Source organism: Bradyrhizobium sp. GW821-FHT13H05 (genome assembly GCF_058804065.1).
In genome coordinates this window covers 507840-564103 of the sequence record NZ_JBXAPO010000005.1, presented here as the reverse complement: position 1 = coordinate 564103, position 56264 = coordinate 507840, and the positions used below count along the sequence as shown (strand labels likewise).

The following is a 56264-nucleotide window of genomic DNA, read 5'->3' as shown; positions in this document are numbered from 1 at the left end:
GCTCGCGCTCGGCCACGAGCCGTCGCTCGATCTCACCGTGAAGTCTGACGCCGCGCAATGGGCAAGCCGCCTGCATGGCGAGACGCTGCCGACCGGGACGGTGCGGATGCTGCTGCACGGCGCGGTGACCATGCTGCCTGGCTTTACCGAGGGACAATGGTGGGTGCAGGACGCTGCCGCCGCGCTGCCGGCCCGGCTGTTCGGCGACATCAAGGGCAAGTCCATTGCCGATCTCTGCGCCGCGCCCGGCGGCAAGACCGCGCAACTGGCACTATCAGGCGCGCATGTCACGGCGATCGACCGCTCGCCCGCCCGGGTGGCGCGGCTGCGCGAGAATCTGACGCGACTGTCGCTCCAGGCCGAGACCGTCGTCGCCGACGCCGTGGAATGGGCCGGACCGGCCGGAAGTTTTGACGGCATCCTGATCGATGCGCCCTGCACCTCGACCGGCACGATCCGCCGTCACCCTGATGTGGCCTGGCTCCGGCAGGAATCCGACATCGCCGCCCTGACCGCACTCCAGCAGCGGCTGCTGAAGAAATCCGTCTCGCTGCTGAAGCCGGGTGGGACGCTGGTCTATTGCACCTGTTCGCTGGAACCCGAAGAGGGCGAGCAGGCGATCGCGACGCTGCTGGCCGCAGAGCCCGCGCTTCGCCGCGTTCCGATCGAAGCGTCGGAGGTCGCGGGCCTCGACGAAATCATCACCGCCGATGGTGACCTGCGCACCCTGCCCAGCCATCTGCCGAACGCCGATCCCAAGCTCGGCGGGCTCGATGGATTCTTCGCTAGCAGGCTCGTTAAATCCTGATTTTGCACTGGTTTTTGCAACCCCGACGCTGATTCGCGCCGTTCAAGGTGGTGTCAGGCGGGCGATTTTGGGATTAATAAGGATTCGTCGGAATCCTCTCCCCCTTCAAGGCAAGGCGTGTCGGTCGCTCAACGCAGACGTATCTCGACGCTGGTGATGAACCGCTTCGCGCGGAACATGCTCGCGCGCGCGAGCGGCGGTTCAGTTGCGCTGTCGCGGGTCTGGCCCGGCCGCACCGACCGGCTCATCATCGCGCCGCATGATCTGCGCACGGCGGACGCGACGCGTGCCGCCGAGATCTATGCCGGGCGCTTCGTCTTCGCCGGCAAGATCGTCAATTGCCACGGCCGCTCGATCTTCGATCTCGAACCGCCGTCGGAGGATTGGGAGGTCGCGCTGCTCGGCTTCGGCTGGCTGCGCCATCTGCGCGCCGCCGACACCGCGCTGACGCGGGCCAACGCGCGTGCGCTGGTCGAGGACTGGATCGCCAACCCCGCCAACAAGCGCCGCGCCGTCGCGCGGCGCGCCGACGTGCTGGCGCGGCGCGTGATCTCACTGCTGTCGCAGGCACCCCTGGTGCTCAACGACACCGACAACAAATTCTATCGCCGTTACTTGCGCGCGCTCGCACGCGAGATTCGTTTCCTGCGCTACACCATGGTCGACATCCCCGACGGGGTGCCGAAACTCCAGGTGCTGATCGCGCTGTGCTACACGACACTCTGCCTCGCCAACCAGGCGCGTCACATCCGCAGCGCCTCGAAAAAGCTCTCCGACGAATTGCAGCGGCAGATCCTGCCCGACGGCGGCCACATCTCGCGCAATCCGGGCGCGCTGATCGAGATCCTGATCGACCTGTTGCCGCTGCGGCAGACCTTTGCCGCGCGCAACATCGCACCGCCGCCGGCACTGCTCAACGCGATCGACCGCATGATGCCGATGCTGCGCTTCTTCCGGCATGGCGACGGCAATTTCGCGCTGTTCAACGGCATGAGCGCGACGCCCTCGGACCTGCTCGCGACGCTGCTCGCCTATGACGACACCCACGGCGCGCCGATGGCGAACATGCCGCATACCGGCTTCCAGCGCCTCGATGCCGGCCAGACCACTGTCATCATCGACACCGGCCCGCCGCCGCCAGCCGGCGTCAGCCACGACGCCCATGCCGGCTGCCTGTCGTTCGAACTGTCGTCCGGCATCAGCCGCATCGTCACCAATTGCGGCATGCCCACGACTGGCCGCGACAATTGGCGGCCGTTCGCGCGCGGCACGGCCGCGCATTCGACGCTGACCTATCACGACACCTCGTCATGTCAGTTCGTCGAGATGACGGCGATGAAGCGGCTGTTGCACGGCTCGCCCGTCACCAGCGGCCCCGTCGAGGTCGAGAGCTATCGCGAGATCGTGCAGAACGGCACGCTGCTGACGACGTCGCATGACGGCTATCTCGCCAAATTCGGCGCGATCCATCGCCGCGTGCTGATGATTGCCAACGACGGCGCGCGCATCGACGGCGAGGACACGCTGTCGCCGCCGCAGGGCGGACGTTTCAAGGGCGCGGACGCCGACTTCGCGCTGCGCTTCCATCTGCATCCCGCGGTGAAGGCGAGCCGGCTGTCGGACGCCCGCGGCGTCATGCTGGTGCTGCCGAACCGCGACGTCTGGACCTTCGAGGCGCTCGACGACAAGGTCGACCTCGAGGACAGCGTGTTCCTGGCCGGCAATGACGGCCCCCGCCGCACCGCGCAGATCGTGATCCGGCAGGACGCGCGGCAGGCGCCGTCGATCCGCTGGAGCTTTGTCCGCTCTACCGCTTCGCCGGCGGTCACCAATGCCCGCCGCAACGCCCGGCGTGAGCCGGAACTTCCGCTGTAGACGCGCACGATTCGGCCCCATCTCGTCGTTGTGAAAACGGCCAAAAGCTGCTATCGAGCGCTCGTTCGCGCGACTGGCGACCTTGGATGGAGCACCATCGGGAAGCGCGACACATATCCGCCGCGCGCCTGGGCATAGACACTCCTAAGACAGAGGATCTTGCTCATGACTGACCATCCCCGCCGCGTCACCCGCGCCCTTCTTTCCGTTTCCGACAAGACCGGCCTGATCGAGTTCGCCAAGGCGCTTGCCGCCCATGATATCGAGTTGGTCTCGACCGGCGGCACCGCGAAGGCGATCGCCGCGGCCGGCCTCAAGGTGAAGGACGTGTCCGAGCTCACCGGCTTCCCCGAGATGATGGACGGTCGCGTCAAGACGCTGCATCCGAAGGTGCATGGCGGCCTGCTCGCGATCCGCGACAACAAGGAACATGCGGAGGCGATGAAGGCGCACGGCATCGCGCCGATCGATCTCCTCGTCGTCAACCTCTATCCGTTCGAGGCGACCGTCGACAAAGGCGCGGGCTTTGAGGATTGCATCGAGAACATCGACATCGGCGGCCCCGCGATGATCCGCGCCGCCGCCAAGAACCATGACGACGTCGCCGTCGTGGTCGAGGCCGACGACTACAAGGCCGTGCTCGACGAGCTCGCCGCCAACAGCGGTGCAACCACGCTGAAGCTGCGCCGCCGCCTTGCGGCAAAGGCCTATGCGCGCACCGCAGCTTACGACGCCGCCATCTCGAACTGGTTCAACCGTCAGCTCGAGATCGACGCGCCCGATTTCCGCGCCTTCGGCGGCAAGCTGATCCAGTCGCTGCGCTACGGCGAGAACCCGCACCAGACCGCGGCGTTCTATGCGACGCCGGACAAGCGCCCGGGCGTCTCCACTGCGCGTCAGCTCCAGGGCAAGGAGCTCTCCTACAATAACATCAACGACACCGATGCGGCCTATGAATGCATCGGCGAGTTCGACACCAAGCGCACCGCGGCCTGCGTCATCGTCAAGCACGCCAACCCTTGTGGCGTTGCCGAAGGCGCGAACCTCGTCGACGCCTATCGCAAGGCGCTGGCCTGCGATTCCACCTCGGCGTTCGGTGGCATCATCGCGATGAACCGCGCACTCGACGCCGACACCGCGCGCGAGATCACGAAGATCTTCACTGAGGTGATCATCGCGCCCGACGCCAGCGAGGAAGCGATTTCGATCATCGGCGCGCGCAAGAACCTCCGCCTGCTACTCGCCGGCAGCCTGCCCGATCCGCGCGCGCCGGGCCTCACCGCCAAGACAGTGGCCGGCGGCCTGCTCGTGCAGAGCCGCGACAACGCCGTGGTTGACGACATGACCTTCAAGGTCGTGACCAAGCGTGCGCCGACCGACGCGGAAATGCGCGACCTCAAGTTCGCGTTCCGGGTCGCAAAGCACGTCAAGTCCAACACCATCATCTACGCCAAGGATCTCGCCACCGTCGGCATCGGCGCAGGCCAGATGAGCCGGGTGGATTCAGCCCGGATCGCGGCGCGCAAGGCGCTGGATGCTGCGGCTGAGCTGAAGCTCGCCGAGCCGCTCACCAAGGGCTCGGTGGTGGCGTCGGATGCGTTCTTCCCGTTCGCCGACGGCATGCTCGCCTGCATCGAGGCCGGCGCCACCGCCGTGGTGCAGCCCGGCGGCTCGATGCGCGACGACGAGGTGATCAAGGCCGCCGACGAGCACGGCATCGCCATGGTGTTCACCGGGACAAGGCACTTCAGGCACTGACGCGAGCGAGAGAGCGTAGCCCGGATGGAGCGCAGCGAAATCCGGGTTCTCTCATCTTGGTGACGACGGCCCCGGATTGCGCTGCGCTCCATCCGGGCTACGAGGCTACTCCTTCACCCGCATCAACAGACCCAGCCCGGCAACGAAGAACACCACCAGCACGGCCATGCCGGCCTTCTGGCTGGCCGTCGCCGCGGTGATCACGCCGATCAGCAGCGGGCCGATGAAGGACGTGACTTTTCCAGTCAACGCAAACAGCCCAAAATACTGCGCGATACGATCCTTCGGCGCGAGGCGGATCAGCAGCGTGCGGGAGGCGGCCTGCAATGGGCCGCCGGCTGCACCGATCAGACAGCCCAGCACGAGATAGGCACGCTCGGCCGCGCTCGAGAACAGGGGCGCGCCCGGCACGGGCGGCGCGACCTTGACGAACAGCACGCTCTCCTTGTCGACCAGAAGGATCGCGGCCACCGCGAGCAACAGGATCAGCATGCTGCCGGCGATAACGCGCTTCGGTCCCAGGGAATCATCGAGCTTGCCGCCGAGCCACGCACCAAAGGTGCCGGCAATCGCCAGCATGATGCCGAAGGTGCCGATCTGGATCGTGTGCCAGCCGAAGGTGCCGGCGGCATAGATGCCGCCAAACGCGAACAGCGACACCAGGCCATCGGTGTAGATCATGTTGGCGAGCAGGAATGCGGCGAGCGATTTCTGCTGCGGCAAGCTCTTGATCGATTGCTTCAGCTCGGCAAGGCCTTCGTGCAGTGCCTCGCGCACAGGTCGCTTCGCCGGGTAATCCGGCGTGAACAGGAACAGCGGCGTCACGAAGATGATGAACCACAGCCCGGTCAACGGCCCGGCGGCGCGATCACCCTGATGGGTTACGGGATCGAGCCCGAACAGCGGCGTGAGGCCGAGTAGCGTACGTCCGGTCTCCGGATTCGCCGCGAGCAAGCCGAGCACGATGATCAGGCTGACGATGCCGCCGATGTAACCCGTGGCCCAGCCGGTGCCCGAAAGCCGGCCGATCCGCTCCGGCGGCACCAGGGTCGGCATCATCGCGTTGTTGAAGACGGTGGCGAATTCCGCGCCGACGCTGGCGAGCGCGACCGCGGTGAGCAGAGGCGGAATGATGGAGGGATCGCCGGGCTTGCCGATCCACAACGTGCAGGACGCCAGCACCAGCAGAGCACCAAATCCTGCGATCCATGGCTTCCTGCGACCCGAGGCATCCGCGATGGCGCCCAGCAGCGGCGACATCAGCGCGATGGCGAGACCCGCGGCCGCCATCGCAAAACCCCACAGCGATTGGCCAGTGGCAGCATCTGGCGCAATGCTGGTCGCGAAATAGGGCGCGAACACGAAAGTCGTGATCAGCGTGAAATAAGGCTGCGCGGCCCAGTCGAAGAAGATCCAGCTTATGACGGCGGAGCGCGGGGGATAGATCCGTGGCGCGCCAGCCATGCGCGCATCCGGGGCGATCGTCGTCATTCCAAAGTCCTCATCACGAACAGTTTTGCCTCTCTCGAGGCAAACCGTATAGCATTGCAGCGACACGTGTGAACTGCCTCAACGCCACGACGGACGTTTGATGATGTCGTCATTTTCGACACGGCGAACATTTTTCGCCTTCATTGCCACTCTGGCGTTCGGTCTTGCGCCGGCCACCGCACAGGATGCGCGACGAGCCTATGTCCCGCCCGCGCTCGACACGGTGCATGCCGTTCCCGCCGAGCACGGCATGGTGGTGGCGCAGGAGAAGATATCCGCGCAAGTCGGCGCCGACATCCTGCGACGCGGCGGCAACGCCGTCGACGCCGCGGTCGCCACCGGCTTTGCCATGGCCGTGACCTATCCCCGCGCCGGCAATATCGGCGGCGGCGGCTTCATGGTGATCCATTCAGCCGAACGCAAAGAAGACGTCACGATCGACTATCGTGAGACCGCGCCGGCCGCGACCACGCCACAAATCTTCCTCGGTCCCGACGGCAAGCCCGACACGGCGAAGTCGCGCGATTCCGCGCTCGGGGTCGGCGTGCCCGGCACGGTCGCAGGTCTCGCGCTGGCATTGGAAAAATACGGCTCCGGCCAGTTCACGCTGGCGCAACTGCTCGAACCCGCGATTGCGCTCGCCCGCGACGGTTTTGTCATCAGCGAGGATATCGCCGACACGCTGCCGGGCTGGCACCCGCGGCTCGCGCGCTGGCCCTCCTCGGCCAAAATATTCTCGGGCCCCGACGGCACGCCACTCGGTGAAGGCAATCGGCTGGTGCAGAGCGACCTTGCCGAAACGCTGTCCGCTGTCGCGACGCAAGGTCCGCGCGGCTTCTATGAGGGGCCGGTCGCGGAGAAATTGGCCAAGGCGGTCTCCGACGCCGGCGGCATCATGACGCCGGCGGACCTGAAATCCTACCAGGCGGTGATCCGCGCGCCGGTGCGTGGCAGCTATCGCGGCTATGACATCGTGTCGATGCCGCTGCCGTCCTCCGGCGGCGTGGTGCTGGTGGAGACGCTCAACATCCTCGAAGGCTTTCAGCTTGCTGATTTGAAGCAGGGCTCGCCGGCGTCGCTGCACCTGCTGATCGAGGCCATGAAGCGGGCCTATGCGGACCGCGCGCGCTATCTCGGCGATCCCGCCTTCGTCAACGCACCGATCGAGACCCTCACCGCCAAGGCCTACGCCGCCAAGCTGCGGGCGGGCATCTCCACAGATCGCGCCACGCCATCGAAACAGATCGTGTCCGCCCCTCCCGCGCCACGCGAGGGCACCAACACCACGCATTTCTCCGTCGTCGACAGCCACGGCAATGCCGTCAGCAATACCTACACGCTGAACTTCAGCTATGGCGTCGGCCTCGTTGCCGACGGCACCGGCGTGCTGCTCAACAACGAGCTCGACGATTTCACCGCGGCGGTCGGCGCCTCCAACGCTTACGGCCTCGTCGGCTACGAGGCCAATTTGCCCGGGCCCGGCAAGCGGCCGCTCTCCTCGATGTCACCGACCATCGTGCTGAAAGACGGCAAGCCGGTGCTGGTGACGGGCTCGCCCGGCGGCAGCCGGATCATCTCCACTGTGCTCCAGGTGATCGTGAATGTTCTCGACTACAAGATGGATGTTGCGGCCGCCGTGGCTGCGCCGCGGCTGCACCATCAATGGCTGCCGGACGAGGTGCGCATCGAGCGCGGCTTTCCCGATGATGTCCTGTTCGAGCTGAAAGCGATGGACCACCTCATCGTCGAACCGATGGGGCAGACATCAGCGAATTCGATCGCTGTGACACCGAATGGCCCCCTCGGCGCACCCGATCCGCGCTCGCGTGGAGCGGAAGCGGCGGGGCAGTAGCATCGCCGGTGCGCTGTCGGCGACGCGCGGCCGCGTGCTCCACGCGAACTGACAGCTTATCCCCGCGGTGAGAAAACTTACCGCCCCACCTGATACGGCCCGCCCTTTTCCAGCGCACGCGCATAGGCCGGCCGCGCGTGAATGCGCTCCAGAAACGCCATCGCCTTGGGATGGCCCTGCTCGAGCCCGCCACGCGCTTGCGCTGCTTCGAGCGGGAAGCTCATCTGGATGTCGGCCGCCGTGAACTCGTTGCCGGCGAACCACTCGCTCTTCGCAAGCTCACCTTCCCAATAATCCATGTGCTGCTTGAGCTGCGGGTTGACCAGCGCGGTGAGCGCCTGGTTCGACACCTTGCGCACCAGCGGGCGCAGCAAAGCCGGCGCGCGCTTCGGCATCAGCGTGAACAGCAGCTTCAGCAGCAACGGCGACATCGCCGAGCCTTCGGCATAGTGCAGCCAGTAAGTGAAGCGCAGCCGCTCCGGCGTATCAGGCGGCGGGATCAGCCGGCCGTTGCCGTAGGTGGCGATGAGATATTCGATGATCGCGCCTGATTCCGCGATGGTGTTGCCGTTGTCGGTGATGACGGGCGACTTGCCGAGCGGATGGATCGCACGCAGCTCCTTCGGCGCGCGCATGTCGGGCTGACGCTGGTAGCGCACGATCTCGTAGGGCACGCCCAACTCCTCGAGCAGCCACAGCACGCGCTGCGAGCGGGAATTGTTGAGGTGGTGAACGGTCAACATCGGCGGGGTCCCCGGGCTAGGCGTGGTCAGTCGGTCGCGTACCTGCCAGCCCGGGACCGCAATGTCGAGCCATCCGGACGGATATTTTCATCCGGGTATATTGACGTTCGTAATTTACCCGGATATTAAATGACCCAGCATCATCAATCTGGCAATGATTCCAATGCAACGAACCTTCACCGCCTTTCAGGGTGCGCGCCGCCTGGCGTCGGGGCCGGCAGGCGAGGTCGCGCTGGTCGTCAAGCGGATGGCGCCACGGCCGGACGAGCCCATCATCATCTTCGAGGACGCCACGGGCCGATCGATCGACTTCGATCTACGCGGCGGGGATCGCGAGGTGCTGGCGCGGCTGGCGAAGCTTGTCCCGCCCCCGGTCGAGGAGACCGCACCACCGAGCGAGCCGCGCGGGCGCGGGCGGCCGAAGCTCGGCGTGGTCGCACGCGAGGTGACGTTGCTGCCGCGGCACTGGGAGTGGCTCAACGCCCAGCCCGGCGGCGCTTCGGTCTCGCTGCGGAAACTCGTCGAGGAGGCAAGGCGCGCCAGCGGCGACAAGGATCGCGAGCGGCAGGCGCGCGACGCGGCCTATCACTTCATGTCGACCATGGCCGGCAATTTGCCGCAGTTCGAGGAAGCCTTGCGCGCGCTGTTTGCGGATGACCGGCGACGCTTCACCGCACTGATCGCCGACTGGCCCGTCGACATCCGCGACCACATCGTCAAGCTCGCCTACAGCGACCGCGCTTAGAGCACACCGCTCTCTCAAATCCCCATCGACGGCCCGAGCCGCGCGCTTCGCGCGGCAACGGCCTCGCACGCCCTGATGAAAGGCACATCCATGTCCACCGCCACGCCGCTCTGGAAAACATTTTCGCGTTTCCTCGCACCGTTGATACTGAGCAACGCGTTGCAATCGCTGTTCGGCACCATCAGCAACGTCTATCTCGGCCAGATGATCGGCGTCGACGCGCTCGCGGCGGTCTCGGTTTTCTTCCCGGTGATGTTCTTCCTGTTCGCCTTCGTGATGGGCCTGAGCACCGGCGCCACCGTGCTGATCGGGCAGGCGTTTGGCGCGGGCGAGCGCGGAAAAATCAAGAGCGTCGTCGGGACGACGCTCGCGGTCGGACTGCTGCTCTCGATTTCCGTCGCACTCGTCGGCGGGATCTTCAGCCGGCAATTGATGACGATGCTCGCGACGCCCGCGGACATTCTCGCTCCCGCCAGCGCCTATGCGCGCATCATGCTGCTGACGATGCCGCTCGGCTTCGTCTTCCTGCTGATGACGGCGATGATACGCGGCGTGGGCGATGGACTGACGCCATTGCTGGCGCTGGCGCTATCGACCGTGATCGGCCTGATCCTGACGCCGATGCTGATCCGCGGCTCATTCGGGTTGCCCACGGCAGGTATCACCAGCCCGGCATGGGCGGCCGCGATCGCCAACGCGCTGACGCTGCTGTTGCTCGCGGCCTACTTGCTGCGGAAGAAACATGCGCTCGCGCCTGATGCTGCGCTGCTGCGTCATCTGCGGCTCGACCGCGCCATGCTCGGAAAGATCCTCGGCATTGGCCTGCCGAGCGCCATCGGCATGGTGGTGATGGCGATCGCCGAGCTGGTGCTGCTGGGCCTCGTCAATGGCTACGGGTCCGATGCCACAGCGGCCTACGGCGCGGTCAACCAAGTCATGGGCTACACGCAGTTCACGGCGATCTCGATTTCGATCGCGGTCTCGATCCTCGGCGCGCAGGCCATCGGCAGCGGCGACAGGGCACGGCTCGACGGTATCGTGCGCACCGGGCTTGCGTTCAACCTCGTCCTGACCGGCGGCCTCGTGGCGCTGATCTATCTCGTACCTCGAGCCGTGCTCGGCATCTTCATCACCGATGGCGCCGTGCTCGATCTGGCGAAAGGGTTGCTCACCATCGCCCTGTGGAGCTCGGTGCCGTTCGGCCTCGCCACGGTGTTCTCAGGCGCGATGCGTGCCGCCGGCGTGGCGCTGACGCCGATGCTGCTGTCGATCTTCGCCATTGTCGCGATCGAGCTGCCGGCTGCGATCATCCTGAGCCGCACGGTCGGCCTTCGGGCCGTATGGGCTGCCTATCCGATCGTGTTCTGCGCCATGTTCGTTTTGCAGATGGGCTATTACCTGCTGGTGTGGCGCAAGCGGGCGATCCGGCGCCTGATCTGATCATCAAGATATTATGACCGTCATTAAACGGTGGACCTGTGGCGCACGCTGCGTCACAATGGATGAAAGGCCAGATCAAAAAGCGACGTCAGGGAGAACGAGTTTGACCCGCACAGCCCCGCAATTCCTGTTCGATTTCGGCAGCCCGAACGCCTATCTCAGCCATCTCGCGATCCCCGCGATCGAGCAGCGCATCGGCGTCAAATTCGAATATGTGCCGATCCTGCTCGGCGGCATCTTCAAATCGACCAACAACAAATCGCCGGCCGAGACGCTTGCCGGCATCAAGAACAAGCGCGAATTCCAGGCGGTCGAGACCGAGCGCTTCATCAAGCGCTACAAGGTGCCGCCCTACGTCATGAATCCCTTCTTTCCGGTCAACACGCTGAACCTGATGCGCACCGCGATCGCGGCGCAGGCCGAGGGCGTGTTCGAGAAATATGTCGAGGCCGCTTTCCATCACATGTGGCGCGAGCCGAAGAAGATGGACGACCCTGAAGTCGCGGCGAAGGCGCTTGTCTCGTCCGGGCTCGATGCCCAAAAACTGTTCGCGCGCGCCGGGGAGCCCGAGATCAAGGGCAAGCTGATCAAGAACACCGAGGAGGCGGTCGCGCGCGGCGCGTTCGGCTCGCCGACCTTCTTCGTCGACAACGAGATGTTCTTCGGCAAGGAGCAGCTGCGCGAGGTCGAGGAGATGGTGCTGGAGAAGTGATCCAGCATCCGCCAGAAAACGGGTGGTCTCCTTGAGGTCGTTCTGGCATGCTCCAGGACGACGGAAAAAACAACAATAAGGACTTTACTATGCGTATCCTCGTTGTCGGCGCCGGCGCCATCGGCGGCTACTTTGGTGGCAGGCTGTTGCAGGCCGGCCGCGACGTCACCTTCCTGGTCCGCCCCAAGCGCGGCAGCGAGCTCGCGAGCGCCGGCCTCGTCATCAAGAGCCCGAACGGCGATGTGACGCTGACGAACCCGCCGACCGTTCAGGCCGACGCCATCAAGGACAAGTTCGACGTCGTGCTGCTGAGCTGCAAGGCATTCGATCTCGACGACGCCATCAAGTCGTTCGCCGCAGCGGTCGGCCCGAACACCGCGATCATTCCGATGCTCAACGGCATGAAGCATCTCGACACGCTCGACGCCAAGTTCGGCAAGGATCGCGTGCTCGGCGGGCTCTGCGCCATCGCCGCGACCTTGAACGAGAAGCGCGAGGTGGTGCAGCTCCAGCCGATGCAGGCGATCACCTATGGCGAACGCGACGGAAAACTGTCGGATCGCGTCAAGGCGATCGACGAGGCCTTCAAGAGCGGCATCGTTGGGGCCACCGCCAGCCAGAACATCATGCAGGACATGTGGGAGAAGTGGGTGTTCCTCTCCTCGCTCGCCGCAAGCACCAGCCTGATGCGTACCTCTGTCGGTAATATTTTGGCCGCCCCCGGCGGCCGCGACTTCCTGCTCGGCATGCTCGATGAAACCAGCGCGATCGCGACCGCGTCGGGCTACACGCCGGGCGGACCGTTCTTCGAGCGGGTGAAGGGCAACATCACCACCGAGGGCTCACCGATGACGGCCTCGATGTTCCGCGACATCAAGGCGGGCCTGCCGGTCGAGGCCGATCACGTGATCGGCGACCTCATCGCCCGCGCCGATGCGGCAAAGGTGCCGGTGCCGAAGCTGCGCATCGCGTATACGCATCTGAAGGCGTATGAGAAGCAGCGGGCGGGGTAGATAGCAGCTCCGCTATTTGAAATAGGCGAGATAGTGCGAGACGGCCGTGATTTCCTCATCGCTCATGTGATAGGCGACGTCGGCCATCGCGGCGCCACCGCCGCCGACGCGCTGGCTGCTCTTGTAGTCGTGCAGCGCCTTGACGAGGTATTCCTCACGCTGCCCCGCGAGCCGCGCGACCGCCTTGGTGCCAGCAAAGCTATCTGTATGGCATGAGGCGCAGCGGCGGCCGACGGCAACTTCCGCGCCTTTCTTCGACAGGTCCGGATCCCCGTCTTCCGCTGCCTTCGGCGGCGTCATCGCCGCGAAATAGGCGCCGAGATTGCGGACATCCTCGTTGGTGATCTCCTCGGCGATCGGTTGCATCTGGTCGTTCTTGCGCGAGCCGGCGCGGAAGAACACGAGCTGCCATTGCAGAAACTGATCCGGCTGGCCGGCGAGCGAGGGAATGTTCTCGGTCTGCGAGATGCCGTTTTCGCCGTGACAGCCGGAGCAGACAGACGCCTTCTCCTTGACCGCGGCATTGTCGGCGGCCTGGGCTGGCATGAATGCAAGCGCTGTAAGCGAGAGCGCGCCGATGACATACGGAAAAAGCTGGCGGCGCATGGTGAGGATTCCGATCTATCGAGCTCGTCATTGCGGGGCGTGCGAAGCACGAGCCCGAAATCCATAACCAACAGCCGGGGTTATGGGTTCCGGACTCGCGCTAACGCGCGATCCGGAAAGACAGCAGGAGATGTTGAAATGAAAGAGGCTGCGGCCGTCACCCGGTCGCAGCCTCTGCTTCTTCGTCGCAGCTACTTCTTGCTGTAGCTGATCCGGTAGATCGCGCCGGCCCAGTCGTCGGCGACGAGGATCGAGCCGTCCTTGGCGAGGATGATGTCGTTGGGACGGCCGAGATAGCCCTGGTCACCCTCGATCCAGCCGGAGGCGAACACCTCCTTCTTGGCGTTCTTGCCGTCGGGCCCGACGATCACGCGCGTGATATTGCCGCCCTGGTACTTGTGACGATTCCAGGAGCCGTGCTCGGCGATCAAAATGTTGTTCTTGTACTCGGCGGGGAATTGATCGCCGGTGTAGAACTTCATGCCGAGCGGAGCGACATGCGCGCCGAGATTCAGCACGGGCGGCGTGAACTCGGAGCACTTGTGGCCCATCGCGAACTTCGTATCCAGCAGGTCGCCCTGGTGGCAGTAGGGATAGCCGAAATGCTCGCCGATCTTCGAGATCATGTTCAGCTTGTCTGAGGGCAGATCGTCGCTGATCCAGTCGCGCGCGTTCTCGGTGAACCAGTATTTGCCGGTGCGCGGATCGACGTCGCCGCCGACCGAGTTGCGAACGCCGAGCGCATAGATTTCCGCGTTGCCGGTCTTGGGATCGACGCGGCGGATCTGAGAGACGCTGGTCGGGGGAACGCCGATGTTGAAGGGCGGTCCGAACGGCAAATAGAACCAGCCTTCCTTGTCCGCCGCGATGTACTTCCAGCCATGCGCGGCATAGGACGGCATGTCGTCATAGACGACCTTGCCCTCGCCGGGATTGTCGAGCTTGTTTTCGATGTCGTCGTAGCGGATCAGCTTGTCGACCGCGATGACATAGAGCGCGCCGTCCTTGACGGCGAGACCGGTGGGCATGTTCAGCCCCTTGAGGATGGTCTTGACCTCTTTCTTCCCGCCATTGTCCTTGATCGCATAGACGTTGCCGAGGCCGAACGAGCCGACGAACAACGTGCCCTTGTCACCCCAGGCCATCTGCCGCGCGGCGAGCACGCCGGGCGCATAGACCTCGATCTTGAAGCCGGCCGGCAGCTTGATCTTCTTCATCATCGCCGCGAGCTCGGCCTCCGAGGCGCCGGTCGGCGGCCCGGACGGCGGCGCGAGGCCCTTCTGCGCCTCGGTCTCGTCGCCGAGGAACCAGTCATCCGGCGGATGGGTCCAGAATTCCTTGGTGCCGGATTCGTACTTCTTCAGCGGTTTGCTTTTGTCCTGCGCATTGACAGCGCCGGTCCCGGCAAGAAGGGCAACCGCTGCAAGCGCCAACACGGATCGATGGAACATCGATGTCATCGCGTCACTCCCCTATGGCAGCCGTCAGGGCTGCACGTTATTTTGTTATGGCTAGTCGAGAGGCGAAGTTTTGAGTCTGCCCGCGAGGCAGACCCAAAAAGGTTAGCACATCTGCGAGCGCTGAGAAGCGCGTCGCGTGCGCTGCAGTTGCGCTCAATAAAAATTGAGACGGATTTTCTCTCGGCATGAGCACGGCAGCGGCAATGACCTCGCTGCAACGCGGAATCAAAATGACGCGTGGCTTAATTTGCAGGCAGCGGGAGGGCGGTCGGACAAAAATCGCGAAAACAACCCCATGCACAGTAGAACAGCAAAGACCGTGTTGCGCCCGGTGGCAGCACGCAGACATTTGATGCATCGAGCAAAACAGTAAAAGTGGCGCTTACGAGGCGACGGGGTAAGGCCCGTCGTCGAGCACCGCATCATGATAGTTCTTCGACCCGACCTCGCGCGCCAGCATGCTGCGAAAATCGCGGTCATCGCGGAGGCTGCGCAGCACATGCGTAAAGTCGAATTCGGGCCGCCAGCCGAGCTCCTGCCTCGCCCGCGCGTTGACGTAGACGCGGTCGATCTCCGGGAACAGCCGCCAGCCACGCGCAGCGTAGAGCTGCTCGCAATCCGGATAGAGCTCACGCACGACACAAGCCGCGTCGCGTGCCAGCGCCGCGAGATGGTGCTGCTCGAACGGGCTCGTGGCCGAGACGATGTAGCGGGCGAAGCCGATATCAGACGCGCGCTCAACGGCCAGCAAATGGGCACTCACCGCATCCGCTATATCCAACCGTCTATAGAGCAGCTCGTTGGCCTGCGCGTTGTCGAGCGGGTAGGCCGAGCGCATCGCGGGGTCGTCGTCATCCTCCGGAAAGAAGCGCGAAGTCCGCAAGACCACGACCGGCAGACCGCGTTCGCGAAAGGACAGCTCGCAGAGATTTTCCGCCATCAGCTTTGTCGTGCCGTAGATGTTCTTCGGCACCGGCGGCAGATCTTCGGTGACCCACACCGCAGCCTGTCCGGCTTCCGGTCGCAGCTGCGAGCCGAACGCGCTGGTGGTGCTGGTGAAGACGAAGCTGCGCACGCCGGCCGCGGCCGCCGCCTCGAGCAGATTGAGCGTGCCGCTGACATTGGTGTCGACGAAATCCTGCTTGCTGTGGGTCGCCACATGCGGCTTGTGCAGCGTCGCGGTGTGGATCACGGCGGAGACGCCGTCCATCTGGCGCCGGACGAAGTGGGGATCGACGATCGAGCCGACGGCATCGGTGAAGGGCGATGACTTCAGATCGACCCCACGCGCCGGGGAGCCGCGCCCGCGAAGCGTGCGGAGAAGGGCCTCCCCGAGGTGGCCCGCGCTGCCGGTGACCAGGATTGTCATTTCAAACCCATAACAGCCGCCAGCGACGTGGAAAACCACGGCGCGGTCCGGCTTGGCTGGATACTCTGGGAAAAAATGGATCGGGCGAAGAGGCTCGGACCCTCGACCCAGACCTTGTCGCTGTCCAACCCGACCAGAACCAATGTAAGGTCTGTCAATCGCATTTTTTTGACGTCCGCCATCCCCGCGCATCACTTCGCAGCGTTCGTTGCCACAAGAGGGCTGCCTTGGCAAAACGCCGGATGGCGCGCTGGCGATGCGCCTTGCCCCCCACTTTCTGCAAAGGGCCGCCACGGCCAACGTGGTTGAGCCAGCCACGTGCAGGGCGCTGCAGCGATCGGTCCAAGTTCCAGCCGATCGGCGCGAGGTAAGATCGTGTTTTCCACAGCACGGGACGGGGCCGCCCCCACCGGGCGACTGGATTGAACTACCTGACACCATCTGTTATTTGTGGTTGCACTGTGGGGCGATTGGCGGCGCGCCGCCGTTTTCTTTGGCAAAGCATTGGATGCCTATCTTCAGATAGCGGAGTCTGTACTGCGCTCGACTCGTGCGCCGATGACCCCGCGCGAGATTCTGAAGCGCGGGCTTGCATTGGGCAACGTGCCGCCAAGGCTGCATGGCAAGACTCAGCATAAGACGCTCCAAGCGCGGATTAGCGAAGACATCTTGCTGCGCCGAGAACGTAGCTCATTTTTTCGAACGAAGCCCGGCGTGTTTTTCTTGCGTGAGTTCATCACTGACACATCGATTCCGGAAAAGTATAGAGTCCCCATTATTGCACGGCGTAGACAGCGCGAATTAGCAGTTCGTCAAGCGCTCGCGTTTGATGCGCAGACGGTTGAAAGCCTGTGCGCAAGTACCTGCTCGGTCTCGGCACAACAAATACTCGACTTGCTGCAAGCCCATCAATTTCATTACGCGCGCAGCACCAAAGACGCGCGCTCGGACGACGTGCTCGTTTGGGCGTTCGTGCTGGTGCTGCGAGACAACGCCGTCTTGACTTATCGCCATGGCCGCTACCGTGAAGATCGCGATAGCTTCCTTCGAAAGCGATCTCTCGGATTTTTCTCCCCTGTAGTGCAAGACGACTTGAGTTTGTTCGACCAAAATGACCACGGCATCGTCGCTAGTGGCTTACGTGCGTTGAATGTGGACTTGAATTTGAATGCTGAATACGAGTTGGCTGACTCGGCTCGCTTGGACAGCTTTGTGTGCACGTGCGAAGAGAAAGGTACTCGAAATCTGTTAGCCGTCGTGTATTTCGATTGCCCTAAATGGTTTGAACCGTTGACGCGTCGGTTAGCTATCAACGATCTTAGGTGGCACGACCTGTCCACTCCCGTTAATTACATCGAAGATTTTGACCCGTGGTCGCAACTTGTACTAGACCATGCCCAGCGCACTGTGGGGAAAGTACAACCTTCCGATGAGGCGCCGTGTAAAACGATTTATTAGCGCAGAAGAAGAGGCCTACGTTCGGCTTCTAATCGGGAATCAAGACTCGGAAAATCGAAAAATAGGCCTTGAAACGCTTTGCAAACTCTATCGCTCCGGGTTTGTCCTACGCGAGCGAGACGTTGTGGTCGTTCACACAATGGGATTGCTGTACGACCAAGAAACGCGCGTTCGTCGTTGGGCTCTCAACGCCCTAGCTCTTATCGGCACGAAAGAACAAGTCGCCGCAGTTTTGGAGGCGATCAAGCGCAACGAATCCGACCCTGATATTTTGGCCGCAGGTATCGCGGCCCTTTGCGCGATAGTTGACGCGGAAGAAGCCCGTCGCCAACTGAACAGTGCCAACTTACCTATCGAGGGGGCCATTCTTCTTGCTGCGGCTCAACAGAGCACCAGCTTCAACGAAGAACTTCGTGGCACTCGGATCAACATTGACACTGCCGATATCCCTCAACTGAGGCTAGCATCGATTTTGATTGGTCTTGGCAAGGCGCCAGAGAATTTTTTCGACGCCAAGTTCGAAAATCGTCAAGTCATAGGGAGCTTGAATGGGCACGATGACAGAATAGTTGCGCAGTATTCAGTGTGGGCAATTTGCGAGAACAAGACATTGGGACCTAAAGCGCTTGGAGTAAAGCTAAAGGAAATTGAAGGGCGGCCCGAAAAGGTTAGAAAGTATGTGTATCAGACAATCGCGAGCAATGCCGCTGCGGCGAGAAAGAATCTCGACTTGCTCGTGCAGGGGTCAGAGGACAGGTCGGATGAGGCGCGCAACGGGCTGGCGATAGGTTTGCGAGACACCTTCTTCGACTCCATTGAAGAGCTCGTACTAGAATGGTGGCCCGACGAACAGACCGAAAGCGTCCGTCAACGTCTCTTGGAGCACATGGCGGCACAGTCGGCAAAATGCTCGCTCTATGCGGAGCCGGTGTTGCAGATTTACAGGGATGCTCCTACAAACTCACTAACGCGGAGCCGTCTTGAATCGGCAGCACGCGGAACTGAGTTGCGTACCACGATGCGCGTCATCGCTTATGACGCAGAGGGCGCTGATCTATTTGGTTATGATCACTTGCCAGAGCGCGTGCGTTCAGTCGACGGTCCGGAAACGCCCTTGCAAAGAGCCAAAAAAATAAAGGTTTTACTAGTAACTGCGCTGCCTAAGGAAGCCGCCGCGGTGATGGCAACGTTCGATTCAAGCGCAACGCTCGGTGTGCTAGGTGATCCAAACTTTTACGAGATCGGTGTTTATGAGCACAACCAGGTAAGGCGCGAGGTACTGACAGCATCTTCCGGTATGGGGACTTTGAACGCCAGTGCGCTAACGACGAATGCTTTGCGATCATTCCCGCAAGTCGAGCATATCGTGATGGTCGGAATCGCTGGTGGCTGCCCTAATCACGAAAGAGCAGACGAGCACGTGAGATTGGGTGATATCGTTACGTCCGGGGGCAATGGGATCATTGCGCACGACTTCGTCAAGGAGACAGTCGACGGGCGCGAGATTCGCAGTGCGCCGCAAAGGGCCAGTGCAACATTAATGGGGATGGCGGCACGCCTTCAGGCTGAAGCGATGATGGGGCAGCGGCCGTGGGATGCAATTGCCGCATCTGCACTTGATCGCCTTGGCGCCGATTACGCGCGTCCAGCCAATGAAACAGATGTGCTCCACGACGGCGCGAAAATCATCAGCCATCCACCTGATGGGCAACGGCGCGACGGGCTGCCGAGGGTGTTTTCAGGCGTTATCGCAGCCGCGGACACGTTGCTGAAGAATGCCGCGACCCGCGATCAGTTGAGAGAACGCTTCAACGTCCGAGCGGTGGAGATGGAAGCGAGCGGGGTGCAAGACGCGGCGTGGCACGCCAACAAGGATATTTTTGTCGTCCGAGGGATTTGCGACTATTGCGATAAGGCAAAAAGCGACGTCTGGCAGAACTACGCCGCGTTGGTTGCTGCGGCGTACGTCCGTGCTTTAGTCCAAGCCATGCCGGAGGGTTGGTTTTAGCGCTGTGCTGTCCACCATCCCGTCTAGCGCGGTACGGCCCGACTCGGTCATACTGCAAGGACTCACTGGCCGCGGGGTGCTTGGAAAGCGACCTATGAGACTCAATCGACGCTCGGTCACGATCGTCATCCGCGTCAATGTCGCCGCCTGCCTATTCGGGCTCGCCGCGATTATTAAGGCGCTGTTCTAACGAAGCGAAGGCCCGCCCTATCCGGCGGGCCTTTTTTGCGCAGCCGGGCTCCCAGCCCGCCCGTGCGCTCGCCTGTGGTTGGTCGTTCGATACTCTTAAGCGGCGGAGCGAGACCTTCCGCCGTATTGAGCGAAGATCACGATTTCGGTCGCACCGGGCATGAAGGCCCCGCGCCCAGGGCTTTACCCCGGCTTTAACCTGGCCCGAAAAAGAACGCGGTCACGCTCCCCGAAGGGAGTTTGTAGCCTTATGACGATGCTCTGGGAGAAAACTGGAGCGGGCGAAGGGGCTCGAACCCTCGACCCCGACCTTGGCAAGGTCGTGCTCTACCACTGAGCTACACCCGCATCCTGTGTCGGCCGCATGACTGCGCCGGCAACGGCTGTCGTATGCCAAAAGCGGGAGGGGAATGCAACAGCTACCGACGGCACCAATTCGCAATTGGGGGCCTATATGGACCCCAAAACCGGCCGAATCGACTGAAAATGCCCCGGAACCGCCGAATCGGCCGCAATGGATTGAAATTCGGCCGGCCCGGCCCAATTTTAGGGCCGACAGCGAAGCATATGAATTGGCGACGTGCTAAAGAGCCGCCATTCCAGACATGACGAGGGGATCCCGTGACGATCATCGAACAGGGTAACGGAGCGGCGGGCCCGGCTGCGGCCGATCTGATCAAGGACACCACCACCCAGACCTTCGTGAAGGACGTCATCGAGGAATCGAAGCGCCAGCCGGTCCTGATCGACTTCTGGGCGGAGTGGTGCGGGCCCTGCAAGCAGCTCACCCCCGTGCTGGAAAAGGCGGTCAGGGCGGCCAAGGGCAAGGTCAAGCTGGTCAAGATGAACATCGACCAGCACCCGGCGATCCCGGGCCAGATGGGCATCCAGTCGATCCCGGCTGTGATCGCCTTCGTCAACGGCCAGCCGGCCGACGGCTTCATGGGCGCGGTGCCGGAGAGCCAGCTCAACGCCTTCATCGACAAGCTGACCAAGGGCGTGACCGCGCCGGGCGAGCCGAATATCGCCGAAATCCTGCAAGAGGCCGAGGCCGTGCTCGCCGAGGGCGATGCCGCAGCGGCAGCCCAGATCTATGCCGAGGTGCTCCAGCACGATGCGACCAACATCGCCGCGCTTGCCGGCCTCGCCAAATGCTACGCCGTCTCCGGCGCGATGGAGCAGGCCAAGCAGACGCTGGCCATGGTGCCGGAATCCAAGCGCAACGACCCCGCGGTGAAGGCGGTGCAGACCGCGATCGATCTCGCCGAGCAGGCGGAGCAGCTCGGGCCGGTGGCCGAGCTGGAGCAGAAGGTCGCCGCAAACCCGCTCGATCATCAGGCGCGGTTCGACCTCGCGACCGCGCTCAACGCGCAAGGCGACCGCGCGGCCGCCACCGAGCAGCTGCTCGCGATCGTCAAGCGCGACCGCAAATGGAACGACGACGGCGCCCGCAAGCAGCTCGTGCAATTCTTCGAAGCCTGGGGCGGTACGGATGATGCAACCGTCGAGGGACGCAAGCGCTTGTCGACGATCCTGTTTTCGTAAGGGCGAGGCGCTAACACCGGCAGCGGGGACCAGATGCCGATCAACATCGAATATCGCGGACCCGCCGACCTTCCGGAGATCCTTCCGGTGTTTCCGCTCCCCGGCGCGCTGCTGCTGCCGCGGGGCCAGATGCCGCTCAACATCTTCGAGCCGCGCTACCTCGCGATGGTCGACGATTCCTTCCGCGACGGTCACCGCCTGATCGGCATGATCCAGCCCGACGCGGCGCACTCGCCGAAGAATTCCGACAAGCCGGCGCTGTTCCGGGTCGGCTGCGTCGGCCGCATCACCCAGCTCGCCGAATCCGGCGACGGCCGCTACATCCTCGAGCTCACCGGCGTCTCGCGCTTCAGGGTGGTCGAGGAGCTCGAAGTGCTGACCGCCTACCGACAGTGCAAAGTGGATTTCTTCACTTTCGTCGACGACTTCACCGCGCGGATGGGCGAGGACGAGGTCGATCGCGAGGCGCTGCTGGCGGTGCTGGCGGACTTCCTGAAGGCCAACAATCTCAAGGTCGACTGGGAGGGCGTCGAGAGCGCACCCAACGAGGCGCTCGTCAACGCACTGGCGATGATGTCGCCCTATGGCCCCGCGGAAAAGCAGGCGATGCTGGAAGCGATGGACCTGAAGACCCGCGCCGAGATCCTGATCGCGGTCACCGAGATGGATCTCGCCAAGAAGCGCACCAGCGGCGATCCGCCGTTGCAGTGAGGGACACCACACTCCGTCATGCCCGGGCTTGACCCGGGCATCCACGTCTTTACCGCAGAAGAGAACGTGGATGGCCGGGACAAGCCCGGCCATGACGAAGGATTTACGAATGACCGCGGATGCGCTTGCGTCCGGTGATCATTGCGCGGATCAGGTTCTCGCGCTGAAGAAGTCCCATCAGCACCACGCCCAGAACGTGCAACACGACCAGGACGATAACGGCGTCCGACGCGACGGCGTGGGTGTCCTCGATCCACCAGACGCCGAAGAAGGTCACAGTCACCGATAGCGCGCCCGTGATGGCCGAGACGGCGATCGACAACAGCAGCGCCACCAGCATCAATGTGCCGGCGGGATTGAGCCCGATATAGCGGCCGGTGATGCCGCGCCTGAGATTCCAGAGATAGTTTGGCGCGGCACGAAGCCGGACGCCGACCATGCGGAAGCGTGAATAGCGGCTTCCCCAAAAACCCCAGGCCAGGCGGAAGGCGAGCAGCCCGAGCACCGTATAGCCGACGATGCGGTGAAGCCCGTCGTAGACGGTCGGCGTGAACCACGCGGCCAGAATGCTGACCGCAAGGGCCCAGTGCCACAGGCGTAGCGGGAGATCCCAGACTGCGACCGTCCGCGATGCAGTTCGATCTACGGGGGGCCTGTCGGAGCCCCCGCGCGCTTCTGGCACTGCTTCGTCGATCAAGCCGTGACTATCCCCAAATCTTGCGCAGTTTACTTGGCAACCGTCTTCTTCAGGCTGAGATCTTCCGGGCTGTAGAACAGCTCGTAGAGCTTGCCTTCCTTGACGCCGTAGACCTCATAGCACGAGCCTTCGATCTTGGAGCGCCGCACTTCGTAACCCAGCGCCTTGGCCTTGGCTTCGGCCTCGCTGGCCGGCTTCCACGACGCCTTGTCGAGCTTGGTGCAATCCTTGAAACCGTCGGCCATGGCCGTCGATCCCGCGCCAATCCCGATCGTCAGTGCAATGGCAACAACACGAATGACCTTCACGAACGTCTCCTCCTCTGTCGTGAGCGCTGCGCGGGAAACCGCGAAGCGTGCCCGAAGGAAGCAACGGAGAGGGTGAAGTCAATCCGGTTCGGACGCGGATGGCTTTAGAGATATTCTAACGATCCGAAAAAGATCAGCGTGCTCCGTAGGCAGCATGCATTTGAACGGCCGCTGCGGCCTTACGTCTCACGGGTTGGAAGCATTGCTAATATCCGGCAACCGCAAGCACGACGACCACGCTGAGCGCCATCCAGCCGAAGTGGCGTCCGCGCGTCGCCCATGCGTTGGCGCAAGCTGAGAAGCCGAACACGCAGGCCATGGTGATGACGATCCAGTGGCGCGCCGGCTCCGAGCCCATCCAGGGCGCCGCGAACAGGAGCACACCGCCGCCGATCCAGGCGACGGTCGAGGCCTGCCAGACCAGGCGGATCAGGGTGCGCAGCCGTTCCGGCTCGATGCGGGCGCGGGCAAACACCTTGGCCTCGCCGAGGTAACCATGGATGAGGGCCACGGCGATGGTCAGGACGCCGGCACACTGGAGCAAGAGATCACGCATCGTCGCCTCCATACATCTGTGTATGGCTGATTAAGCGCTGGCCCGCAGCCTGTCAATACACTAGTGTATGGTCGAATTCCGGGACCCCGCCATGACCGAGCAGCTCTCCGCCGACGACTGGATCAAACAGGGGCTGAAGGCGCTCGCCAGAAACGGCTTCACCGCCCTGAAGGCTGATCCCCTCGCGAAGGCCATGGGCGTCTCGCGCGGGAGTTTCTATTGGCATTTTGCCGATCTCGGCGCGTTCCACGCCGCCGTGCTGAAGCGCTGGCGCGAGATCGCGGCGGAGCAGATCATCGCCGATGTCGAAGCCGCCAGTGATGAGCCGCTCAAGGCGCTGCTGCGCAGGTCCTTTGGCGCGCGGCTCGATCTGGAGCGCGCGGTGCGTAACTGGGCGGCGTTCGATGCGGCCGCGCAAGGCGCGGTCCGCGCGATCGACCGGCGCAGGATCGATTATATCGAGCAGCTCCTGGAGAAGCGCGGGCTTGACCCGGCGACCGCGCAGGCCCGCGCGCAGATCCTCTACTGGACCTTTCTCGGCTTCGCCCTGTCAGGGCCGCCGGTGCCGGCGGCGCGGCTCCAGGGCCTGCTCGACGAGATCCTGCAAATGGTTTCCGCTTAGATCCTTATTTTGATACGGTTTCTTGACGCGAACCGTCCCACTTCGCTCGAAAACGCTTTGGCAGCCCCGATGGGCGGACGCGAATTTCTGTGCTAGAGGCAGGCGATCGCCGGAGACAACAATGAACGCGCCCACCGAACGCCCCGAGACCAGCGTCGATCCCAAATTGCTGGAGATTCTGGTCTGCCCGCTGACCAAGGGCCCGCTGGAGTTCGATTCCGCCAAGCAGGAGCTGATCTCGCGGTCCGCAAAACTCGCCTACCCGATCCGCGACGGCATCCCGATCATGCTGCCGGAAGAGGCGCGGAAGATCGATTGAGATTCTTGTAGCCCGGATGGAGCGTAGCGCAATCCGGGACTTCTGGAGCTGATGAGGCAGCGGCCCCGGATTACGCTTCGCTCCATCCGGCTACGAAGATGACGCGAATCCCCGCTACAACGCCTCGCCCTTCAACAACCGCGGTATCTCGCCGGTCAAACCAGCGGCCTGGCGGATGAAGAGATTTTTCAGCGGCGGAGCGCGGTCGACGAGGCCGAGGCCGATGTCGCGCACCGTGCGCAGCAGCGTCGACTGGTTCGAGAACAGGAAATTCAGCGAGTTGGTGGCAACGCCCATCGCCATGGTGTCGAAGCGGCGCCAGCGCTGGTAGCGCTCGAGCACGTCGGCGCCGCCGAGATCCATGCCGAGTCGCGCCGCATCGACGACGACTTCGGCCAATGCTGCGACATCCTTCAGCCCCATGTTGAGGCCCTGGCCCGCGATGGGGTGGATGACATGGGCGGAATCGCCGACCAGCGCGAGGCGCTCGGCGATGAAGGAGCGCGCCACGAAATAGGACAGCGGAAACGCGCGCGGCTTGTCGAGCGCCTTGACCTCGCCGAGATGCAGACCAAAACGCTGCTCGAGCTCGCTGTGAAACTCGTCGTCGCTGAGCGCAATGATGCGTGCGGCCTCGGCGCGGCGCTCGGTCCACACCAGCGAGGAGCGCTTGCCCGACAGGGGGAGGATCGCGAAGGGACCCGCGGGCAGGAAGTGTTCTTCAGCGCGGCCCTCGTGATCGCGCTCATGGCCGACGGTGACGACGATGCCGGACTGGTCATACTCCCAGCCATGGGTGGCGATGCCGGCGCGCTCGCGCAGTTTTGACCGTGCGCCGTCGGCGGCGACGAGAAGACTCGCCGCGATCACGCTGCCGTCGCCGAGCGTCACGTCGATGCCCTCGGCGCGCGCATCGTAGGACGACACGGTGGTGGCGCGCAGATCGATGCCCTCGGCCTCGGCGCGCAGCACCAGCGCATCGATCAGGCGGCGGTTCTCGACCATGTGCGCAAAGGGCTCGCCCGGTGCGACATCGCCGGCGAAATTCAGGAACACCGGACGGGTGGCGTCCTCCAGCTTGGAGTCGGTCACGACCATGTCGAGGATCGGCTGCGCCTCACCCTTGACGTCGTCCCAGGCACCGATCGCCTCGAACAGGCGGCGGCAGGCGGCCACGATCGCGGTCGCGCGGGGATCGCGGCTCGGCCGCGTGCTGAGCGCGGGGTCAGCGACGATGACGGGGATCTCCGGCCCGAGCCCCTGGCGTAACGCCAGGGCGAGTGCGAGGCCCGCAAACGCGCCGCCACCAATGACAATGCTACCCCGTACCGACATACCAAGCTTCCCGGACTCTTCTTGGCCTTGCTAGCAGACTTGAGGTGGGCGAAACAGTGCGGTGAAACAAGGGCGGAAAGCCCCCATTGTGTCATTCCGGAGCATTCGACCCGGAAAGGCGGCAAGAAAGTTCACCCCATGTCCAAGAGCCTGTTCGACCTCATTTCGATCCTCGACCTCGAACAGCTCGAGGTGAATCTGTTCCGCGGCAACAGCCCGAAGACGGACTGGCAGCGGGTGTTCGGCGGCCAGGTGATCGGGCAGGCGATGGTCGCGGCCTGCCGCACCGTCGAGGGCCGGCTGCCGCATTCGCTGCATTGTTATTTCATCCTGCCGGGCGACCCGCAGGTTCCGATCATCTACCAGGTCGAGCGCCTGCGCGACGGCAAGAGCTATTCGACCCGCCGCGTCACCGCGATCCAGCATGGCAACGCGATCTTCTCGATCATGGTCTCGTTCCACGCCGAGGAAGCCAGCGCCTTCGATCACCAGGACAAGATGCCTGATGTGCCGCCGCCGGAAAAGCTCTCCGCGGAGGAGGTTGCAAAGCAGCCGCTGTTCAAGGAGATGCCGGAGTTCATCCGCCGCTACTATGAGATGGATCGTCCGATCGAATTGCGTCCCGTCGAGATCGGCCGCTATTTCGGCCAGAAGGTCGAGGACGGCCGCATCAACATCTGGATCCGCACGGCCGCAAAGCTCCCCGACGATCCCGCGCTGCATCTGTGCGCGCTAGCCTATGCCTCGGACTTCTCGCTGCTCGATGCGATCATGGCGCGCTACGGCCGTACGCTGTTCGACAAGCGCATGATGCCGGCGAGCCTCGACCACGCGATGTGGTTCCATCGCCCGTTCCGCGCCGACGAATGGCTGCTCTACGCCCAGGATTCGCCGAGCGCGCAGGGCGGCCGCGGCTTGAGCCGCGGCCTCATCTTCAAGCCTGACGGCACGCTGGTGGCGTCGGTCGCGCAGGAAGGCTCGGTGCGCGAGCGCAAAGCCTGATCGGCGTCAGCCGCCCTGCAGACCCGTCGCCTTGATCACCGGTCCCCATTTGAGCCGCTCCTGCGTCTCGAACCGGGCCAGGTCCGTCGGCGTGCCGCCGGCCGGGTCAAAGCCCAGCTCCTGAAGCCGCTTCCGCGTCTCGGGCAGAGCCAGCGCCTTGGCGAACTCGCCGTTCAGCAGCGCGATGACGGCCGGTGGCGTGTCGCGCGGCGCGTAGAAGGCGTTCCATCCGGCCATCTCGAAATCAGGCACGCCCTGCTCGGCGACGGGTTTTACGCCCGGCAGAAGGTCGCTCGGCTGCAGCACGGTGATGCCGAGCGCCTTCAGCTTGCCGTCCTCGATCTGCGTGCGCACCGCGGTGACCGTATCGATCAGCAGCGGCACCTGTCCGCCGAGCACGTCGGTCATCGCCGTCGCCGACCCCTTGTAGGGCACGCCGAACATCGGCGCGCCGGTCTTTTCCTTGAGAAACTCGAAGATGACGCGCGCCGTCGTGCTCGGCAGCGCGATGTCGATCCTGTCGGGCCTCGCCTTGGCGGCGGCGATCAGATCGGCAACGTTGTTTCCGGCGAACGACGGGCTGGCCGAGATCACCAGCGGCAGCTTGCCCACCAGGATGATCGGGGCAAAATCCTTGTCCGGCACAAAACCCAGCGAGGGATACATGAACTCGTTCATGGTCTGGGTGGCATTGGTTCCCATCAGCAGCGTATAGCCGTCGGGATCCGAATGCGCCGCCTGCTCGGTCCCGATATTGCCGCCGGCGCCGGGCTTGTTCTCGACATAGAAGCGCTGGCCGAGCGTCCGCGACAGATGGTCGGCCAAATATCGCGCCACGACATCGGTGCCCTGGCCGGCCTGATAGGGAACGATGATCTTGACCGGCCTGGTCGGATAGGTTTGCGCAAGGCTTGCGCAGCTCCATAGCAGGGCCAGCAATCCCACGGCCCATCTCGCGGATCTCAGCATGATCGTTTCCTCTCGTTATATTTATATTTTGTTTTGATTGTCTTCTCGTTGGTCGCCTTCTTATCGTGGCGCGGTGTCCTTTCCTGGCGGCGTGACGATTCCGGCTTCGATCAGGCCGTCGATCGCCGCTTCATCGAAACCGGCATCCGCGAGAATTTCGCGAGCATGCTCGCCAAAGCGGGGCGGCCGTCGCATGGTCCTGCCTGGCGTCTGCGCTAGCTTCACGGGAATGCCGGGTGCGCGATGGCCCTCGCTTTCGACCAGCATATCGCGGTGAGCAACATGGGCTTGCGCGAACGCCTGCGGCACGGTGTTGACGGCGCCCGCGGGGACGCCGGCCTGCATCAGTTCGCGGCAAAGCGCATCCGACTTGAAGCCGGCCAGCGTGCGCCCCAGCTCCGTGCGAAGCGCTGCGACGTGAGTAAGCCGATCGGCGTTGGTGCGAAAGCGCGGATCATCCAGCAAATCACCGCGTTTCACCTTCTGGCAGAAGCGGCGGAACTGGCCGTCATTGAGGATGCCGAGAAAAATCTCGCCGTCAGCGGCGGCGAACTTGTCGTAAGGCGCGATGTTGGGATGGGCGCTGCCGAGCCGGCCGGGCGCGTTGCCTGAGCAGATCCAGTTCGCCGCGTGCGGCACCAGCAGGCCGAGCGCGGTGTCGAACAGCGTCACCTCGACGCGCTGGCCGCGTCCGGTCCGCTCGCGCGCTGCGAGGGCGAGCAAGACGCCCGTGAGCGCATTGTAGCCGGTGACGTAGTCGACGATGGGCACACCGACGCGCGTGGCGCCCGAGTCCTTGGTGCCGTTGATGCTCATCAGGCCGCACATGGCCTGGAGCACCGCATCGTAGCCGGGCAGGCCGCCAAGGGGCCCATCGGCGCCGAAGCCCGAGATCGCGCAGTAGATCAAGCGTGGAAAGCGCGCAGACAAATGGGCCTCGTATCCGAGGCCCCAGCGCTCCATCGTGCCGGGCAGGAAATTCTCCACCAGCACGTCGGCATCCTTCAACAGGGCTTCGAGCACCGCGCACCCGTCGGCACGCGACAGGTCGAGCGCCATGCCGCGCTTGCCGCGATTGACGGCGCCGAAATACGCCGCCTGTCCCGCCGCATCGAAAGGCGGCCCGAGACCGCGCGTCTCGTCGCCCGATGGTGGCTCGATCTTGACGACATCCGCGCCATGATCGGCCAGCATCTGCGTGCACAGCGGCCCCGCCAGCACGCGCGAGAGATCGACGACCTTGAGGCCGGTCACCGCTCCGCGCGTGAGATCAGGTGTGGGCATGATCATGCGCCCAGTTGGATGTTGTCAGGTGCGGCTTGGCAATTCCACGATGCCGGTTCCGAGCACGGAGAGCTCGTCATCCTGGTTGCGCGCCTCCTGCTCGATCTCGACGAGGTGACGGCCGTTCTCGACGAATTTACGCTTCACCGTGCCCTTGATGAACAGGATGTCGCCCTCGGGATTATGCCGGCGGATCTTGCAGGTTGCGCGGCGCAGGAAACCGTCATCGCCCATCCAGTTGGTGAGGTGATGGGTCAGCCAGGAGCAGCGCTCCGGGCCGTAATCATAGGCGCCGGGCGCGCCGACCTCGAGCGCGAATTCCTCTTCCCAGTGCACGCGCTCGGGACAATCGGGGATATTGAAGCGGTTCGGAATGCCGAGGCCGCGATGGGCGTCCTGCAGCTTCCAGGCGAGCTTGTTGGCACGGATGTAGAGACCGCCCCAGCCCTGGGCATAGGCGATGAAGCCGGTGACCGTCATCGGTCCCTTCAGCATCACCGGGAGCGCCTCGCCTTCAGCGACGTCCTGCCAGTAGCGCTTGCGCGAGCCCTGAATCCGTTCCTCGGCGTAGTGCTTATAGGCTGCGGCAAGTTCCTCATCGCTGTAGCGCCGCGGCGCGCGGGCCTTGACGTCCTTGTATTTGGTGCCCTGATCGCGCGCGTGGTCGCGCTCGGTCCGGAAGCACCAGCTGTCCGCCTCGGCGACGAGGTCGCCCTGCTGGTTGAAGAAGTCGACGTGATAGGTCTGCTGGATCGCGCGGCCGGCAAAGCGGGTCTGATGCTCGACGAGGTCCTTCAGCTTCGCCTCGGTCGAGATGACGTCATTGCGCCTGACCGCCTTGTGCCAGGTCCAGTCCGCGCCCGACCACATGGCGTGGACGCCGGGCATCCCGCCGACATAGCCCGACACGATGCGGCTGGTCGAAAACAGGAAGCTCGGCAGCGCGATGATGCCGCCATAGCTGGACTTTGCGGCGTAGTCGGGATCGCACCAGAGCGGGTTGTCGTCGCCGATGCCGTGCGCGTAGTGGCGGATATTGTCGCGCGTGGCCTCGTAGCACCAGGGCTCAGCGGTCACGCCGATCGCGACGCCGATGCGCTTGCGCAGATCGTCGAGGCCCTCTTCGGTGATCTTGGGAAATCTGGTTTCGGTCTTGTCCAGCATGTGACGTTTCCTTTCCTCTAATTCGCGGCTTCTGATTGTTTAACGGCCTGCTCGCGGTCACGCAGCACCTTGCGGTTGACCTTGCCGGCCGGCGTCTTCGGCAACTCGGTGACGAAGCTGACGAGACGCGGATATTCGTGGTGGCTGAGGCGCTGACGCACGACGTCCTGGATCTCGTGCTCGAAGGAGGTATCGCCGGGCCGGTCGGTGACCACGAAGGCCTTCACCACCTGCCCACGCAACGGATCAGGGACGCCAATGGCGGCAGCTTCGCGCACCTGCGGATGCTTCAGGATCGCGTCCTCGATCTCAACGGCGCTCATGGTCCAGCCGGCGGAGATGATGACGTCATCGGCGCGGCCGCCGTGATAGAAGTAGCCGTCCTCGTCGATGCGGCCGAGGTCCTTGGTCGCGATCCAGTCGCCACGGCGCCACACCTTCAACTCGCCGGTCACGCCGGGCGCGCACGGCTTGCCTTCGGCGTCCTGCACCTCGACACGCCCGCCGGGGATCGGCTTGCCCAGCGATCCCGGCTTGACGACGAAGTCGTGCGCGCCGGGATAGCTCACCAGGATCACGCCGATCTCGGTGGTGCCGTACATGCTGCACACCTGATGACCGAAGGTTTCGTGGATGAAGGCCGCCGTCTCGCTGTCGATCGGCTCGCCGGTGAACGACATTTTCTCCAGCGCGTAGCGGTAGCGCGGCGCCGCGCCCGAATTCCGCATCATGCGATAATGCGTGGCGGCCGCGGAGATGTTGGTGAACTGGTGCTGCTCGAGCGCGGCCAGCAGCCGTTCCGGATTGAACTTGCCGGCATAGGCCCCGATGGTGATGCCCAGGGCCAGCGGCGCCAGCGTGCCGTGCCAGAGCCCATGTCCCCAGGCGGGCGATGACGGGCAGATGAAGCGATCGCCCGGGCGCAGGCCGGTGCCATACAGCGCGGCCACCATCAGCGTGACGATCGAACGGTGCGTGTGCTTGACCGCTTCGGGCAATTCGCGCGTCGTGCCCGAGGTGTATTGAAACAGGGCCATCGCGTCCGCGGCCGTGTCGGGCGTGAAGTGCGGCGCAAAGCGTTGCAGCTGGTTCAGGAAAGCTTCGTCGGCGACCACGACCTCGGTGCCGATCCCGGCGAGCAGCGACGCCTTCTCCGCGTTCGTCACGATCAGCCGCGGCTTGCAATCGTCGACGCGCAGCTTGACGCCGTCGGGCCCGAACAGTGTGAACAGCGGCACCGCGACGGCGCCGGCCTTCATGGTGCCGAACACCGCCACGTAGAAGGCGCGCGAGGGCTCGAGCATGATCGCGACGCGATCGCCGGGCTTGATGCCGCGGCTCACCAGATCATGCGCGAAGCGCGAGGACGCTTCGGCGAGTTCGGCAAAACCCAGCACCTCGTCCGGCCCGTCCGCGCGAACGACGATCACGGCCGGATTGGAACGGCCGGCGTGCCGGTCGATGCATTCATGCGCGATGTTCAGCCGCGCGCGGGTCCCGTCGAACAATTCCCAAAGCTTCTCCGGGGAGAAGATGGTCTGTGCGGCCGCGTAGCTTGTGTAGTCGGTCAGCTTGGTCATGACCGGCAAGATACCGACGGCGCACTAATTGTCAAATAGCACTATTAATTGTCTATATACAATTACTGTGAAGCGCGACGAAGCTTGCTGCGCGTGCGGCGCGACATGGACGATCGAAGCGGTGCCGGCGCTGCCACAATGAGTTGCTGTTGTTGCACCCGGGCCGCTGTTGTACCGATACGATCATGCCGAATGCCAAATCACCCCGCGTCCGTGCCGTGCCCGCGGTCACGCGCGCCGTCGCCATCCTCCGCCTGCTCAGCCGCAGTCCCGCGCCGCAGAGTCTCAAGGCAATCGCGGAGACTCTCGACCTGGTGCCGAGCACAGCGTTGCACATCGTGCGGGCGCTGCTGGCGGAAGATCTGCTGCAGGTCGATGCGCAGACCAAGCGCTACAGCCTCGGCGTCGGCATGTTGCCGCTGGCGCGCGCCGTGCTCGAGCATGCCGACTTTCCCGGCCTGATGCGGCCGAAGCTCGAGGAGATTTCAAACCGCTACGGCGTCATGGCGATCGGCGTCGAGGTGCCGGACCTGGACAACATGATCGTCGTCGCGCTGGCCCGCAGTCAGGCGCCGGTGCGGCTTCATGTCGACATCGGAAGCCGCTTTCCAGCGTTGATCAGCGCCACGGGCCGCTGCGTCGCCGCCTTCAGCGGCCAGCCGGAGAAGGAGATCGAGAAGCGCTTTCGCCTGCTGCGCTGGCACAACGCGCCGACCTTCGAGGCCTGGCGCAAGGAAGTCGATCAGGTGCGCAAGCAGGGTTTCAGCATCGATCGCGGCAATTACATTGCCGGCGTGACGATCGTTGCCGTGCCCGTCCTGAACGCGAAGGGGACGATCACGCACACGATCGCGGCCGTTGGCCTCGGCAGCCAGCTGGATCGTGCAAATTCGCTGGCGCTGGCGCGCGATATGCGCGCTGTCGCGGAAGCGATCGCCCCGCAACTGGCCATTCACGCCTGACAGGAAGGTGGCGGCTTCTGTCCTGTCGCGCGCGGGGAAGCCCCGCGCGCGAGGAGACGTGGTCAGAAGCCGCTAGCGGCGGCGCCGCGATCGACGAGCGCAAATTGCGACACGTACCAGCGGCCGTACCAGCGCAGCATCCACGGAATCGGGATGATGAAGCTACAGGCCAGCGAGAACACCACCGTACGCCACAGGAGCTGCCAGCCACTGCCGTTGAACACGATCTCGCGCCGCGTGCCCTCGGTATTGCGACAGATCCAGCGCATCCAGTACGCCAGCACCCAGGCCCAGCCGATGACGGTGATGGTCGAGATGAGCATCAGCAGATACCAGCCGACATAGCCGATCGCGCTGCCCTGGAACGAGATCGGCAGTCGCTCGCCGTTCGAGGTGAGATTGGCCACGATCCAGCGGAGGATCACCCAGGCGAGGAAGGCATTGATGATCATGGCAACGAGCGGCGCGTACGAAATGCCGGTGGCGCCGGCATAGGTCAGGAGCGCGTTGGCCATCAACGCCCACCAGATATCCATCGGCTGGCCCGCGAAACCGAAATTCGGGCGGCCCGGCACCTGAATGTGCGACGTTATGTATTGGTAGAACCAGACCGCGACCCACGGCGCCGGAATGACGAGGATCATGCCGATTACGAACACGATGGTCCGACCGAGCAGGCCGAACACGCTGAAATCAGCCGTCAGCGATCCTCCGCCACCGGCGCCGCTATAGCCGCCACCGCCCATCATCGGCGGTCCGCCCGCCGGGATGATCGGCGGCGCGCCGCCGCCGCCGATGAGGCCGGGGATTTCGGCGGCCTTCTGCCAGCCCGCCATGCCTTCGGACCACACCAGCGTATCCGGCCGTACGACGCCCTGGGCGATCAGGTCGCGGAATTGCCCTTCCGGATAGGGCCCCTGCTGCTTGCCCTCGGATGCGTAGAACCAACTCGCCATGAAGCGTCCCCCTCGAACATACTTTTGTACCGGCCGGGACGCTTCGGTTCACCGCATCCATGCCAAAAATGCATTGTGAAGGATGAACGGCTGCCCTGTACAGAGGCGGCCGTTCACACGCCCAAACGTTTTTCCGCTTCAACCTGCAACATTTTTATGCCATTTGCCCGGAAAGATGCCAGATTGGCGCTGCGCCGGAGACATACGGCGCGGCGCATCCCGGGGAATAGGCCTGACCATGAAACTCGTCGTCGCGATCATCAAACCCTTCAAGCTCGATGAGGTCCGCCAGGCCCTGACGGCGATCGGCGTCCACGGCATGACCGTGACCGAAGTGAAGGGCTATGGCCGTCAGAAGGGCCACACCGAGATCTATCGCGGCGCGGAATATGTCGTGAACTTCCTGCCGAAGCTGCGCATCGAGATCGCCGTCGCCTCCGACGTCGCCGAGAAGGCAGTCGCCGTGATCACCGCGACGGCGCGCACCGGGCAGATCGGCGACGGCAAGATCTTCGTCACGCCGATCGACCACGCGCTGCGCATCCGCACCGGCGAAACCGACAGCGACGCGCTCTGACGCTCTAAAAGTCTTCTTCGATCGCACCGGGCAACGACGCCACAGCGTGCGACGCAATCACGATGCTGGGGGAATCGACATGGCGGGATTGTTGCGCCGCGCGGCTGCTATGGCCGCGCCGATCGGATGTGTGTTGGCCACGGCTTCGCCGGTGCATGCCGCGAGCTCCGAGATCAACACCGCCGACACCGCCTGGATGATCGTCGCTACCGCGCTGGTGCTGATGATGACGATCCCCGGTCTTGCGCTGTTCTATTCCGGCATGGTGCGCAAGAAGAACGTGCTTGCCACCATGGCGCAGAGCCTCGCCGCGGTGACGATCATCTCCATTCTCTGGGTCGCATTCGGCTATTCGCTCTGCTTCGTCGGCGACGGGCCGTGGATCGGCTCGCTCGATCGCTGGTTCCTCGCCGGCATGACAATGGACAGCGTCAATCCGGCGGCCAAGACGATCCCGGAAGCACTGTTCATGCTGTACCAGATGACGTTTGCGATCATCACGGTGGCGCTGGTCGCGGGCTCGGTCGCCGACCGCATGCGGTTCTCCGCCTATCTCGTGTTCTCGGTCGCCTGGTTCATCTTCGTCTATATTCCGCTGGCACATTGGGTGTGGGGCGGCGGCTTCCTCGCCAGCATGGGCGTGCTCGATTTTGCTGGCGGCCTCGTCGTCCATCTGTCGGCCGGCACTGCCGGCCTCGTCGCCGCCAAGGTGATGGGGCGCCGCCACGGCTACGGCACCGAAAATCTCTCGCCGTTCGATCTCTCGCTCGCCGTGATGGGCACCGGCCTGTTGTGGGTCGGCTGGTTCGGCTTCAACGGCGGCTCGGCCGGCGCAGCCAATTCGCGCGCGGTGCTGGCGATCATCGCGACGCATCTGGCAGCCTGCTCCGGCGCGCTGACCTGGGGCGCGATCGAGTGGTCGACCCGGCGCAAGCCTTCGGTGCTCGGCATGATCTCGGGCGCAGTCGCGGGCCTCGGCACCATCACGCCGGCCTCGGGCTTCGTCGCGCCGTGGCACGGCATCGTCATCGGCATCATCGCAGGCGCCGTTTGCTACTGGGCCTGCACCTGGCTGAAGCATCGCTTCGACTATGATGATTCGCTCGACGTGTTCGGCGTTCACGGCATCGGCGGGCTGACCGGCACCCTGCTGGCCGGCGTGTTCGCGACCAGCGCGATCGGCGGCACCGCCGGTTTGCTCGAGGGCCATCCGCAGCAGCTTCTGATCCAGCTCTACGGCGTCGCCGTCACCTTCGTCTGGGCCGCGGGGGTGAGTTTTGTTCTGCTCAAGCTGGTCGCGCTGTTCGTGCCCCTGCGCGTGTCCCGCGAGCATGAGCTCGAGGGGCTCGATATTTCGCAGCACGGCGAGGCTTTGCAGTAAGGGCTTGCGCAACACATAAGCGCGTGCTTATGTGTTGTCATGATCGAAGCCGACATCTTCAAGGCGCTCGCCGACCCGACCCGCCGCAAAGTCTTTGAGAAGCTCGCCGGCGGAAGCCTGAATGCGAGCGCTTTGCGCGACGGATTGGAGATCAGCCAGCCCGCGATGTCCCAGCATCTTTCGGTGCTGCGCGCGGCGGGCCTGGTGCGCGAACAGCGGCAGGGCCGCTTTGTGAATTACGAAGTCGACCCCGACGGAATCGTCGCCATCGGGGCATGGCTTGCGCGCTACCGCGCCTATTGGCCGAAGCGCATGGAAGCACTCGCTGACCTCCTGAAGGATATGGATCAATGAGCGACGCCGTGAAGCCTGATCCCTCCGATGAAGCCCTGGTGCTCGAATATGAGTTCGATGCGCCACCCGCAAAAGTCTGGCGCGCCGTGACCATTCCTGAATTGCGCGAACGCTGGCTGCCGGACTGCGACCTTGCGGGCGCCGAACCGGAAGCAATGATCGCAGGCGAAGAGGTGCGCTACCGGCTTCGCGATTCCGAACCGCCGTTTCGCGAAAGCCACGTCATCTTCCGGCTCGAGCCGAACGTGTCAGGCGGCACCCGCTTTCGCATCATCCAGCAAGCCTGCGACATCGGCATGAAGCTGCCGCAGCCGGCCAACAGCAATGGCTGCCTGATGCGCGCGGCAGCCTGACAACAAAACACTTCATCCCCTGCAGACATGGAGGTCGCCGATGCGCGACATGCTTCAGCTCGTCCCTATGGTCGTCGAACAATCCGCCCGCGGCGAACGATCCTTCGACATCTATTCGCGGCTGCTGCGCGAGCGCATCATCTTCCTCAACGGCGAGGTCAACGATGCGATGTCGGGCCTCGTCTGCGCGCAATTGTTGTTCCTGGAGGCGGAGAATCCGAACAGGCCGATCAATCTCTACATCAACTCCTATGGCGGCGTGGTCACCTCGGGCCTCGCCATGTACGATACCATGCAGTTCATCAAGGCGCCGGTTCATACGCTGTGCATGGGCACCGCGCGCTCGATGGGCTCGTTCCTGCTGATGGCCGGCGAGCCGGGCCACCGCGCCGCGCTGCCCAACGCGAGCCTCCACGTGCATCAGCCGCTCGGCGGTTTCCAGGGCCAGGCCTCCGACGTCCTGATCCATGCCAACGAAATGCAGGAGACCAAGCGGCGCATCATCAGGCTCTACGCGCAGCATTGCGGGCGCACCGAGGCGGAGGTGGAACGGACCCTGGACCGCGACCACTTCATGACCGCGCAGCAAGGGGTCGAATGGGGACTGGTCGACCGGGTCTTCGCGGCGCGCGAGGCCGCCTGACGCCCCAGACCGATTTCGCGCATCCCGTGAGCAGGCCCAGGGTCGGTTCGATATTTCGCAGGGCGGTGGGGCCCTTTGGCGGGCTTCTTCTGTAATTAAATACCGTCACGCTGCCCGACACGTGAGCAGCAATTGTGTCGGCAGCCTGTCGTGCACTCTTTTTGATCAGATATGACCACGTTTTGAGCGCGACGTAATAGCGCACTGCGCCGCAATACGCGTCAAACGCGAAAACACCCGTTTTCATAGTCCGTTAGGCAATGCGCCCGATCTGGCACGGCATTTGATTCTAAGGGTCGTGGCTGTGCCCGCGTAGTGAACTTCTCCGTGGCGAACCAGTCGAGAAACGCCCGGCCATGTCCGGACCGGGCCCAAGCGGGGATAGGACCCATGAAAATTGTTATGGCGATTATCAAGCCATTCAAGCTGGAAGAAGTCCGTGACGCCCTGACCGCCATCGGCGTTCACGGTCTTACGGTGACGGAAGTCAAGGGATATGGCCGCCAGAAGGGCCATACGGAAATCTATCGCGGCGCTGAATATGCCGTGAGTTTCCTGCCCAAGATCAAGATCGAGGTCGCTGTCGCTTCCGACCAGGTCGACAAGACCATCGACGCCATCACGTCCGCCGCGAAAACCGGACAGATCGGTGACGGCAAGATCTTCGTCATCAACCTCGACCATGCGGTTCGCATCCGCACCGGCGAGGCCGATGCCGCGGCCCTCTGATTTCGCGCTCAACCTTTACCAATCAGGAGTGAATAAAATGACGTTTAAGCGTCCCTATGGCGCGGGATTGGCGGCTCTCGCAGTCGGCCTGTTCGCTGCGACCGCAGCCTATGCCGAGCCAACGGTCAACAAGGGAGACAACGCCTGGATGCTGACATCGACAGTACTCGTGCTGTTGATGACGATCCCCGGCCTCGCGCTGTTCTACGGCGGCCTCGTCCGTTCCAAGAACATGCTCTCCGTTCTGATGCAGGTGTTCTACACCGTCTGCGTCGTCACCGTGATCTGGGCCGTCTACGGCTACAGCCTTGCCTTCACCGGTGGTTCCGACTTCATCGGCGGCTTTACCAAGGCCTTCATGATGGGCGTCACCACCGACTCGAAGGCCGCGACCTTCTCGGTCGACGCCAACATCTCGGAGCTCATCTATATGTGCTTCCAGATGACCTTCGCGGCGATCACGCCCGCCCTCATCGTCGGCGCCTTCGCCGAACGCATGAAGTTCTCGGCGATCGCCCTGTTCATCCCGCTCTGGGTCACGCTGATCTACTTCCCGATCGCGCACATGGTCTGGTACTGGCCCGGCCCGGACATGATCCAGGACGCAGCCAAGGCTCTGGCTGCGGCGACTGATGCGGCGGCGAAGACCGCGGCGCAGGCCAAGCTCGACGAGGTCAACGCCGACGCCGGCTGGATCTTCAAGAAGGGCGCGATCGACTTTGCTGGCGGCACCGTGGTGCACATCAACGCCGGCATCGCAGGTCTCGTCGGCGCTCTCCTGATCGGCAAGCGCACCGGCTACGGCAAGGAGCTGATGGCTCCGCACTCGCTGACCATGTCGATGATCGGCGCCTCGCTGCTCTGGGTCGGCTGGTTCGGCTTCAACGCCGGCTCCAACCTCGAAGCCAACGGCGGCGCTGCCCTCGCCATGACCAACTCCTTCGTCGCCACCGCAGCCGCCGCGCTGTCGTGGATGTTCGCGGAGTGGATCGTGAAGGGTCACCCGTCGGTGCTCGGCGTCATCTCCGGCGCTGTCGCGGGTCTCGTGGCCGTCACGCCTGCCGCCGGCTTCTCCGGCGTCATGGGTGCGATCGTCCTCGGCCTCGTGGTCGGCGTGGTCTGCCTGTTCTTCTGCACCGTCGTGAAGAACGCGATCGGCTACGACGACTCCCTCGATGTGTTCGGCGTGCACTGCGTCGGCGGCATCATCGGCGCCCTCGGTACCGGCATCCTGGTGAACCCCGCCCTCGGCGGCGCCGGCATCATCGACTACACCGCGATCCCGCCGAAGGTTGCCGATTACGACTTCGCGGCGCAGATGATCTCCCAGCTCTGGGGCGTCTGCACCACGCTGGTCTGGTCGGGCATCGGTTCGGCGATCCTCTACAAGGTCGTCGATGTGATCGTTGGCCTCCGCGCCAATGTCGAGAGCGAGCGTGAAGGCCTCGACATCACCGAGCACACCGAACGCGCCTACAACATGTAACCTCTCCTCCCGGGCGCGGTCTCCTCGGGGACCGCGTCCACAACTACGGTTTGGGCACATACCCGGCAATGCCCCGACCGTTGAGGGGCTCCAGCGCAAGTTGGAGCCCCTTTCTTTTTGGCTCGTGGATCGAAGAAAAGGATTGCCATTCCGCACCGCCGGCGCAGAAATATCGACCTCAAGAACAACAAACGGGAGGTCGTCATGCGTTTGGAAGGCGGATGCTATTGCGGCGAAGTGCGCTATGTCGCCGAGGGCGACCCGATGATGCAGGCGCAGTGTCATTGCCGCGAGTGCCAATACATCTCGGGCGGCGCACCCAACACCTTCATCGCGATGCCGGCCGCCGGCTTCAGCTACATCATCGGGCAGCCCAAGCAATTCACCCGCAAGGACCTCGAGCGCGCCGTAACGCGCGAATTCTGCGCCGAATGCGGCACGCATTTGGTGACCAAGGTCCCGGGCCTGCCCGCCGCAATCCTCAAGGTCGGCACGCTGGACGAGCCCGAGCAGTTCCATCCGCAGATGGCGATCTACACCTGCGACAAGCAGGAGTTTCACGCCATCCCCGCTGGCATGGCGACGTTCGAGAAGTTGCCGGGGCACTGAGGCGCGCCGACTTCACGAAGTTCGTCATGTCCGGGTTTGTCCCGGGCATGACGTCGCTGAAACATCCACATCGCCGACAAGGGCATCATCAAGCCTTGCGCATGCCCCGCATCCCGTTGTTATCCGGTCTAATTATTCGGCTCTGGACGGACCCGCCCGCCGATGGTTAATCGCGTCTTAACCTCGCCCTATCTATGGTGAACTGAACCGCTTCCCGCCGGCGCTTTTGCGCGACCGGCTGTTCCAAGAGTGCTGGCGTCCAGAATGGCTATGACCGCTTCATCCCGTGCGCCGCTGGAAGGTGGAAGCTCCGATTCCGAACGCTCGCCCTTCGTCCGGCTGAACGAGCTGCTGGCCCCCCATCAGCCGGGCAAGCCCTTGATTTCGCTTGCCGTCGGCGAGCCGCAGCATCCCGTACCCGATTTCGTCGGCCCGGTCCTGGCCAAGCACATCGCCGATTTCGGCCGCTACCCGATGAACCAGGGCACCGAGCCGTTCCGCACGGCGGCGAGCACCTGGCTATCGTCGCGCTTCAAGCTGCCACGGCCGCTCGACCCCAAGAGCGAGATGCTCGTCCTCAATGGCAGCCGCGAGGGGCTGTTCCTCGCTGCGATCACGGCTGCGCGCTATGTCGGCCCGCGTCCCGGCAAGCCCGCCATCCTGATGCCGAACCCGTTCTATCCGGTCTATGGCGCCGGCGCCCGCGCCGCCGCCTGCGAGCCGGTCTACCTGCCGACCACGGTCGAAAACGGCTTCCTGCCCGATCTCGACGCCATCGACGAGGCGACGCTGGCGCGCACGGTGGCGTTCTATCTGGCTTCGCCCGCCAATCCGCAGGGCTCGGTCGCTAGGCCCGATTATTTCAGGCGGTTGAAGCAGCTCGCCGACCGCTACGGCTTCGTGATCCTCAGCGACGAGTGCTATTCCGAGATCTACACCCGCGAGGCCCCGGGCAGCGCGCTCGAATGCGCCGGCCCCGACTTCACCCGCGTGGTTGCGTTCCAGTCGCTGTCGAAGCGCTCCAACCTGCCGGGCCTGCGCGTCGGCTTCGCCGCCGGCGACAAGAAGTTCATCGGCATGTTCCTCGAGCAGCGCAACATCGCAGCGCCCCAGGTGCCGGTGCCGCTCCAGCATGTCGCGACCGTTGCTTACGGCGACGAGGCGCATGTCGAGGAGAACCGCAGGCTGTATCGGATCAAGTTCAATCTCGCCGACCAGATCATCGGCAATCGTTACGGCTATCGCCGGCCCGACGCCGGCTTCTGCGTCTGGCTCAACACGTCGGAGCTCGGCGACGACGTGTCGGTGTGTCTGAAACTCTTCAAGGAAGCAGGCGTGCGCGTGGTGCCCGGCAGCTTTTTGGCGCGGCTCCAGCCCGACGGCTTCAATCCCGGCGCGGGCTATATTCGCCTTGCGCTGGTGCAGGATAGCGAGACCACGGCGCAGGCGTTGCACCGCCTGGTCGAGACTCTGGGTTAGGCGGGGCCCGTGAGCATGTCGGCAATCGAACGTGTCATTCCACTGGTCGGCCATCTGCCGCCCTCGATCCGCGAGGGGCTGGCACGGCGTATGCGCGAGCTCACCGGCTTCGGCCTGATCGCGCTATCGGGCGTCGCCTCGGCGGCGATGATGACCTGGTCGGTGCAGGATCCCAGCCTCAGCCACGCGACCTCGCGGCCGATCCGCAACATTCTCGGTTATGCCGGCGCGATCGGCGCCGACCTCGCGATGCAGATCCTCGGGCTCGGCGCGATCATGCTGGTCCTGACCGTCGCGGTCTGGGGCTGGCGGATGATGACGCATCGCCCGTTCGACCGCGAGGCGCTGCGGCTCGGCTGCTGGATTCTTTGCACGGTGATCGCGGCAGGCTTTGTCAGCTGCTGGCCGCATGGCGGCGCGTGGCCGCTGCCGACCGGGCTCGGCGGCGTGGTCGGCGATGCCCTGGTGCGCGCGCCTGCGGTGATCTTCGGGCCGCCCGGCACGATCTATCGCACTGTTCTCGGCGTGATCCTGTTCGCGGCGATGGCCGCGACTTTCCTGATCGCCTGCGGGCTTGGCGCGCGCGAGCATGACGACGAGCTCGCCGAGATCGAGGATGACGACAAGCCGCTCGATGAAGACGAGGAGAGCGATCGCGGTTCGGTGTCGCTGGGCTGGCTGTTCCACGCACTGATGAGCACCAAGGCTCGGTTGATGTGGCTGTGTGGTGCCGCTTACCGTTCGCTGGTCTCGAGCGGACCCAAGACCAAGGCCGTTGCGTTCAGCCGCCAGGAACCCAGTCTCGGTGGTAGTCGCGCGGCGCCCCCGATCTCGCCGCAGTCCGAAGACGAGGACTACGAGGACGAGCACGAGGAAGAGGAAGACGACGAGGAAGAGGAGGAGCCTGTCGCGCGCGCTCCGCGCAAGAAAGTGGCGCCGAAGGCTGCGGCCAAAAAGTCCTCCGACAAGTTCGAGCTTCCGTCCGTGTCTGTGCTGGCCGCGCCCAAGGCGGGTGATCGCCAGCCGCTCAGCAAGGCCGAGCTGGAAGCCAATTCGCGCGCGCTCGAAGGCGTGCTGCAAGACTTTGGCGTGCGCGGCGAAATCGTGAAGGCCAATCCGGGTCCCGTCGTCACGCTGTACGAGCTGGAGCCGGCGCCCGGCATCAAGTCGTCGCGCGTGATCGGCCTTGCCGACGACATCGCCCGCTCGATGAGCGCGCTGTCGGCGCGCGTCGCCGTCGTGCCCGGCCGCAACGCCATCGGCATCGAGCTACCTAACGCGCATCGCGAGAAGGTCTATCTGCGCGAGCTGCTGGTCGCCAAGGAGACGGTCGATTCGGTTGCGAAACTGCCGCTCTGCCTCGGCAAGACCATCGGCGGCGACCCCGTCATCATCGATCTCGCGCGCACGCCGCACATGCTGATCGCAGGCACCACCGGCTCGGGCAAGTCGGTCGCGATCAACACCATGATCCTCAGCCTGGTTTACCGGCTGCGTCCGGACCAGTGCCGCCTGATCATGGTCGACCCGAAGATGCTCGAACTCTCCGTCTATGACGGCATTCCCCATTTGCTCACACCCGTCGTGACCGACCCGAAGAAGGCGGTGGTCGCGCTGAAATGGGCCGTGCGCGAGATGGAAGAGCGCTACAAGAACATGGCCAAGCTCGGTGTGCGCAACATCGACGGCTACAACACGCGCCTGCTCGAGTTGAAGGCCAAGGGCGAAGAGCCGACACGCACGGTTCACACCGGATTCGACAAGGAGACCGGCAAGGCGATCTACGAGGAAGAGAAGCTCTCGCTCGATCCGCTGCCCTATATCGTCATCATCGTCGACGAAATGGCCGACCTGATGATGGTCGCCGGCAAGGACATCGAAGGCGCGGTGCAGCGCCTCGCGCAGATGGCGCGCGCCGCCGGCCTGCATGTGATCCTGGCGACGCAGCGTCCGTCGGTCGACGTCATCACCGGCACTATCAAGGCGAACTTCCCGACCCGCATCGCCTTCCAGGTCACCTCCAAGATCGACAGCCGCACCATCCTCGGCGAAATGGGCGCCGAGCAGCTGCTCGGCCAGGGCGACATGCTCTATATGGCCGGCGGCGGCCGCATCAGCCGCGTGCACGGACCGTTTGCATCCGACGACGAAGTCGAGAAGGTGGTGCGCCACCTCAAGACGCAGGGCCAGCCGGAATATCTCGAAGCCGTTACGGCCGAAGAGCCGACCGAGGACGAGGACGGCGGCGCCGTGTTCGACGCCAGCGGCATGGGCGCGGATGGCGGCGGCGATTTATTCCAACAGGCCGTGGCCATCGTCAAACGCGACCGCAAGGCCTCGACCAGCTACATCCAGCGCCGCCTGCAAATCGGCTATAACCGCGCCGCATCGCTGATGGAGCGTATGGAACTGGAAGGCATCGTCGGTCCCGCCAACCACGCCGGCAAACGCGAAATTCTGGTCGAGGAAGAAGACAGTCATATGTGAGGCGAGGCGCCTCGAAACATAATTTCACGCGAAATCGTTATCTGCTTTTGCCCGAAATCACGCTAAAAAGGCGCCCAGCCACGTTAGGACGACGCGTTGATCAGACATCCGGACATTCGATTCGCTGCCACCATCGCTGCGCGAGGCGCGCGTGTGGCGGGCGTGCTTCTCGTCACCGCCGCGATGGTGACGGCTGCGTCCGTGGCGCAGACCGTGCCCGTGCCAAAACCCGCGCCGAAGGGCCGCGATGGCGGAGCGGCCGCCGGTGGGCCCGCTGTGACCGGCGCAACGCAAGCGCCGCCGAATCCGGTCATCCCGGATCCGCGCCGCAACGTGCCGAGCAGCATCTTCCAGACCTTCGATGCCAACCAGAAGGCGCAGGCCGCCAAAGTCAGCGCCTATCTGTCGTCGCTGTCGACGCTGGTCGGGAATTTCGTCCAGGTCGGTCCCGACGGCAGCAAGACGCAGGGCGATTTCTACATCCAGAAGCCGGGCAAGGTGCGCTTCGAATATGACGCGCCGAGCCCGATCGACATCGTCGCCGACGGCTCGTCTTTGGTGGTGCGCGACCGCAAGCTCGCCACCCAGGACGTCTATCCGCTGTCGCAGACGCCGCTGCGCTTCCTGCTGTCCGATCGCATCGACCTGATGAAGGACACCAACGTCGTCAACGTCTCGGCCGACGACATCTTCGTCAGCGTGACCATCGAGGAGAAGCAGGCGCTGGTCGGCACCAGCCGGCTGCTGCTGATGTTCGGCGCCAAGGACGGCCAGCTCAAGCAGTGGACCGTCACCGACCCGCAGGGCTACGACACCACGATCGCGGTCTACAATCTGGACGCGAGCAAGAAGCTCGATCCCAACATGTTCAAGATCGATTTTACCAATTACGGCCCGTCGCCGGGTTGAGCTTTCGTGTCCCGGACGCGACGCAGCGCGCAGCGGTGCGGCGCAGAGCCGGGACCCAGAGCGCCGCAAGATGGGCCCCGGCTCTGCAGCGCGTCACTTCGTGCCGCGCAGCGTCCGGGGCACGAGAGATTGTCGTGGATGGGCAGAGTCGGCCTATCGTGCACGGGTGCTTTCCTCGCGACAATCCATGCTAAGACGCATCTCTCATGCGTTTTTCCCTGACAACCTGGAACATCAACTCGGTGCGGCTGCGCATCGACCTGGTCGCGAAATTCCTCAAGAGTGCGCGGCCGGATGTGCTGTGCCTCCAGGAGACCAAGTGCATCGACGACGCCTTTCCGCTGAAGCGCTTCAAGCGGCTCGGCTATGAGCATGTCGCGCTGAACGGGCAGAAGGGCTATCACGGCGTCGCCATCGTCTCGAAGATCCCGTTCGAGTCCACGGACATCCGCACCTTCTGCGACAAGGTGGATTCGCGCCACATCTCCGTGTCGTTCGGCGAGAAGGCCAGCATCGCCAAGCCGCTGGTGCTGCATAATTTCTACGTACCCGCCGGCGGCGACATTCCCGATCCCGCGCTGAACGAGAAGTTCGACCACAAGCTCCGCTTCCTCGACGAGATGAAGGCGTGCGAGCCACTGCATCCGCGCGGAGAGGATCGCCACATCCTGGTCGGCGACCTCAACGTCGCGCCGCACGAGAACGACGTCTGGTCGCACAAACAGCTTCTGAAAGTGGTCTCGCACACGCCGGTCGAAACCGAGAAGCTCAAGGCCGCGCTCGAAGCCGGCGAGTGGGTCGACGTCGCGCGCGACCGCATTCCGATGTCGGAGAAGGTCTATACGTGGTGGAGCTACCGCTCCGCCGACTGGACCGTCGGCGATCGCGGCCGCAGGCTCGACCACATCTGGGTCTCGCGCGCGCTGAAGGACGCGGTCAGCGATTTCAGGATTCTGCGCGATGCGCGGAGCTGGGAGCGTCCGTCGGACCATGTGCCGGTCACGGTGACGCTGGAGATTTAACCTCGGAAGCCCGTAGCCCGGATTTCGCTGCGCGTAATCCGGGCTACGAAACAACGATCAGGACGTCAGCTTCGCACCCGCCATCAATATATCGCTCGCGATCTGGCTGGAGCGCACCGCGAATTCGTCGCGCAGGCGAACCGCGGCGGCGGGGTCGCTTTCGAGCACGCGCTGGAACAGGCTGCGCGCGACGCGGATGACGGAGGAGTGCTCCAGCGCGATTGCGCTCGACGGCCGCTTCATCGGCACCACCAGCGCGAGCTCGCCGATCAGCGCGCCGGGACCTGCGATCATCTCGGCACCCGCGCCGTCGTCGACCCGGAAGGCGCCGCGCTGAACCACGAAACCTGCATCGGCGTCGTCACCGAGATTGAACAGGATATCGCCGCGGACAAAGTCACGCTGCTCGGAACCGATCGCCAGCATGCGCAACGAGGCCTCTCCCAACAGGCGCAGTGTCGGGACACGCTCGAGCAGCGCTACGTCGTCGTCGATTGACATTCAGATCCGAGGCTCAAGGGCAGGCGATCTAAAACGATTCGCACGCCCTTGGAACGTATCACGGCACCAGCTTGTAGCCACCGGCTTCCGTGACCAGGATCTCCGGGTTGGCGGCGTCCTTCTCGATCTTCTGGCGGAGGCGGTAGATGTGGGTTTCCAGCGTATGGGTGGTGACGCCGGAATTGTAGCCCCAGACCTCCTGGAGCAGGGTCTCGCGCGACACCGGCATCTGGCCGGCGCGGTAGAGGAAGCGGAGGATGGCGGTTTCCTTCTCCGTCAGCCGCACCTTGCGCGCATTGGCCGCGGTCAGCATCTTGGAGCCCGGACGGAAGGAGTAGGGGCCGACCGAGAACACCGCGTCTTCGCTGGCTTCGTGCTGGCGGAGCTGGGCGCGGATGCGGGCCAGCAGCACGGCGAAACGGAAGGGTTTTGCGACGTAGTCGTTGGCGCCGGATTCCAGGCCCAAAATCGTGTCGGAATCGGTGTCATGGCCGGTCAGCATGATGATCGGGGCCTTGAACCCGCCCTTGCGCAGCGAGCGGACAACTTCGCGGCCGTCGGTGTCGGGCAGGCCGACATCCATCAGGACGAGATCGGGGGAATTGGCCTTTGCGGCGCTCGCGCCCTTGGCGCCGGTATCGACGGCGGAGGCTTCGAATTCTTCGTGTAGCGATAATTGCTCCACCAACGTGTCGCGCAGATCGGTATCGTCATCCACGATCAGGATCTTGCGGGCATTGGCCATGGGGTATCATCCTTTTGGAGTCCGGCTCGGCGCGCATGCATGCCGCGCCCAGCCGCGAGGGGAAGTTTAGGGGGTCGCCATTATTATTGTTGTTCGTGTTGAAGTAGTGGGCTGTTACCGATTCACAAGCCAGAAGCACTCTAACTCAGAATAGCAGGGCGTTTTGATGAATGTCCTGTAATGAATTCGACATTGCACGTTCACATGAAAAACAAAGCTGTGTCAGCCAGTTACAGCAGAAATCGAGGCACCGGACCGGTGTCCGCGATCCGCGTTAAGCCTGCCGCCGGCAATCCGCGCCGGGGCTGGCTGACGGCCGGACCGCTCACCATTCCGGTGGCGCTCGGGCGGGGCGGCATTCTCGCCAACAAGCGCGAGGGCGACGGCGGCACCCCAAGGGGCAGTTTTCATCCCAGGCAATTGTGGTGGCGGGGTGACCGGCACAGCCGGCCGCAGACTTTTCTGCCGGCGCGGATCATCACCGGCGAGGACGCCTGGTGCGAGGATCCCAAAGACCGTCATTACAACCAGGGAATCCGGCTCGGAAGCGAGCAGGGCGGTGACCGGCTCAAGCGGGCCGACCATCTCTATGACTTCATCATCGAAATCGACCACAACACGCGCCCGCGCATTGCCGGCCGCGGTAGCGCGGTATTCCTGCATCTGGCCCGCGACAATTTCGGGCCGACCGCGGGCTGCGTCTCCATGACCAAATCCGCGATGCTACAATTGCTGCGACGGCTGGGACCAAGAACAAAAATCGTCATCGGGTGAGGGCACATGCTCGAGAAGGATCAGATCGACGCCGCATCGCGCGTGCTCGTCCGGCATTGGCGTGACGGCACCAAGCTCGACGCGCTTGAGCAAAACCTGCGGCCGCAGAACCGCACTGATGGCTACGCCGTCCAGGCCGCGCTCGAAACGCAGTCGTCCGGAAAACTGTTCGGCTGGAAGATCGCGGCAACCAGCGAGTCCGGACAGAAGCATATCAATGTCGCCGGACCGCTGGCCGGTCGCATCATGAGCGACACTGTGATTGCCGATGGCGGCACCGCGTCGATGACGGGCAACGCGATGCGCGTCGGCGAGCCGGAATTTTGCTTCCGCATGGGGCGCGATCTGCCGCCGCGCACCGCGCCATACACCGTCGACGAGGTGCTGGCCGCCGTCGACACCTTGCATCCCGCGATCGAGATTCCCGATTCGCGCTTTACCGATTTCGCCGGCGCCGGCGAGGCGCAGCTCATCGCCGACAATGCCTGCGCACATCTGTTCGTGCTGGGCGCAGCGACGTCAGCGAATTGGCGCGCAATGGATCTCGTCGAGGAGCGGCCGCAGATCACGCTCCGTGGCCAGCGCTATATCGGCCACGGCAAGAACGTGCTCAGCGATCCCCGCGCTGCACTGGCTTGGCTTGCCAATGAGCTGCGCGGGCTCGGCCTCACCTTGCGGGCAAGGGAGGTGGTGACCACAGGCACATGTCATCCGCCGCTGCCGATCCAGGCCGGCGATCATTTCGCGGTGGATTTTGGCGTGCTGGGGAAGGCGTCGGTGGGGTTCGCGTAGCCAGCCCCACACTCCGCCGTCATTGCGAACTCGAGAGCCGTTGCCGCGCGCGACCGTCGCTAACGGTTGTTACCGATGCCCGAAGATCGCGCTTCCCACGCGCACATGCGTGGCGCCGAGCATGATGGCGGTGGCGAAATCCGCGCTCATGCCCATTGAGAGATTCTTCAAGCCATTGCGCGCGGCGATCTTGGCGGTCAGCGCGAAATGCGCCGCCGGCGGCTCGTCCACCGGCGGGATGCACATCAGTCCCGAGATCGTCAGCCCGTAGGTGTCGCGGCAGCTCGCGAGGAAGGCATCGGCCTCGCCGGGGGCGATGCCGGCCTTCTGCGGCTCCTCGCCGGTGTTGATCTGGACGAACAGCTGCGGGTGCTTTTTCTGGGATTCGATTTCCTTGGCTAACGCTTGGCAAATGCTCGGGCGGTCAACCGAATGAATGGCATCGAACAGCGCGACCGCCTCTTTCGCCTTGTTGGATTGCAGCGGCCCGATCAGATGCAGCGCGACGTCGGGGTAAACGGACGTTAACGCCGGCCACTTGCCCTTGGCCTCCTGCACGCGATTTTCGCCGAATACGCGCTGTCCGGCGGCGATGACCGGGGTAATTGCATCCGCGTCGAACGTTTTCGACACCGCGATCAGCGTGACCGAGGCACGATCGCGCCGCGCTTCCTTGCAGGCGCGTGCAATTTCGGCTTCGACCGCGGCGAGCGCGTTTGGTGAATGGCCGGTTACCGGCGCGGCATTGGCTTCTGTCATGACATCGATTGGTTGTGATCGTAACCGAGGTAAGTCCAATTTTACCGAGTTCAAGAAAGAGTTTTTGAACCCTTCGCTTTACCTTAGCCCCCGGGGTGGGTAGCGAAGATGGCAAACGTCAGTTTCAACCGCAAACGAGCGAAACTCAAGCAGGTTCTCGGAATCCGGGCGCGGCTTGCGTTGCTCGCGGTGATTCTGGTCGCGCCCTTGATGCTCGAGCGCATTCGTTCGCTCGAGAGCACACGTACGAGCCAGATCGCGCAGGCCGCGGCCGAGTTCACCACCGTTGCAAGGCACAGCGCCGATGCGCAGCGCGAGGTGATCTCGTCGGTCGAGACCATTCTGAAATCCGAGGCCTTCATCCGCGCCTCCGCCGGCGGCATCAGCAAGAGCTGCGATGTGCTGCGCGCAAGCCTGCCGTCGAACCTGCCCTGGATCCGCACGCTGTTGATCGCCGGCCAGGACGGACGCATCCAGTGCGCCACCAACAACATGTATGTCGGCCTCGATCTCAGTGACCGGCCTTACTTCCAGCAGGCGCAGGAAACCGGCCGTTTCGTGCTGAGCGATTTCATCCTGTCGCGGCCGGTGCTGTCACCGACCGTGATGGCGGTTTATCCGGTGTCCGCGTTCAGCGGCGTAGCCGATGCCGTCGTGCTCGCCACCGTGAACCTCGACTGGATGTCGAAGGTCATGAGCAATCTCGGCGGCCGCGCCGGCATCACCGCCGTATTGGTCGACAGCGCCGGCACCGTGCTCGCCGCACCGGCCGATCAGCACAGCGCAGTCGGTCGCCCGCTCGACAACATGCCGCTGATGTCCGCGATCGCCGACAAGGCGCTGCGGTCGGACCAGGACGAGGGCTCACTGTCGTTCCTCGCCGCCGACGGCTCCCGCCGCGCGGTCAGCTATATCCGCATCGCCGGCACCAATGCCCGCCTGATCGCCAGCATCGACGAAGACAAGGTGTCCGCGGCGGTGAGCCGCGACATCCGCACCGCCTATCTCCAGCTCGCTTTCGTCGTCGTCTTCGTGCTGCTCGGCGCGTTGATCGCCGCGGAAAAACTCGTGATCAAGCCGATCGAGATGCTCGCCGACATGGCCAAGCGTCTCGGCGAGGGCGATCTGTCGGCGCGCGCGGCACGCAATCGCCTGCCGGCCGAGTTCGTGCCGCTGGCCCGCGCGTTCAACGCGATGGCGGCACAGCTGAGCCAGCGTGAGCGCGAGCTGATCGCGAGCAACGATCGCCTGACGGTGATGGCCTCGATCGACATGCTGTCGGGGCTTGCCAACCGCCGCGGCTTCCAGAGCCGGCTCGACTTCGAGTGGATGCGCGCGCAGCAATATGGCAGCGACCTTGCGCTGCTGATGATCGACGTCGACCATTTCAAGCTCTTCAACGACACCTATGGCCATCTCGAAGGCGATTCCTGCCTGACCCGGCTCGGCGAGTCGCTCTCCGGCATCGCCGCAGACACGATGGGCTTTGCCGCCCGCTATGGCGGCGAGGAATTCTGCCTGCTGCTGCCGAACACCGATGTGAACCGCGCCGTCGAGATCGGCGAGCAGGTGCGCTCGGCCGTGCTGAGGCTTTGCCTGCCGCACATCACCTCCGCCCACATGATCGTCACCGTCTCGATCGGCGTCGCCGCGACGAAGCCCAATGAGAGCCTGCGTCCCGGCGATCTCATCGAAGCCGCCGACGCCGCGCTCTACGCCGCCAAGCACCGCGGCCGCAATAACGTCATGGAGCACGGCATCCAGCTGATCGAGAGCGGCGCGGCCGACATGATGATGGCGGGCTGACCTCTGGCCTGCGGCCGTTGAGTTCGGCGCCCGGCTGCCGCCGGTATTTTGGGTCCTGATCGGCTGCGGCCTCGGATCGCCCCCATGATCCCCCCTGGAGCGGTCCCGGCAGCCATGCGAGGCAGTCGCGGAGGGTCCCAGGGCGCGGCAACCCATTGACCCCTTGAGGACTTCTATGGCCTAGTCCGCCGTCTTTAGACGGCCGAATCCAACAAAACCCAACGATTCCATGACCTCCGAACGCTATAACGCCCGCGATTCCGAACCGCGCTGGCAGGCTGCCTGGGACCAGCAGGCGATCTTCGTCTCGAAGAACGACGATTCCCGGCCGAAATACTATGTGCTCGAGATGTTCCCCTACCCGTCCGGGCGCATCCATATCGGCCATGTCCGCAACTACACGCTCGGCGACGTGCTGGCCCGCTTCATGCGCGCCAAGGGGTTCAACGTGCTGCACCCGATGGGCTGGGACGCTTTCGGCCTGCCGGCCGAGAACGCCGCCATCGAGCGCAAGGTCGCCCCGAAGGCCTGGACCTACGACAACATCGCCGCGATGAAGAAACAGCTTCGTTCGATCGGGCTGTCGCTGGACTGGTCGCGCGAATTCGCGACCTGCGACCCCAGCTATTACAAGCATCAGCAGAAGATGTTTCTGGACATGCTCGCCGCCGGCCTCGCCGAGCGCGAGAAGCGCAAGCTGAACTGGGATCCGGTCGACATGACCGTGCTCGCCAACGAGCAGGTGATCGACGGCCGCGGCTGGCGCTCGGGCGCCGTTGTCGAACAGCGGGAAATGAGCCAGTGGGTCTTCAAGATCACGAAGTACTCGCAGGAACTGCTGTCGGCGCTGGATGGGCTCGACCGCTGGCCCGACAAGGTGCGCCTCATGCAGCGCAACTGGATCGGCCGCTCCGAGGGCCTGCTGGTCCGTTTCGCGCTGGATCAGGCGACCACGCCCGCCGGCGACAGCGAGCTGAAGATTTTCACGACGCGCCCGGATACGCTGTTCGGCGCAAAGTTCATGGCGATCTCGTCGGATCATCCGCTGGCGCAGGCAGCTGCCGCGAAGAACCCGAAGCTTGCGCAGTTCATCGCCGACATCAAGAAGATCGGCACCGCGCAGGAGATCATCGACACCGCGGAGAAGCAGGGTTTTGACACCGGCATCCGCGCGGTGCATCCGTTCGACCCGAGTTGGAAGCTGCCGGTCTATGTCGCCAATTTCGTGCTGATGGAATACGGCACCGGCGCGATCTTCGGCTGCCCCGCGCATGACCAGCGCGACCTCGACTTCGTCAACAAATACGCTCTCGGCAATACGCCGGTCGTCTGTCCCGAGGGCCAGGATCCGAAATCCTTCGTCATCACCGACACCGCCTATGACGGTGACGGCCGCATGATCAATTCCCGCTTCCTCGACGGCATGACCATCGATCAGGCCAAGGATGAAGTCGCAAAACGCCTGGAAAGCGAGCTGCGCGGCAATGCGCCCGTCGGCGAGCGCCGGGTGAATTTCCGCCTGCGCGACTGGGGCATTTCACGCCAGCGCTATTGGGGCTGCCCGATTCCGGTGATCCATTGTCCGAAGTGCGACGTGGTGCCGGTGCCGGACGCCGACCTGCCGGTGGTGCTGCCGGAGGATGTGAGCTTCGACAAGCCGGGCAACGCGCTGGATCACCATCCAACGTGGAAGCATGTCAGCTGCCCGAAATGCGGCGGCAAAGCGCAGCGCGAAACCGACACCATGGACACCTTCGTGGACTCGTCCTGGTACTTTGCGCGCTTCACCGACCCCTGGAACGAGAACGCACCGACGACGCCTGCGGTCGCCAACCGGATGCTGCCGGTGGACCAGTATATCGGCGGCGTCGAGCACGCGATCCTGCATCTGCTCTACAGCCGCTTCTTTACCCGCGCGATGAAAGCGACCGGGCACATCGCTCTGGATGAGCCATTTGCCGGCATGTTCACCCAGGGCATGGTGGTGCACGAGACCTACCAGAAGGCCGACGGCACCTATGTGCAGCCGGCCGAGGTGAAGATTGAAATCGGCGGTAACGGCAGGCGCGCGGTTCTGATGGCGACCGGCGAGGACATCACGGTCGGCCCGATCGAGAAGATGTCGAAGTCGAAGAAGAACACGGTCGATCCCGACGACATCATCGAGACCTACGGCGCCGACGTCGCCCGCTGGTTCATGCTGTCGGACTCCCCGCCCGATCGTGACGTGATCTGGAGCGACGAGCGGGTCCAGGGCGCTTCGCGCTTCGTACAGCGGCTGTGGCGGCTGGTGAACGACTCCTTGGAACTCGGCAAGGATGCGCCGGCGGCGCGGCCAGCCTCGTTCGGCTCGGATGCGACCACCCTGCGCAAGGCCGGCCATGGTGCGCTGGACAAGGTTACCACCGGCATCGAGCGCCTGCACTTCAACGTCTGCCTCGCCCATATCCGCGAATTCGCCAATGCGTTTTCGGAGGTGCTCCAGCGCCCCGGACAACCGCCGGCTGACCTTGCCTGGGCCATCCGGGAGGCCGGCCAGATCCTGGTCCAGCTGTTCTCCCCGATGATGCCGCATCTGGCCGAGGAGTGCTGGCAGGTTCTGGGCCATTCCGGGCTGGTTTCGGAGGCCAATTGGCCCCAAATCGAACGCGATTTGCTAGTTGAAGACAGCGTGACCCTGGTGGTTCAGGTCAACGGCAAGAAGCGGGGTGACGTCACAGTTGCAACAGCTGCCCAGAATCCGGAAATCGAGGCTGCCGTTTTGGCCCTTGATGCGGTAAAACTGGCTCTGGACGGCAAGCCCGTCCGCAAGGTGATCATCGTCCCCAAGAGGATCGTGAATGTTGTCGGCTAGGATCCGTATCGCAGCCCGCTTGCTGGCGGTCGCCGCTCTGGCGGCGCTGACAGCCGGCTGCTTCCAGCCGATGTATGCCGAGCATACCGACGGCACCCCCGGCCTGCGCGAGAAGCTGATGGGGGTCGACGTCCCGCCGGTGGACAAGGCGAACGCCTCCCGCGAGGCCCGCGTCGGGGTGGAGATCCGTAACGCCCTTGCCTTCAAGCTCTACGGCACCGCCACGGGTATGCCGCCGACCCACCGCCTGGTGCTGCGCTTCAGCGCCGGCCGGTCGTCCCTGATCGTCGATCCCAGCACGGCGCTGCCGACCACCGAGACGTATAGCGTTGACGCCCAGTACAACCTGATCGAGATCGCGACCAATAAGTCGGTGATGACCGGCACGACGTTCTCGCGCGTGTCCTACGACATGCCCGGCTCCTACCAGCGTTTCTCCCGTAATCGAGCGTTGCGCAATGCGGAGGACCGTGCCGCCAACGAGATCGCCGAGAATATCACCACGCGGCTCGCCTCGTTCTTCACCGCGGGCACCTAATTCATTCCCGTCATTCCGGAGCGCCCGAAGGGCGAATCCGGAATCTCGATTTCCAGCCTCTGGATTCTCTGGTGCGCAATTGCGCACCGCAATGCGCGCTACGCGCGTCCCGGAATGACGATCTGAATCATGGTCGCGCTGCGCGGAAAAGAGATCGACGCCTTCCTCGCCCGCCCCGATGCGGGCCGTCCGATCATCCTGCTCTACGGTCCTGACGCCGGCCTCGTGCGCGAACGCGCCGATGCACTGATCGCCTCTGCGGTCGACGACCCCAACGATCCCTTTGCATTGGTGAAGCTCGACGGCGACGAGCTCTCCGCCGAGCCGTCGCGTCTCGTCGACGAGGCCATGACGGTGCCGCTGTTCGGCGGCCGCCGCGCCATCCGCATCCGCGCGGGCTCGCGCAGCTTTGCCAGCGGCGTCGACACGCTGGCGGAGATGGGTGTGAGGGATTGCCGCATCGTGATCGAGGCCGGCGAGCTGCGGCCGGAGTCACCGCTGCGTAAGGCCTGCGAACGCGCCAAGACGGCCGTGGCGATCGGCTGCTATCCCGACACCGAGCGCGATCTGGCCAAGCTGATGGACGATGAGCTCCGCATCGCAAACTTGCGCATCGCGCAGGATGCCCGCGCGGCGCTGATGTCGTTCCTCGGCGGCGACCGCCAGGCCTCGCGCAACGAGCTGCGCAAGCTGACGCTCTATGCCCATGGCAAGGGCGAGATCACGCTGGAAGATGTGATGGCCGTGGTCGCCGATGCCTCCGAGCTGAAACTCGATCCCATCGTCGACGGCGCCTTCGCCGGCCGGCCTGATATCGTCGAGACCGAATTCGCCAAGGCCATGATCGCCGGCACCTATCCCGGCGTGATCATCTCAGCCGCGCAGCGCCAGGCCGCGTGGCTGCACAAATCGGCGCTCGCGATCGCCGACGGCCAGCCTGCCTCCGCCGTGCTCGACGGCGGCTATCCGCGGCTGCATTTTTCACGAAAGCCCGCGGTCGAAACCGCGCTGCGCAATTTCAGTGTGCCGCGGCTTGCCGCCATCATCGAGCAGCTCGCAACCGCCGCACTCGACACCCGCAAGCAATCGACGCTCGCCGCCGCCATCGCCCAGCGCACGCTGATGGCGATCGCCGCGAATGCGAAGCGGCGGGGATAAATTCCGTTCTTTCCACGTCATTGCGAGCGCAGCGGAGCAATCTAGAATCATTCCGCGGAGGGACTCTGGATTGCTTCGCTGCGCTCGCAATGACGTGGAGAGTGCGGGGCCCTACAGCGCGCCCTTAGCCAGCCGTTTCATCACCTCGTCGAGCTGATCGAGGTTGCGGTAGCTGATCTGCACGGAGCCGCCGGGGTCGCGGTGACTGACGGTGACCTTGAGACCGAGCGCATCGCTGACGCGCTTCTCGAGATCGATCGTGTCGGGGTCCTTTTCCTTGGCCCCGGTGCTGCGCGCCTTCTGCGGCTTGCGCTCCGGCACGCCCTCTTCATGCGCGAGCGCTTCGGCCTGGCGAACGTTGAGGCCTTCCGCGACGATGCGCTTGGCGGATGCGAGCGGATCGGGCACACCGATCAGCGCGCGGGCGTGACCGGCGGTCAGCTGCCCCTCGGTGATGAAAGCCTGCACCTCGGCCGGCAGCTTGGTCAGCCGCATCATGTTGGCGATGTGGCTGCGGCTCTTGCCGACGACCTTTGCGATGTCGTCCTGGCTGCGTTTGAACTCGTTGGCGAGTGCGTGATAGCCGAGCGCCTCTTCCATCGGGTTGAGGTCTTCGCGCTGCACGTTCTCGACGATCGCGAACTCCAGCGCATCGCTGTCGCTGATGTCGACCGGCACGATCGGCACTTCGTGCAGGCCGGCCATTTGCGAGGCGCGCCAGCGCCGCTCGCCGGCGATGATCTCAAAGCGATCCTGTGCCCCCTTCACCGG

52 protein-coding genes, 1 tRNA gene and 1 riboswitch (2 of these 54 cut by a window edge) are annotated in these 56264 nt (G+C 64.1%); of the genes, 34 read left to right on the top strand and 19 right to left on the bottom strand.

Features of this window, described 5'->3' with window-relative positions; genetic code table 11:
- From AC1RR3_RS19355 to purH, 3 genes are all read left to right on the top strand, one after another.
- Nucleotides 1-808, top strand: the 3' portion of a protein-coding gene (locus AC1RR3_RS19355; RefSeq protein ID WP_492824689.1) for an RsmB/NOP family class I SAM-dependent RNA methyltransferase. The gene continues 539 nt to the left of window position 1, outside the view; 808 of the gene's 1347 nt are visible here — the last part of the coding sequence; its start codon lies beyond the left edge, outside the window; its stop codon occupies nucleotides 806-808.
- Nucleotides 809-964: 156 nt separating this feature from the next.
- On the top strand, nucleotides 965-2683 hold the full coding sequence (locus tag AC1RR3_RS19350; protein ID WP_492824741.1) for a heparinase II/III family protein: 1719 nt from the start codon (nucleotides 965-967) through the stop codon (nucleotides 2681-2683).
- Between the two features lie 59 nt (nucleotides 2684-2742).
- A riboswitch (ZMP/ZTP riboswitch) is annotated at nucleotides 2743-2824 on the top strand.
- 24 nt (nucleotides 2825-2848) lie between these two features.
- Complete coding sequence (purH, locus tag AC1RR3_RS19345) at nucleotides 2849-4441, top strand: bifunctional phosphoribosylaminoimidazolecarboxamide formyltransferase/IMP cyclohydrolase (protein ID WP_492824688.1); 1593 nt, start codon at nucleotides 2849-2851, stop codon at nucleotides 4439-4441.
- Nucleotides 4442-4546: 105 nt separating this feature from the next.
- Here the strand turns inward: purH and AC1RR3_RS19340 are convergent, their stop codons facing one another.
- The gene (locus tag AC1RR3_RS19340; protein ID WP_492824687.1) at nucleotides 4547-5932 is read right to left on the bottom strand and encodes an MFS transporter; all 1386 of its coding nucleotides are present in this window, start codon (nucleotides 5930-5932) and stop codon (nucleotides 4547-4549) included.
- Nucleotides 5933-6032: 100 nt separating this feature from the next.
- On the opposite strand from AC1RR3_RS19340, the gene ggt reads away from it, so the two are divergent.
- Nucleotides 6033-7784, top strand: a complete 1752-nt coding sequence (ggt, locus tag AC1RR3_RS19335; RefSeq protein WP_492824686.1) for a gamma-glutamyltransferase — start codon at nucleotides 6033-6035, stop codon at nucleotides 7782-7784.
- 77 nt (nucleotides 7785-7861) lie between these two features.
- Here the strand turns inward: ggt and AC1RR3_RS19330 are convergent, their stop codons facing one another.
- The gene (locus tag AC1RR3_RS19330) at nucleotides 7862-8527 is read right to left on the bottom strand and encodes a glutathione S-transferase family protein (protein ID WP_492824685.1); all 666 of its coding nucleotides are present in this window, start codon (nucleotides 8525-8527) and stop codon (nucleotides 7862-7864) included.
- Nucleotides 8528-8690: 163 nt separating this feature from the next.
- Between AC1RR3_RS19330 and AC1RR3_RS19325 the strand changes: the two genes are divergently transcribed.
- The 4 genes from AC1RR3_RS19325 (at nucleotide 8691) to panE (ending at nucleotide 12437) form a co-directional block, all read left to right on the top strand.
- Nucleotides 8691-9272, top strand: a complete 582-nt coding sequence (locus tag AC1RR3_RS19325) for a DUF2239 family protein (protein ID WP_492824684.1) — start codon at nucleotides 8691-8693, stop codon at nucleotides 9270-9272.
- Nucleotides 9273-9362: 90 nt separating this feature from the next.
- Nucleotides 9363-10712 (top strand): MATE family efflux transporter, encoded by a 1350-nt coding sequence (locus tag AC1RR3_RS19320; RefSeq protein ID WP_492824683.1) that lies wholly within the window; start codon nucleotides 9363-9365, stop codon nucleotides 10710-10712.
- A gap of 103 nt (nucleotides 10713-10815) precedes the next feature.
- A complete protein-coding gene (locus AC1RR3_RS19315; RefSeq protein WP_492824682.1) occupies nucleotides 10816-11424 on the top strand; it encodes a 2-hydroxychromene-2-carboxylate isomerase in 609 nt (202 codons plus the stop codon).
- Nucleotides 11425-11513: 89 nt separating this feature from the next.
- On the top strand, nucleotides 11514-12437 hold the full coding sequence (gene panE / locus AC1RR3_RS19310) for a 2-dehydropantoate 2-reductase (RefSeq protein WP_492824681.1): 924 nt from the start codon (nucleotides 11514-11516) through the stop codon (nucleotides 12435-12437).
- A gap of 12 nt (nucleotides 12438-12449) precedes the next feature.
- On the opposite strand, the gene AC1RR3_RS19305 is transcribed toward panE, so the two are convergent.
- The 3 genes from AC1RR3_RS19305 to AC1RR3_RS19295 all read right to left on the bottom strand — a co-directional run bounded on the left by AC1RR3_RS19305 (nucleotide 12450) and on the right by AC1RR3_RS19295 (nucleotide 15872).
- A complete protein-coding gene (locus AC1RR3_RS19305) occupies nucleotides 12450-13043 on the bottom strand; it encodes a c-type cytochrome (protein WP_492824680.1) in 594 nt (197 codons plus the stop codon).
- A 191-nt stretch (nucleotides 13044-13234) separates the two neighbouring features.
- On the bottom strand, nucleotides 13235-14503 hold the full coding sequence (locus tag AC1RR3_RS19300; protein WP_492824679.1) for a PQQ-dependent sugar dehydrogenase: 1269 nt from the start codon (nucleotides 14501-14503) through the stop codon (nucleotides 13235-13237).
- Between the two features lie 382 nt (nucleotides 14504-14885).
- Nucleotides 14886-15872, bottom strand: coding sequence for an NAD-dependent epimerase/dehydratase family protein (locus AC1RR3_RS19295; RefSeq protein WP_492824678.1), 987 nt, complete (start codon nucleotides 15870-15872; stop codon nucleotides 14886-14888).
- 450 nt (nucleotides 15873-16322) lie between these two features.
- On the opposite strand from AC1RR3_RS19295, the gene AC1RR3_RS19290 reads away from it, so the two are divergent.
- Both AC1RR3_RS19290 and AC1RR3_RS19285 read left to right on the top strand, forming a co-directional pair.
- The gene (locus tag AC1RR3_RS19290; RefSeq protein WP_492824677.1) at nucleotides 16323-17330 is read left to right on the top strand and encodes a winged helix-turn-helix domain-containing protein; all 1008 of its coding nucleotides are present in this window, start codon (nucleotides 16323-16325) and stop codon (nucleotides 17328-17330) included.
- Nucleotides 17331-17469: 139 nt separating this feature from the next.
- Nucleotides 17470-19338: a phosphorylase family protein gene (locus AC1RR3_RS19285; protein WP_492824676.1), complete on the top strand. Its 1869-nt coding sequence runs from the start codon at nucleotides 17470-17472 to the stop codon at nucleotides 19336-19338.
- Nucleotides 19339-19800: 462 nt separating this feature from the next.
- Here AC1RR3_RS19285 and AC1RR3_RS19280 read toward each other — a convergent pair.
- Nucleotides 19801-19875 (bottom strand) — tRNA-Gly (locus AC1RR3_RS19280).
- Nucleotides 19876-20148: 273 nt separating this feature from the next.
- Here AC1RR3_RS19280 and trxA point away from each other — a divergent pair.
- Both trxA and AC1RR3_RS19270 read left to right on the top strand, forming a co-directional pair.
- Nucleotides 20149-21072, top strand: a complete 924-nt coding sequence (trxA, locus tag AC1RR3_RS19275) for a thioredoxin (RefSeq protein ID WP_492824675.1) — start codon at nucleotides 20149-20151, stop codon at nucleotides 21070-21072.
- Nucleotides 21073-21105: 33 nt separating this feature from the next.
- A complete protein-coding gene (locus AC1RR3_RS19270) occupies nucleotides 21106-21783 on the top strand; it encodes an LON peptidase substrate-binding domain-containing protein (protein WP_492824674.1) in 678 nt (225 codons plus the stop codon).
- Between the two features lie 103 nt (nucleotides 21784-21886).
- Here AC1RR3_RS19270 and AC1RR3_RS19265 read toward each other — a convergent pair whose 3' ends face one another.
- From AC1RR3_RS19265 to AC1RR3_RS19255, 3 genes are all read right to left on the bottom strand, one after another.
- The gene (locus tag AC1RR3_RS19265; protein WP_492824673.1) at nucleotides 21887-22480 is read right to left on the bottom strand and encodes a cytochrome b/b6 domain-containing protein; all 594 of its coding nucleotides are present in this window, start codon (nucleotides 22478-22480) and stop codon (nucleotides 21887-21889) included.
- 29 nt (nucleotides 22481-22509) lie between these two features.
- Nucleotides 22510-22788: a PepSY domain-containing protein gene (locus tag AC1RR3_RS19260; RefSeq protein WP_458176877.1), complete on the bottom strand. Its 279-nt coding sequence runs from the start codon at nucleotides 22786-22788 to the stop codon at nucleotides 22510-22512.
- Nucleotides 22789-22993: 205 nt separating this feature from the next.
- Nucleotides 22994-23344, bottom strand: coding sequence for a hypothetical protein (locus tag AC1RR3_RS19255; protein WP_492824672.1), 351 nt, complete (start codon nucleotides 23342-23344; stop codon nucleotides 22994-22996).
- 91 nt (nucleotides 23345-23435) lie between these two features.
- On the opposite strand from AC1RR3_RS19255, the gene AC1RR3_RS19250 reads away from it, so the two are divergent.
- Nucleotides 23436-23966 carry a TetR/AcrR family transcriptional regulator gene (locus AC1RR3_RS19250; protein ID WP_492824671.1) on the top strand — a complete coding sequence of 177 codons (531 nt, stop codon included), beginning with the start codon at nucleotides 23436-23438 and terminating at the stop codon, nucleotides 23964-23966.
- A gap of 121 nt (nucleotides 23967-24087) precedes the next feature.
- Entirely contained in the window at nucleotides 24088-24285 is a 198-nt protein-coding gene (locus AC1RR3_RS19245; protein ID WP_011083431.1) for a Trm112 family protein, read from the top strand.
- 114 nt (nucleotides 24286-24399) lie between these two features.
- Here the strand turns inward: AC1RR3_RS19245 and AC1RR3_RS19240 are convergent, their stop codons facing one another.
- Nucleotides 24400-25620, bottom strand: coding sequence for a ubiquinone biosynthesis hydroxylase (locus AC1RR3_RS19240; protein ID WP_492824670.1), 1221 nt, complete (start codon nucleotides 25618-25620; stop codon nucleotides 24400-24402).
- A 138-nt stretch (nucleotides 25621-25758) separates the two neighbouring features.
- On the opposite strand from AC1RR3_RS19240, the gene tesB reads away from it, so the two are divergent.
- Nucleotides 25759-26622: an acyl-CoA thioesterase II gene (tesB, locus tag AC1RR3_RS19235; RefSeq protein WP_492824669.1), complete on the top strand. Its 864-nt coding sequence runs from the start codon at nucleotides 25759-25761 to the stop codon at nucleotides 26620-26622.
- 6 nt (nucleotides 26623-26628) lie between these two features.
- Here tesB and AC1RR3_RS19230 read toward each other — a convergent pair whose 3' ends face one another.
- The 4 genes from AC1RR3_RS19230 to AC1RR3_RS19215 are packed head-to-tail and all read right to left on the bottom strand — an operon-like array spanning nucleotide 26629 to nucleotide 31619.
- The gene (locus tag AC1RR3_RS19230; RefSeq protein WP_492824668.1) at nucleotides 26629-27591 is read right to left on the bottom strand and encodes a Bug family tripartite tricarboxylate transporter substrate binding protein; all 963 of its coding nucleotides are present in this window, start codon (nucleotides 27589-27591) and stop codon (nucleotides 26629-26631) included.
- Nucleotides 27592-27651: 60 nt separating this feature from the next.
- The gene (locus tag AC1RR3_RS19225; RefSeq protein WP_492824667.1) at nucleotides 27652-28875 is read right to left on the bottom strand and encodes a CaiB/BaiF CoA transferase family protein; all 1224 of its coding nucleotides are present in this window, start codon (nucleotides 28873-28875) and stop codon (nucleotides 27652-27654) included.
- Nucleotides 28876-28899: 24 nt separating this feature from the next.
- On the bottom strand, nucleotides 28900-30039 hold the full coding sequence (locus AC1RR3_RS19220) for an FAS1-like dehydratase domain-containing protein (RefSeq protein ID WP_492824666.1): 1140 nt from the start codon (nucleotides 30037-30039) through the stop codon (nucleotides 28900-28902).
- 17 nt (nucleotides 30040-30056) lie between these two features.
- The gene (locus AC1RR3_RS19215) at nucleotides 30057-31619 is read right to left on the bottom strand and encodes an acetate--CoA ligase (RefSeq protein ID WP_492824665.1); all 1563 of its coding nucleotides are present in this window, start codon (nucleotides 31617-31619) and stop codon (nucleotides 30057-30059) included.
- A 185-nt stretch (nucleotides 31620-31804) separates the two neighbouring features.
- On the opposite strand from AC1RR3_RS19215, the gene AC1RR3_RS19210 reads away from it, so the two are divergent.
- Entirely contained in the window at nucleotides 31805-32581 is a 777-nt protein-coding gene (locus AC1RR3_RS19210) for an IclR family transcriptional regulator (protein WP_492824664.1), read from the top strand.
- 62 nt (nucleotides 32582-32643) lie between these two features.
- Here AC1RR3_RS19210 and AC1RR3_RS19205 read toward each other — a convergent pair whose 3' ends face one another.
- Nucleotides 32644-33537: a DUF4339 domain-containing protein gene (locus AC1RR3_RS19205; RefSeq protein ID WP_492824663.1), complete on the bottom strand. Its 894-nt coding sequence runs from the start codon at nucleotides 33535-33537 to the stop codon at nucleotides 32644-32646.
- 238 nt (nucleotides 33538-33775) lie between these two features.
- On the opposite strand from AC1RR3_RS19205, the gene AC1RR3_RS19200 reads away from it, so the two are divergent.
- The 12 genes from AC1RR3_RS19200 (at nucleotide 33776) to xth (ending at nucleotide 45566) form a co-directional block, all read left to right on the top strand.
- Nucleotides 33776-34114 (top strand): P-II family nitrogen regulator, encoded by a 339-nt coding sequence (locus AC1RR3_RS19200; RefSeq protein ID WP_057752475.1) that lies wholly within the window; start codon nucleotides 33776-33778, stop codon nucleotides 34112-34114.
- A gap of 79 nt (nucleotides 34115-34193) precedes the next feature.
- Complete coding sequence (locus tag AC1RR3_RS19195; RefSeq protein ID WP_492824662.1) at nucleotides 34194-35495, top strand: ammonium transporter; 1302 nt, start codon at nucleotides 34194-34196, stop codon at nucleotides 35493-35495.
- A 39-nt stretch (nucleotides 35496-35534) separates the two neighbouring features.
- Nucleotides 35535-35849 carry an ArsR/SmtB family transcription factor gene (locus AC1RR3_RS19190; RefSeq protein ID WP_018646000.1) on the top strand — a complete coding sequence of 105 codons (315 nt, stop codon included), beginning with the start codon at nucleotides 35535-35537 and terminating at the stop codon, nucleotides 35847-35849.
- The gene (locus tag AC1RR3_RS19185; protein ID WP_492824661.1) at nucleotides 35846-36202 is read left to right on the top strand and encodes an SRPBCC family protein; all 357 of its coding nucleotides are present in this window, start codon (nucleotides 35846-35848) and stop codon (nucleotides 36200-36202) included. Before AC1RR3_RS19190 ends, AC1RR3_RS19185 begins: the two co-directional genes overlap by 4 nt.
- A 40-nt stretch (nucleotides 36203-36242) precedes the next feature.
- Nucleotides 36243-36845 (top strand): ATP-dependent Clp protease proteolytic subunit, encoded by a 603-nt coding sequence (locus AC1RR3_RS19180; protein ID WP_492824660.1) that lies wholly within the window; start codon nucleotides 36243-36245, stop codon nucleotides 36843-36845.
- Nucleotides 36846-37235: 390 nt separating this feature from the next.
- On the top strand, nucleotides 37236-37574 hold the full coding sequence (locus AC1RR3_RS19175; protein WP_008142813.1) for a P-II family nitrogen regulator: 339 nt from the start codon (nucleotides 37236-37238) through the stop codon (nucleotides 37572-37574).
- Nucleotides 37575-37611: 37 nt separating this feature from the next.
- Nucleotides 37612-39060 carry an ammonium transporter gene (locus AC1RR3_RS19170; protein WP_492824659.1) on the top strand — a complete coding sequence of 483 codons (1449 nt, stop codon included), beginning with the start codon at nucleotides 37612-37614 and terminating at the stop codon, nucleotides 39058-39060.
- Between the two features lie 204 nt (nucleotides 39061-39264).
- Nucleotides 39265-39669 carry a GFA family protein gene (locus tag AC1RR3_RS19165; RefSeq protein WP_135178623.1) on the top strand — a complete coding sequence of 135 codons (405 nt, stop codon included), beginning with the start codon at nucleotides 39265-39267 and terminating at the stop codon, nucleotides 39667-39669.
- A 264-nt stretch (nucleotides 39670-39933) separates the two neighbouring features.
- The gene (locus AC1RR3_RS19160; RefSeq protein ID WP_492824658.1) at nucleotides 39934-41148 is read left to right on the top strand and encodes an aminotransferase class I/II-fold pyridoxal phosphate-dependent enzyme; all 1215 of its coding nucleotides are present in this window, start codon (nucleotides 39934-39936) and stop codon (nucleotides 41146-41148) included.
- 9 nt (nucleotides 41149-41157) lie between these two features.
- Nucleotides 41158-43635: a DNA translocase FtsK gene (locus tag AC1RR3_RS19155; RefSeq protein ID WP_492824657.1), complete on the top strand. Its 2478-nt coding sequence runs from the start codon at nucleotides 41158-41160 to the stop codon at nucleotides 43633-43635.
- Between the two features lie 153 nt (nucleotides 43636-43788).
- On the top strand, nucleotides 43789-44544 hold the full coding sequence (locus AC1RR3_RS19150) for an outer membrane lipoprotein carrier protein LolA (RefSeq protein WP_492824656.1): 756 nt from the start codon (nucleotides 43789-43791) through the stop codon (nucleotides 44542-44544).
- Between the two features lie 206 nt (nucleotides 44545-44750).
- Entirely contained in the window at nucleotides 44751-45566 is an 816-nt protein-coding gene (gene xth / locus AC1RR3_RS19145) for an exodeoxyribonuclease III (protein WP_492824655.1), read from the top strand.
- Nucleotides 45567-45623: 57 nt separating this feature from the next.
- Here the strand turns inward: xth and AC1RR3_RS19140 are convergent, their stop codons facing one another.
- The gene (locus AC1RR3_RS19140; protein ID WP_492824654.1) at nucleotides 45624-46067 is read right to left on the bottom strand and encodes a cyclic nucleotide-binding domain-containing protein; all 444 of its coding nucleotides are present in this window, start codon (nucleotides 46065-46067) and stop codon (nucleotides 45624-45626) included.
- Nucleotides 46068-46125: 58 nt separating this feature from the next.
- Nucleotides 46126-46812: a response regulator transcription factor gene (locus tag AC1RR3_RS19135; protein ID WP_008142830.1), complete on the bottom strand. Its 687-nt coding sequence runs from the start codon at nucleotides 46810-46812 to the stop codon at nucleotides 46126-46128.
- Nucleotides 46813-47016: 204 nt separating this feature from the next.
- On the opposite strand from AC1RR3_RS19135, the gene AC1RR3_RS19130 reads away from it, so the two are divergent.
- Together AC1RR3_RS19130 and AC1RR3_RS19125 are read left to right on the top strand one after the other, a co-directional pair.
- On the top strand, nucleotides 47017-47586 hold the full coding sequence (locus AC1RR3_RS19130; protein ID WP_492824740.1) for a L,D-transpeptidase family protein: 570 nt from the start codon (nucleotides 47017-47019) through the stop codon (nucleotides 47584-47586).
- A 6-nt stretch (nucleotides 47587-47592) separates the two neighbouring features.
- Complete coding sequence (locus AC1RR3_RS19125; protein ID WP_492824653.1) at nucleotides 47593-48378, top strand: 2-keto-4-pentenoate hydratase; 786 nt, start codon at nucleotides 47593-47595, stop codon at nucleotides 48376-48378.
- A 69-nt stretch (nucleotides 48379-48447) separates the two neighbouring features.
- Here the strand turns inward: AC1RR3_RS19125 and AC1RR3_RS19120 are convergent, their stop codons facing one another.
- Complete coding sequence (locus AC1RR3_RS19120; RefSeq protein WP_492824739.1) at nucleotides 48448-49137, bottom strand: YggS family pyridoxal phosphate-dependent enzyme; 690 nt, start codon at nucleotides 49135-49137, stop codon at nucleotides 48448-48450.
- A gap of 108 nt (nucleotides 49138-49245) precedes the next feature.
- On the opposite strand from AC1RR3_RS19120, the gene AC1RR3_RS19115 reads away from it, so the two are divergent.
- From AC1RR3_RS19115 to holA, 4 genes are all read left to right on the top strand, one after another.
- Nucleotides 49246-50943: a diguanylate cyclase domain-containing protein gene (locus tag AC1RR3_RS19115; RefSeq protein ID WP_492824652.1), complete on the top strand. Its 1698-nt coding sequence runs from the start codon at nucleotides 49246-49248 to the stop codon at nucleotides 50941-50943.
- 229 nt (nucleotides 50944-51172) lie between these two features.
- Complete coding sequence (gene leuS, locus AC1RR3_RS19110; RefSeq protein ID WP_492824651.1) at nucleotides 51173-53797, top strand: leucine--tRNA ligase; 2625 nt, start codon at nucleotides 51173-51175, stop codon at nucleotides 53795-53797.
- The gene (lptE, locus tag AC1RR3_RS19105) at nucleotides 53784-54335 is read left to right on the top strand and encodes an LPS assembly lipoprotein LptE (protein ID WP_492824650.1); all 552 of its coding nucleotides are present in this window, start codon (nucleotides 53784-53786) and stop codon (nucleotides 54333-54335) included. The genes leuS and lptE overlap by 14 nt, the downstream gene beginning before the upstream one ends.
- A gap of 129 nt (nucleotides 54336-54464) precedes the next feature.
- Nucleotides 54465-55493, top strand: a complete 1029-nt coding sequence (gene holA / locus AC1RR3_RS19100; RefSeq protein WP_492824649.1) for a DNA polymerase III subunit delta — start codon at nucleotides 54465-54467, stop codon at nucleotides 55491-55493.
- A 111-nt stretch (nucleotides 55494-55604) separates the two neighbouring features.
- Here the strand turns inward: holA and AC1RR3_RS19095 are convergent, their stop codons facing one another.
- Nucleotides 55605-56264: the 3' portion of a ParB/RepB/Spo0J family partition protein gene (locus tag AC1RR3_RS19095; protein ID WP_492824648.1), read on the bottom strand. 228 nt of this gene lie beyond the right edge of the window; 660 of the gene's 888 nt are visible here — the last part of the coding sequence; its start codon lies off the right edge, out of view — the gene reads right to left on this strand; its stop codon occupies nucleotides 55605-55607.

Bases quoted from the DNA above. Each gene is read 5' to 3' on its own strand.
- AC1RR3_RS19350 (WP_492824741.1), top strand. From the start codon at position 965: ATGAACCGCTTCGCGCGGAACATGCTCGCGCGCGCGAGCGGCGGTTCA.
- purH (WP_492824688.1), top strand. From the start codon at position 2,849: ATGACTGACCATCCCCGCCGCGTCACCCGCGCCCTTCTTTCCGTTTCC.
- AC1RR3_RS19340 (WP_492824687.1), bottom strand. From the start codon at position 5,932: ATGACGACGATCGCCCCGGATGCGCGCATGGCTGGCGCGCCACGGATC.
- ggt (WP_492824686.1), top strand. From the start codon at position 6,033: ATGATGTCGTCATTTTCGACACGGCGAACATTTTTCGCCTTCATTGCC.
- AC1RR3_RS19330 (WP_492824685.1), bottom strand. From the start codon at position 8,527: ATGTTGACCGTTCACCACCTCAACAATTCCCGCTCGCAGCGCGTGCTG.
- AC1RR3_RS19325 (WP_492824684.1), top strand. From the start codon at position 8,691: ATGCAACGAACCTTCACCGCCTTTCAGGGTGCGCGCCGCCTGGCGTCG.
- AC1RR3_RS19320 (WP_492824683.1), top strand. From the start codon at position 9,363: ATGTCCACCGCCACGCCGCTCTGGAAAACATTTTCGCGTTTCCTCGCA.
- panE (WP_492824681.1), top strand. From the start codon at position 11,514: ATGCGTATCCTCGTTGTCGGCGCCGGCGCCATCGGCGGCTACTTTGGT.
- AC1RR3_RS19305 (WP_492824680.1), bottom strand. From the start codon at position 13,043: ATGCGCCGCCAGCTTTTTCCGTATGTCATCGGCGCGCTCTCGCTTACA.
- AC1RR3_RS19300 (WP_492824679.1), bottom strand. From the start codon at position 14,503: ATGACATCGATGTTCCATCGATCCGTGTTGGCGCTTGCAGCGGTTGCC.
- AC1RR3_RS19295 (WP_492824678.1), bottom strand. From the start codon at position 15,872: ATGACAATCCTGGTCACCGGCAGCGCGGGCCACCTCGGGGAGGCCCTT.
- AC1RR3_RS19285 (WP_492824676.1), top strand. From the start codon at position 17,470: ATGGGATTGCTGTACGACCAAGAAACGCGCGTTCGTCGTTGGGCTCTC.
- AC1RR3_RS19270 (WP_492824674.1), top strand. From the start codon at position 21,106: ATGCCGATCAACATCGAATATCGCGGACCCGCCGACCTTCCGGAGATC.
- AC1RR3_RS19255 (WP_492824672.1), bottom strand. From the start codon at position 23,344: ATGCGTGATCTCTTGCTCCAGTGTGCCGGCGTCCTGACCATCGCCGTG.
- AC1RR3_RS19250 (WP_492824671.1), top strand. From the start codon at position 23,436: ATGACCGAGCAGCTCTCCGCCGACGACTGGATCAAACAGGGGCTGAAG.
- AC1RR3_RS19245 (WP_011083431.1), top strand. From the start codon at position 24,088: ATGAACGCGCCCACCGAACGCCCCGAGACCAGCGTCGATCCCAAATTG.
- AC1RR3_RS19240 (WP_492824670.1), bottom strand. From the start codon at position 25,620: ATGTCGGTACGGGGTAGCATTGTCATTGGTGGCGGCGCGTTTGCGGGC.
- tesB (WP_492824669.1), top strand. From the start codon at position 25,759: ATGTCCAAGAGCCTGTTCGACCTCATTTCGATCCTCGACCTCGAACAG.
- AC1RR3_RS19230 (WP_492824668.1), bottom strand. From the start codon at position 27,591: ATGCTGAGATCCGCGAGATGGGCCGTGGGATTGCTGGCCCTGCTATGG.
- AC1RR3_RS19225 (WP_492824667.1), bottom strand. From the start codon at position 28,875: ATGCCCACACCTGATCTCACGCGCGGAGCGGTGACCGGCCTCAAGGTC.
- AC1RR3_RS19220 (WP_492824666.1), bottom strand. From the start codon at position 30,039: ATGCTGGACAAGACCGAAACCAGATTTCCCAAGATCACCGAAGAGGGC.
- AC1RR3_RS19215 (WP_492824665.1), bottom strand. From the start codon at position 31,619: ATGACCAAGCTGACCGACTACACAAGCTACGCGGCCGCACAGACCATC.
- AC1RR3_RS19210 (WP_492824664.1), top strand. From the start codon at position 31,805: ATGCCGAATGCCAAATCACCCCGCGTCCGTGCCGTGCCCGCGGTCACG.
- AC1RR3_RS19205 (WP_492824663.1), bottom strand. From the start codon at position 33,537: ATGGCGAGTTGGTTCTACGCATCCGAGGGCAAGCAGCAGGGGCCCTAT.
- AC1RR3_RS19200 (WP_057752475.1), top strand. From the start codon at position 33,776: ATGAAACTCGTCGTCGCGATCATCAAACCCTTCAAGCTCGATGAGGTC.
- AC1RR3_RS19195 (WP_492824662.1), top strand. From the start codon at position 34,194: ATGGCGGGATTGTTGCGCCGCGCGGCTGCTATGGCCGCGCCGATCGGA.
- AC1RR3_RS19190 (WP_018646000.1), top strand. From the start codon at position 35,535: ATGATCGAAGCCGACATCTTCAAGGCGCTCGCCGACCCGACCCGCCGC.
- AC1RR3_RS19185 (WP_492824661.1), top strand. From the start codon at position 35,846: ATGAGCGACGCCGTGAAGCCTGATCCCTCCGATGAAGCCCTGGTGCTC.
- AC1RR3_RS19180 (WP_492824660.1), top strand. From the start codon at position 36,243: ATGCGCGACATGCTTCAGCTCGTCCCTATGGTCGTCGAACAATCCGCC.
- AC1RR3_RS19175 (WP_008142813.1), top strand. From the start codon at position 37,236: ATGAAAATTGTTATGGCGATTATCAAGCCATTCAAGCTGGAAGAAGTC.
- AC1RR3_RS19170 (WP_492824659.1), top strand. From the start codon at position 37,612: ATGACGTTTAAGCGTCCCTATGGCGCGGGATTGGCGGCTCTCGCAGTC.
- AC1RR3_RS19165 (WP_135178623.1), top strand. From the start codon at position 39,265: ATGCGTTTGGAAGGCGGATGCTATTGCGGCGAAGTGCGCTATGTCGCC.
- AC1RR3_RS19160 (WP_492824658.1), top strand. From the start codon at position 39,934: ATGGCTATGACCGCTTCATCCCGTGCGCCGCTGGAAGGTGGAAGCTCC.
- xth (WP_492824655.1), top strand. From the start codon at position 44,751: ATGCGTTTTTCCCTGACAACCTGGAACATCAACTCGGTGCGGCTGCGC.
- AC1RR3_RS19140 (WP_492824654.1), bottom strand. From the start codon at position 46,067: ATGTCAATCGACGACGACGTAGCGCTGCTCGAGCGTGTCCCGACACTG.
- AC1RR3_RS19135 (WP_008142830.1), bottom strand. From the start codon at position 46,812: ATGGCCAATGCCCGCAAGATCCTGATCGTGGATGACGATACCGATCTG.
- AC1RR3_RS19130 (WP_492824740.1), top strand. From the start codon at position 47,017: ATGAAAAACAAAGCTGTGTCAGCCAGTTACAGCAGAAATCGAGGCACC.
- AC1RR3_RS19125 (WP_492824653.1), top strand. From the start codon at position 47,593: ATGCTCGAGAAGGATCAGATCGACGCCGCATCGCGCGTGCTCGTCCGG.
- AC1RR3_RS19120 (WP_492824739.1), bottom strand. From the start codon at position 49,137: ATGACAGAAGCCAATGCCGCGCCGGTAACCGGCCATTCACCAAACGCG.
- AC1RR3_RS19115 (WP_492824652.1), top strand. From the start codon at position 49,246: ATGGCAAACGTCAGTTTCAACCGCAAACGAGCGAAACTCAAGCAGGTT.
- leuS (WP_492824651.1), top strand. From the start codon at position 51,173: ATGACCTCCGAACGCTATAACGCCCGCGATTCCGAACCGCGCTGGCAG.
- lptE (WP_492824650.1), top strand. From the start codon at position 53,784: ATGTTGTCGGCTAGGATCCGTATCGCAGCCCGCTTGCTGGCGGTCGCC.
- holA (WP_492824649.1), top strand. From the start codon at position 54,465: ATGGTCGCGCTGCGCGGAAAAGAGATCGACGCCTTCCTCGCCCGCCCC.